Here is a 57,671-nt window from a genome sequence, read left to right as displayed (position 1 = left end):
AAGGACAGAGATTCCAGAGAATTCGTTAACAGTCGTAGGATGTGTCCCAGATTATAAGTCTGAACTTCATAAGCAAGTAAAAAGGTTTCATCTGCTTTAATTAATAGAATTTGATGAAAGATGCATTTTATAGGGGGTTCTATAGTTTGAGAATATCCGAAGATATTAAAATTGAATACATCGACAAAGATCACAATGCGTATATTAATGTTGATGGCGAGTTAAAAAGCATTGGAAAAATCCTAAACCATGAAACCGATTGGTCGGTGAGTGTTCAACTCAGTGAATTCGGTTTGAAGTTGTATAATAATTAATTTAATGAAAGGCGACATCAAAAATGGAGGCAAGAATAGAATGACTAAAACTGTAAATTTTTTAAATAGAGGTAAGAAAGAAGAAATTGAATTTTCATATAATGATAAATATGGATTCAGCGTTTCTTTAGAAAATTATTGTGGAGACAGTTGTCACGTTTCAAATTTGTCTCTTGCTGATTTATTGAATATTAAACAAGCAATAGAAGAGGTAATCTCACAATCTGAGTGAAAACTCCATTTTACGAGGAAAGGATTTCTATGGATAAAGCATTATATAAATACGCGAAAAAATCAATAAAACAAGCTTCCCCAAAGTACAAGAGAATTCAGGTTGGTGCTACATTAAAAACAGTGGGTCTTACCAGGAAAAAGAATATTATCAGAAATATTGGACTCGAAACATACAAAGATCTGTGATAATGTATATGGTCTTTACCAAGAAAACGTTCATCAATTATATGTAGCTGTTGATCAGAAAGAAAAAACTGTTTATTGGAATTTTGAAAGATTGTTTTAGAAGCAATACAGATGTCGAATACATAGATTTCCTGCGATTACCCAAGAAATAATCCTAATAAAACTTTACTTTTACCTAGAAAGGAGCAGATCATTATTAACCTAGTGTTTTTTGATATTAATCCAGAGATATGTAGGGAATTCGAAGCGCATTTTGGTGAGTTGCCTAATGTAAGAATAGAAAACAAAAGACTCGTAGAGCTTGATGGCTACGAATGTATTGTTAGTCCAGCGAACTCATACGGTATGATGGATGGTGGTCTGGATAAACATATAATTGAAATGTTTGGCGTAGAACTAATGGATACTGTCCAAAAATATATAATTGATAATTTCGCAGGAGAGCAACCAGTCGGAACATCATTTGTTATACCCACTAATAATAAATCTCACCCGTATTTGGCGCATACACCAACCATGAGATTTCCAAGGAGTATTGTGGGAACAGATAATGTATATCAATCAATGAAGGCTATGTTAATTGCAATTAATAAATTTAATCAATCACAACATAGAATAGATACTGTTGCATGTTCAGGATTGGGCACAACGACAGGCAGAATGAATCCTCTTATTGCTGTAAAACAAATGAGACTTGCTTATGATCATGTTTTGAATGTTCCTAAGTACATTGACTGGAACTTTGTAAATTCAAGAGTTGATGAGATAGCAACACTATTAAAATAAAAATATATATACAGTATATAAAAATAATGATATAATCTCACTATAAGTTGTAGCACAAAAGGGAATAAAACGCCATGTTGTAGACCCTTTTAATTTGGGAGGTTAGTCATGAGTTCAGAATTATGCGTATTTGATCTTGGGTTTAGTTGGTCAAAAGGGAAGAAGAAGAATAAGATCTATGTTCAGCCATCCATCTATGGAGAGGCGAAGCCAGTGTTTGAAGAAAACATAAAGCAAGATGACTTTGTTTTTAATGATGATTTATTCGTTGGCAAATTAGCTTTAAGACATAGTGATATCAAATACTTCTCTTTAAATGATAATAAAACTGAAGCGATGACTTCGAATGTTCTAATGAAGACTGGATTAGGATACCTAAATAGCAGCAATCCTTTTAATCTTGTCACAGGGTTACCTGTTAAATTCTATTTCACTCAGAGAGAACACATGATGTCACTGATTGAAGGACTTAATGAGGCAGACTCATATAAGATCAAAAAAGGGAAAAATAAAACAAACAATATTAAAATAAATATAGATAAATACAAAATAGTTCCACAGGGCTATGGAATAGCAATGGATTTCCTACTCACACCCGAAGGAAAGATTAGCAATAGTGGTATAGCCAAGAAAAAGATACTTGTTATTGACTTAGGCTTCTATACTTTGAACCTCCTTGGATTAGACAAAATGGAAATTATGAAGGAGTCAACCAGCATCATACTAGGTGTAGAAAAAGCTTATAAACTGCTTCAAACATATCTTCAAAAAGCTGTAGGAAAATCACCTGCCATTTATGAAATGGATACGTGTGTTATTGAAGGAAGATATGAAGGTCGTGATATTAGACTGTTAATACAAAAAGCCTTTAGACCTTTGTCGATACAAATTCAGAATGAAGTTGAAAGCCTGAACATTAACTTTGATTATCATCTAATTGGTGGAGGTGCTGCCCATAATGTATTTGAACAAATTAATTTACCAAACAAAATTCTCTTTGATCAGTTATCACAGATAAGAGGTTATGAGAATGTGGGTGTTCGATTATGGAAGTAAAGATCATACGAACTCGATTAAGAAAACATAAGGATAAAGATTTGCAAGAAGCAATGAGTAAAATACCTATCTATTATGATCAGAGCGACATTATGAGAGAGGCACTTAGACAATTTTTATTTGGTCATCTGGGAAGGAAGCCTCAATTACTTGGAAGTGAAATCATGAAATGTGCTGAAGATATAGGAGAGGAAGAATTAGTTAAATTAGAAGAAGTCGAGATAACCGATGAGGACCTAGAGGCAAAATTGGATGAGTTCATTTTAGAGTAGGCATTTGCCTACTTATACATATGGTTTGACTAATTTAAGGAGGTGATTGATTGAGTTTAAAAATGTTCACTAAATACTATGTTGGTTGCGGAGGAAGCAATGAGTTTCAAGGATGGAATCTGATTGTAATAAGAACAAAACCATATAAATTTAGGTGGTTCACTGATTGCGGATATCATTTCATGTACCTACATTTAGGTAAGAAATATTGGAGGATTTTTTGATAATATCTATATTTTATCAAGAAGGGAGAGGGCATTAAGAATTGTGTAATCAATGTAACTCAATACTACTCCACAATCACGTGGATAGCGGTTCGAATCTCAAACTTCGAGATACAACAAACACTGTAGAAGGATTGATTCAAACTACTCATGACATGGGTCATAAAGGAGTAGCAATAACTGATCATGAGTCCATATCAGCACATGTTAAAGCTATTCAAGTCACGCAGAAACTTAAGGACAACGGAAAGATCAATAAAGATTTTAAACTGATACTGGGCAATGAAATCTACTTAGTCGAAAGTATTGAAGAAGTAAGAGACAACTATAAATCTGGAGTAACTAAATATCCACATTTCTTGCTTTTAGCAAAAGACGAAACCGGACATGAGCAGATTAGATATATGAGTTCTAGGGCTTGGGAAAGTTCATTTCATACTGGCCCAATGCTTAGGACACCAACGGAACAACAGTTTTTAGCTTCAGTAATAAAACAAGATCCAGGTCATTTAATTGCAGCGAGTGCTTGTCTTGGTTCACCTCACTGTATTTACTTACTTGAGATGAAGTTTCACCTAGATAACAACGATACATATAGAGCTAATGAAAGCTATAAGAAAGTATGTGAGTTTACAAACTGGTGTATTGATGTCTTTGGCAAAGAAGACTTTTATCTTGAACTTCAACCAGCTTACAGTGAGGAACAAATATATTGTAACAAGGAGCTTTTAAGGTTAGCTGAGAAGTTCGACCTCAAATACATAATTACAACAGATAGCCATTATTTAAGACCTGAAGATCGAATTGTACATAAAGCCTTTTTGAATGCTAAAGATGCTGAACGTGAGGTTGACTCTTTTTATGAAGCAACATTTGTTCAAACAAGAGAAGAAATCAACGAACGGTTGGATTATTTAGACCACTCTATTATTCAAAATGCGTTAAACAACACATTGGAAATTGGCAACAAAATTAAGGACTATACAATTTTAAAGCCAACTGTGATTCCAAAAATTGAGTTACCTAATTTTAAGCTGCGTGGACTCTTCAAATCTATTTATAAACAGTATGAATACATAAACAAAATGGCGCACTCTGATAATAAACAGGATCAATACATAGTAAAACTAATTGAAGATGGATTCTATGAGTACCTGCCATACAAGATGTACTCCAAGGAAAAACTACATGAAGTAGCAGAGAGAATCAATGTGGAATTGGGTGAACTTTGGAAAATATCAGAGAAGCTTAATCAATCAGTAGCAAGCTACTATACCACAGTAAGAGAAATCATTAACGTTATTTGGGATGATGAATGTGGAAATAGTTTAGTTGGCCCATCTCGTGGATCATCTGCTGGTTACTTAATCTGCTTCCTCCTGGGAATTACACAAGTCAATCCACTTGAATACGGAATTGAAATGCCACATTGGAGACACTTAACAGCGGAAAGACCGGAATTCCCTGATATTGATATAGATACTGAGGCTGCTAAACGTAATCAGATTTTCAGACAATTGAAGAGATACTTTGGTGAGAATAGGGTTTTGCAAGTGTGTACCTTTGGTACAGAAGCTTCTAAATCGGCAGTTCAAACGGCTGCCAGGGGGCTTGGAATCGACAATGACACGGCAATGTTTGTTTCGGGGTTAATTCCGTTTGAACGGGGAAGCAGCTGGTCTCTTTCTGATTGTGTTTATGGAAACGACGAAGAAGAAAGAAAGCCTGTAACCGAATTTGTAAATGAGATTAATAAATATGATGATTGGTTAACTGTTGCTATGAAGATAGAAGGTTTAGTTAACAAACGCAGCATTCATGCCAGTGGTGTTATTGTTTTTAACGAAGAATATTATAAAACTAACGCTATGATGACAGCTCCTAATGGGACTCACATAACCCAGTTTAGTCTTGAAGACTGCGAAGCGGTTTCTAATATGAAATTTGATCTACTTACAATCGAAGCATTAGATAAAATAAGAGTGACGTTTGATACTCTATTGGCAGATAGTTTAATGGAGTGGCAGGGGACTCTCAGAAAAACTTATAATAAATATTTACATCCTGACGTTATTGATAAAAAAAGTCTCAAAATCTATGAATTAATAGGTAGTGATAGTGTTTCTGATCTTTTTCAATTTTCAACAGAAATAGGAATTCAAACTGTTAAAAAGGTTAAACCGACTAATTTGATTGAATTGGCAGCTGCAAATTCTCTGATGCGACTAATGAGCGACCATGGAGAATCCCCCATTGATACTTTCGTGAAACATAAAAACAATATCAAACTTTGGTATGAAGAGATGTATAGTTATGGACTTAACGATGAAGAAGTTAGTACGATGGAGAAACATTTATTAAAATTGAACGGCGTTGCAGATACACAAGAATCAGTAATGCTTATGTCAATGGATAAATTGATAGCAAACTTCAATGTCTTAAGTGCCAATAAACTTAGAAAAAGTATAGCTAAGCCTAAACAGATGAAGAAGGCTTTGGCTGAAATAAAAGAAAAGTTTTACTCACAAGGTAAATCATTAGGTGTCAGAGAACAACTATTAAATTATGTGTGGGAAGTTCAGATAACTCGACAACTTTCTTACAGCTTTTCGATTCTTCATACACTTGCATATTCAATTATTGCTCTCCAGGAAGCCAATTTAAATATCAATTATGACCCAATTTATTGGAGAACTGCATGTCTTACAGTCAATTCAGCATCAATAGATGATGAGGACGAAACAAATAATAAATCACAATCAACAAATTACGGTAAAATCGCTGCAGCAATAGGCAATATGCAGAGCAGAGGAGTTAAAATTGGTCTTCCTGATATTAATAAGGCAGGATTCGGATTTACTCCTGACATAGAAAATGATCAAATTGTTTTCGGTCTAAAGGGAATCAATGGAATAGGTGACGATGTTGTTCAAAATCTAATTCAGAATCGCCCCTATAAATCATTTGAAGATTTTACTCGACGCATGTTTGATACATCAATCATCAAGAAAGCACAAGTCATTCAATTAATAAAAGCAGGTTGTTTTGAAGCTTTTGGAGAACGCGTAGAAATTATGAAGCAGTTTGTAACAAAACTACATGCTCCAAAAACAAAGCTAAATATGCAGAATCTTAATGCTGTTATTGAACTTAAAATTATTCCTGAAGACATGCAGGTATACGCTAAACTATTTAACTTTAGAAAATATGTAATGAAAAAAATACATAAAAAAGAGAGTAAAGACAAACTGTACCTTCTTGATAAAGTTTCAACGCCTTTCTACTATGATCATTTTTCTGGTGAAGCGATTGAAGACTATCATAGAAATTTTCCCGTGATTCGCGAATCATTTTTCAAAAAAGAATATGACAAGAAGATGGAAGGTATAAAAGAATGGCTATCAAAGGAAGACACATTAAATTTATTCAACCAAAAACAGCTACAAATGGAATGGAACTCAGTTGCTGAAGGTACGGTTAGTAAATGGGAAATGGATGCTTTATCTTTCTACTACACAGAACATGAACTTGAGCGAGTGGATAAGTTAAAGTATGGGATAGTTAATTTTAATGACTTAACAGAAGATCCTATCGTTGTGGAAATGATGAATTTCCGCAATGGATCAAGACCCAAGTTTAAATTAGATTGCATTTCAGGTACAGTGCTCGATAAAGATAAAAATAAAAATACAGTAACATTATTAACGACAGATGGTGTTGTTACCGTCAAATATTATGATGGGGCATTCGCTCATTACAATAAACAAGTTTCAAAGCAACGAGCTGATGGAACAAAAGAGATCTTAGAGAAAAGCTGGTTTACCAGGGGCAATAAACTTGTTCTGTTTGGTTATCGTAGGGGTTCTCAATTTAAACCACAGAAGTACAAAGACTCTAAAGTTGGACATACTACGATGTTTATAAATGAGATTAGAAATGATGGAACAATGCGAGTATCAACAGAAAGAAGAAAATAAAAAAGGAGAGTATAAATGGAATTAAGTAAAAAACAAGTTGAAAAGTTACTAGGTAAAGAAATCACAGAAACAGCTTATATTGAATATCTAATTCATACATATCATCAACTAAAGAAAGATGAAGAGAATGAGTGATTTTGATAGATTTGAGAATCCATACTATGAGAAAAGGTTTCCCGATCAGCAAGATAAGGAGGCGATGGAGTACTCAACTTGTTCGGGTTGTAATGAGGTTATTAGTACATTAGAAGTAATAAATGGTGAGGTTTTAGATGTTTATGGCATGGCTGTTCATGATGACTTTAGTTGTTTGAAGAAGGCAGTTAGTGCCAGAATAGCATATATGGAGAGGAATGATTAATTGAGTACAAATGAAGGGAAATTGTTTGAAGAGGATTTCCAGAAATCGGCCATCCAAGGAGGAGAAAAGGTGTTCTTTACCCGAATAAAGGATACCTTCATCCCACCTGATTTAAGGAATAGGGTAAGAGTTACTAAGAACGACTACGATTGTATGATGTTTGCTAAGAGTCACTTATTCACGCTTGAGCTAAAATCAACTAAACAAAAATCAATTAGTTTCGATGAGAGCATTATTAAGCAACATCAGATTAGCAAGCTTCAGGAAGCAGATACATACGAGAATGTAATTAGCGGATTCATAATGAATTTTCGTGAGCCAGAGAATAGAGTTTTCTTTATACATATTAAGGATTTCGTGAAGTTCAAACATATCGCTGAGAATCAAATTAAGGAACATACATATAAGAACAAGGTTAATAAAAGTAGCATTTCATTAGGAATATGTGAAGAAATAGGAATTGAAGTTAAAGGATATAAGAAGAAAGTAAGATGGCATTATCATATAGGAAATTTTATTACGGAGGCAATTAATACACATGACAAAAACTAAAGATGATTACCCGATTATGTTGGAACCTGCCCATATTCAGGAAATATTAGGACTAGGTAGAAAGAATACATATCAATTTTTAAATGAAGTTGAAGCAAAGGTTTATCTTAAAAAAGAACCTGAATTTCATTTAAAACGGATAGGAAAGTTGATGAAAATACCAAAGGATTCGTTCTTTGATTGGCTAGAAGGAAATACTACAAAATAGATATTACTAAGCAGGGCGAAAATAATTGCCTTGCTTTTATTTTTTTACGGTGATAATATGCTCACATAGGCAAACGTGACGCATGAGGCATTTCACCCTAACCACCCCGTTTCGGTAGGATATTGGTAGGAATGATACGAAATACCGCGCCACTAAAGGATATTAAGTGTCATTCCTCATTGATTATACGGGATGAAAAACGCCTTTTGTATCAAGGTTTAGTCTATACAACACCACGAAAGATAACTAAGAATTATTGGAACTCAACTTCGGGGCAGGGTGAAATTCCCTACCGGCGGTGATGATGCATATCGTTTCAAGGGATGTTGTCCTGAAACGGCGTCTCAGTCCGTGACCCGGGCGCGCAGCTTTTCACGCGCGTGCGGTGGACCTGGTGTAAATCCGGGACCGACAGTATAGTCTGGATGGGAGAAGGAGAGGAAGCGCATGTATGTTACATATGGTTCATGCGACCACCCAATAAAGCTATGGCATACGTGTCTTTTTCGCACACTTATGTTTATTCTCGTTTGGCTAAAGGATATTACGCCAAGTTGTTTCCCTGTGTATGTTATGAATGGGGATCATGTGGTACCTTTGGTGAACCGTAAAGCTCAAGTATCGTTTCTTTGACTTGCGATCAAACGGGAAATAATGCATGATTGTCCAAATTGCTGCATTTGCCATCTGTATAAGCTTTATTTGCGTGTCTTCAAATTACTCTCAAGCTGCCCCCGGATGTGATCCGGAGGGCTTTTTTGTTTTTATTTTTCACGTGGAGGGGAGGCAGGACAAGATGGAGCCGGTTATAAACGATGAATTCTACATGTCGCTTGCACTGGATATGGCTCAGCGCGCACAAGGCCAGACAGGCATCAACCCGGTCGTCGGCTGCGTCCTCGTCAAGGACGGCGCAGTGGTCGGTCTGGGAACGCATCTTCAGCGGGGAAGCGGGCATGCGGAAGTACATGCCGTCCGCATGGCCGGTGACCATGCGGAGGGAAGCACGGCCTACGTCACGTTGGAACCCTGCAGTCATTACGGCAAAACCCCGCCTTGCTGTGATCTGCTGATCGAGTCGAAGGTTAAGCGGGTTGTGGTTGCCTGTGAGGATCCGAATCCTCTGGTTGCTGGCACAGGGATCGGGAAGCTTCGTCAGAAGGGCATTGAGGTGAAGGTTGGCGTGTTGCGGGATAGGGCGGTCCGGCAGAACGAAAAATTTGCAAAGTTTATAACGACGGGCATGCCTTTTGTAACCATCAAGACGGCGAGTACGCTCGATGGAAAGATTGCCACCGATTCGGGAGACAGCAAGTGGATATCGAATGAAGAGGCAAGGCTGCAGGTACACAGCCTGCGTCACCGACATCAGGCGATTATGGTCGGCGTAGGCACGATACTCACCGATGATCCTTCGCTGACGACTAGGCATGATGGAGTGGATGGCCAACAGCCGGTTCGCGTCATCGTCGATTCCCGTTTGCGCACTTCTCCGGAAGCTAAGGTGTTCAAGGATGGGACTTCACCGGTGATTATTTTAACGACCAAACAGGTTGACCCGGTTAAGGCTAAGCTGTTGAGTGAAGCGGGAGCAAACCTTGTATCTTGCGGAAGTGGAACTCAAGTGGATCTCAAGTCGGCGTTGCAGCAACTTGGCACCATGGACATCGGTTCCATACTTGTGGAAGGCGGCGGGGCATTAAACGGATCACTTCTGAAGGAACGGCTTGTGGACCGAATTATCATGTACTTGGCTCCGAAGATTGTGGGCGGAAATGCAGCCCCGGCCAGCTTCAGCTTCGAAGGTATTCATCGGATGGGAGATGCCGTGAGATTGGACCCGCTGGAGGTCGAACAAGTCGGGGACAATGTATTGATATCCGGCATACCAAACTGGCCGGAATGACCAAATAGCTGAAATATTCCGAAGGAGGGAAGAGCATGTTTACGGGACTGGTGGAAGAAATCGGGATTCTGGATAGGATTTCGCGACAAGGGGAGGCCATGGTTCTCGGGATCAAGGCTTCAGCCATCATGGAAGATATCAAGATCGGGGACAGCATTGCTGTGAATGGAGTCTGCCTGACGGCCACGCAGATCAAGGATGACGGATTTACGGTTGACGTGACTCCTCAGACCTACCGGCATTCCAACCTGGCGTTGCTCAAGCCGGGCAACCTCCTGAATCTAGAGCGGGCCATGAAGGCAAATGGACGTTTTGGCGGGCATTTGGTTCAGGGGCATGCGGACATGACCGGTACCGTACGAATGATCACCAAGGAACGCAACGCGGTTTTGATCGATATTGCTCCAGACAAACCGGATCTGTCCGTATACATCATACCGCAAGGATCGGTCACGGTAGATGGTGTCAGTCTGACGGTTGCTGGCACGGACGGGGAATGCTTCAGAGTCTCCATTATTCCTCATACATTGGGTGATACCGGATTATCCGGACTCAAGGCGGGCAGCATCGTGAATATCGAATGCGACATCATCGGCAAGTATGTCCATGCACTGCTTGGGCGAAAGGCGCCGGTATCCGCCGATAGCAGTCCTAAAGGGATCAGCATGGATATGCTGGCTGCAAACGGCTTTGCTTAAATGAACGCATCGGATTTTTGACAACAAAGGGGGAATTCGGCATGACGGAATCATTCACATTTGACCCGATTGAAGAGGCGATTGAGGATCTTAGGACAGGAAAGGTCATTATCGTGGTGGATGATGAGGACCGGGAGAATGAAGGCGACTTTGTTGCACTCGCAGAGAAAGCATCGCCGGAGGTTATCAATTTTATGATTACGGAAGGCCGGGGGCTCGTGTGCGTCCCGATCACGCGGGAGCGGGCGGAAACGCTTGAGCTTTCACCCATGACGGCTCAAAATACCGACCACCACGGCACGGCATTTACCGTATCGGTTGACTTTAGACATACGACAACAGGCATTTCTGCTCATGAACGTTCCCAAACCGCGAAGGCCCTGGCGGATCCGGCTGCGGTGGCGTTCGACTTCCGGCGTCCGGGACATATGTTTCCGCTGATCGCCAAGGATGGAGGCGTGCTGCGGCGGGCAGGACATACGGAGGCTGCGGTGGATCTGGCAAAACTCAGCGGATCGGCCCCTGCAGGCGTGATCTGTGAAATTATGAAAGAGGACGGGACAATGGCCCGGCTGCCTGATTTGCAGGTGATTGCGAAAAAACATGGACTGAAGCTGATATCGATTCAGGATTTGATCCATTACCGGAATCAAAGCGAGAAGCTGGTGCGCCGGGAAGCCGAGGTTCGTATGCCGACGGATTTCGGCGTTTTCCAAGCCGTAGCCTACACCAATGATGTGGATGACAAAGAGCATCTGGCGCTCGTGAAAGGAAAGATTTCAAGCGAAGAGCCTGTGCTGGTCAGAGTGCATTCCGAATGCTTGACCGGAGATGTGTTCCATTCCCTGCGCTGCGACTGCGGTCCGCAGTTCGCGGCGGCACTCCGGCAGATTGAGGAAGAGGGTTCGGGTGTGCTGCTCTACATGCGGCAGGAAGGCCGGGGAATCGGACTCATCAACAAGTTGAAGGCCTACGAGCTGCAGGAGCAGGGGCTTGATACCGTGGACGCCAATCTCAAGCTTGGCTTCGCGGCAGACCTTCGCGACTATGGAATTGGAGCCCAAATCCTTAAGGATCTGGGCGTGCGCAAAATTCGTCTTTTGACCAATAATCCGAGAAAAATCAAAGGACTGGAAGGCCATGGATTGGAAGTCGTTGAACGGGTTCCGATCCAGATGCAAGCGGGAGAAGATAACAGCCGTTATCTGCATACGAAGCAAGAGAAGTTAGGCCACATGCTTAGCATGGAATCTTAAAAACTATTGGAGAGGTTGATGAATAAATGGCTCATACTTTCGAAGGAAACTTGGTTTCCAGCGGACTGAAGTACGGGATTGTGGTTGGGAGATTCAATGAATTCATTACAAGCAAGCTGCTCGGCGGAGCGTTGGACGGGTTGAAGCGACATGGTGTAGGTGAAGAAGAGATCGATGTGGCATGGGTTCCGGGAGCGTTTGAAATTCCCTTGATCGCCAGCAAAATGGCCGAAAGCGGTAAGTATGACGCCGTCATTACGCTGGGAACCGTTATCCGCGGCGCAACCTCACATTATGATGTTGTATGTAATGAGGTGGCGAAAGGCGTGGCGGCAACCAGCCTCAAGACGGGCGTTCCTGTTATTTTTGGCGTATTGACGACAGACAGCATTGAACAGGCCGTGGAACGCGCAGGCACCAAAGCGGGCAACAAGGGTTATGATGCGGCCGTATCCGCCATCGAAATGGCGAACCTGACCAAGCAGTTCAAGTAATATCAACACAATTTAGAAAAGAGACCACCTGGCGTGGTCTTTTTTTTATTCAGCATAACGGATCAATGGTATCGTGGGAACCGGTTTTGCTTGTTGATAATGCGAAGGCTGCGCATGCCATGAAAATAATGTTATTTCCTGGTAAATCAATGCATGCGGTAATTTCGCGAATCTCCCCGAAGTCTCGATGAATCATTTTGCCTATATTTCCGGCTTTTTGTCGCATTCCAACTACCTTTGTCTGCCGAAAGGAACTTGGATTCGGACTATGGAATAGAACCCTATCGATGCACCGCAGGCCTTTTGATGAGAAGGGGGTTCTATGAGAAAAAAATGGCGAATGTCCTCCGTATTAAGACTATTTTTTATCCTCATTGTCATTATTCCGATGCTCCTGATCTGTTCGATTATCCTGAACATTTACAAACGCGACATTTTACAGCAAAATACCGACCGTTCCCTGCAAACCGCGCAGGCTATCGCCTATTCGGTCAACCAGGAAATCGGTCGCCTCTCGGGATTGTTTGCTTCCATCGGGCTTGATGAGGACGTCATTTCCACGGTCTACGACATTTACCGGCAGGATGGTTTCGAGAGGCAGCTGGCCACGTATAAACTGAAGGTGCTGATCGAGAAATACACTGCCTCCGTGTCTGGACGCGTGCTGTCGGTCAATTTTTATTTTGATGACGGATCTTCGTATTCATATCTAAAAAATCTGATGCAGAGAGGAGCGGACATCCAGAAGGAGGAGTGGTATCAGACGGCCCTGAAAAAGCCCAATTTCATTCATTTTATCGGCATGAAGCCAAACTCTCTCTATGGAAATTACAATCCCTATATGATGGTAGCAGCATTGTCGCCGGGCTACTCGAATCCTTCTTCGCAGCTGGAAATGATCCTGTTCACGTTTGAGAGCAGCGCGTTCGACCATATTTTGCAGTCCCGGGACAACACGGAGTCCACGCTGTATATCGTCGACAAGCAGGGCGAGATCATCGCCTCGAACACGATCTTGAAACGAGGCAGCAAGCTGCCCATGCACCGCCTGGATGACGCGTTCTCGATGGATCAAGGCTCTTATGTGGATGATACGGAAGGGGACAAGACGCTGTTCACGTATGCCAAGGTCGATGCGGGTCGTCCCGACTGGGTCGTCGTGCAAAAAATACCGTACGCCGATCTCATGGCCAATTACCGCAGCGTCAATACCTTCGTATGGTTTTTGGCGATTCTGATCATCCTTGCCTTTATCCTGATCTCCTTTTATTTCGTTTCGAATATGACCAAGCCGATTCTGGAGCTGCTCCGGCAGATGGTACGCGTCACGCATGGGGACCTGAATGCGAAGATTCATGTTACCGGCACGCTCGAAACGGCCAGCTTGGGCCATTCCTTTAATCACATGACCGAAAGAATCCGCGAGCTGATGGAGCAGCATGAGCAGCAGGAGGTGGAAAAGCGCAAAGCCGAGTTTGCCGCCCTGCAGTCGCAAATCAATCCGCATTTTCTGATCAATACGCTGAATTCGATCAAATTTATGGCGCTCATCAGCAAAGCGGACAATATTCGCAACATGACCCATGCGTTAACGAGGCTCATCGCTTCGTCGTTCAACAGGGGAGGTCTTGTCACGACGGTCGCCGAAGAGGTGGATCATCTCAAGCATTACTTGTACATCATGGAGATCCGCTTCGGCAAATCCGTTGTTACGAAGTGGGATATAGCTACGGGAACGGAGGAGTTGTACCTGCTTAAGCTGCTTCTCCAGCCGATTCTGGAAAACAGCTTCATTCACGGACTGAAGGACATCGATTACGAGGGCGTCATCCATATATCCACGAAGCTGGACGGGAACGATCTCTTGATAACCGTTGCCGACAACGGCGTGGGAATACAGGAGGAGCCGGTTAGGGCGGAAGAGGAAACCCCAAGGCATACGTTCAGCGGGATGGGGAATATGAATGTCCATAAACGAATTCAACTGCATTACGGACCGAACTATGGGTTGCGGGTTGAAGCGAATGCTCCGCACGGAACGGTGGTTCACATTCGGCTTCCGCAAATCCGCGAGCCTGACGAGCAGCTTGCTTGAACGTTGAAGAGGTGTCCTAATCGACCGCAATAAACCATTTTTTAGGGGGAGTGAAGCTGATGATTCGGAAAAAACGGATACACCTGCTGCTAGCCGCTTGTCTCCTTGCCTTCATCTGTATCGGCGGAAGCGGACTGCTGTCCGATTTGGCCCTGAAGCCGGTCATGAATCGCTCTGGAGGAGGGATTGCGGCAGCCGGTCCGGACCAGCCCGTGAAAATCAAATTCGGCATGTGGGAAACGAAAATGGACATTTTGTTCTGGACCAGCAAAGTCAAGGAATATTCCAAGATCAGGCCGAACGTCACCGTAGAGGTCGAGACGATCCCGGATAACAGCGGACAGTATCTGAAAGTTCGGCTTGCGGCGAACGATTTGCCGGACGTGTTTTATTTGAAGGCATCGCACCTGTCGGTGTACCGGGATGCTCTTCTTCCGTTGAACGGGCTCAAGGCAGCCGGGTCGAACCGGTTTCCTGCCGTTTATAACGGGGATATCCTGGGCTTACCGCTGGTTTCCTTTTCGGAATACGTGTTTTACCACCCCAGTATTTTTCGTGAGCTGAACCTGCAGGTCCCGCAGACGCTGGATGAATTCGTGCAGGTGCTCGAACGGATCAAAAATCATGACCAATATATTCCGATCGCGATTGGCGGGAAAGAGGACTGGACCTTTTACCCTTTTATCGAATTCGGTCCCCCGCTGCTTTCGAAGGATCCCAATTATCTCACCAATTTGTCTTATTCGCCTGAGCCGTTCGGCAAAAACTCACCATTTGATACGGCCGCCAAGCTGCTGAAAACGATCGCCGAGCACAGGCTGGCCGGGTCCGACGCTTTGAGCATCGGGTTCGACGAGGCCAAACAGCTGTTTGAGTCCAACAAGGCCGCGATGATCGCGCTCGGACAGTGGTATTACCAGGACTATATTTCAAATGTCAAAACCGACGAAGATCTGGATGCTTTCGCACTTCCTTGGAGATCGGATATCCGTGAGCCGCTTGAGGCGGTCACGATGCCTGACCAATACATGGCGATCAACAAAACCTCCAAAAACGTGGATGAAATCAAGTCGTTCCTGGAATGGATTTTCAGTCCCGAGGTATACCAGGATTACATCAATTACTCCGGCAACACCTCTACCATGGTGAATATTCCGTCCGATCAGCCCTTTTTTAATAAGGTCAAAACCAGGCATCCTTTCGATCCCTTTATGTATTTTGGTATGAACGAGCGATATGAAACGGTGAAAAACAAAGCGCAGTACAACGAGAAAAAGACGGGGCAGGATATCTTCGCAGGCGCTTCGGTGGAGGATATGCAGCAGTTGCTAAACCGGAACTGGAGCCAGGCGGTAGAACAGTTAAAATAACATGCTGGAGGGTTGAGAAGATGGGCAAATACAAGGCGTTTATCGTGGATGACGAACCGCTGGCCAGACTGGCCCTGCGCGAATACATTACGCTGACCTCAAGCGAGATTGAAATTATCGGAGAGGCGGGAGACGGAGAAGAGGCGTTGAAGCAGCTGGAGGAAAGGCAGGATGTCGATATTGTACTCGCAGATATCCAGATGCCGCGGATGAACGGCGTGCAGCTGCTGGAAGCACTAGGGGGCGCCACCTTTTCCAAACAGCCGCTGACCATCATGCTGAGCGCCTTCGGTGATTACGATTATGTAAGGGAGTCTTTTGTTCTGGGAGCCTTTGACTATATGCTGAAGGCCAATCTGGAAGAGTCCTACATTGCGCCCGTCCTGCAAAAAACGGTGGAAGAGCTGGACAAGCGCCAAAGCCAGTCGGCTGACGCTGCCGATCATGATGAGGATACATGGATCTGCTCCATACTCCACCGGCTGGCCGTTGAATGGATGCCGTTTCCATGCAGCGAGGACGATGAAAGCTTTAACGAATCCCTGCTCCGCTTAAAGAAGCATATGGGCGAAAAAAACCAGGTAGCGGCGGTGATCCGGCTATCGGAAGCCGTGCAGCTTGATCAGATTCACCGCATGATCTTACAGACCGTACAATCAGTAGCGGGCAAAGACCGTCAGGAGGCGGTATCCCATGTATGCCGGGCCGACGAGCGGCAGTATAACGTATTCTTCACCTTTCCGGGGCTTAGCAGCAGCATGGCGGTGAGGAGACTTAGCAATGCGATGCTGACGGATATCAAAATCAGGCTGAAGCAGTTTCTCAATTTAAATTTGTCGATCGGCATCAGCGATGCGGCGGACGGTCTGCAGGAATGGAACCGTCTGTTCCGGCAGGCGGAACGGCTGTCCGTGCTCAGTTACTATCAAGGGTACGACCGTCTTTTTTACCCCGAATCCGAGAAGAAGGCAATCGTTTCCGAGGAAGAGTGGAAGGATGGCTGGCCGCAGTCCAAAGCAGAGCTTGTTCAAGCGTTGAAAGATCCGGACGGCTCGGCGTGGAAACGGCACTATGAGAGCTGCTGCGAGCTGCTGACCGGGAGATTCCCGTCCCAGCCCGGACAGATCCGGTCCGAGCTCGGCGATTTGATCTGGACGGCCGGTTCGCTTTTGTACCGGAAGGGCAGGTCATCGGAAGAGCTTCACGAAGCCTTTCCGCATCCGCTGGAGCAGGTCCGTCTGATGGGTACCTGGGAAGAAACCGTGCAGTGGTGCGACAAATACCTGGACTTCTTGCATGAAAGCCTGCATCCGAAAACCGAGCGCGCCGGAATCTGGCTGAGCCCGATCGTAGCCAAGACGAAAGCCATTCTGGAGAAGCATTACTGCGAGGAAATTCACCTGTCCGTGATCAGCCAGATGGTCGGGGTCAGCGAGAGCTATCTCAGCAAGCAGTTTTCCAAGGAGGTGGGCATTAACTTCATCCAGTATTTGACCCAGCTGCGGATCGAGAAGGCGAAAAAGGGTCTGGAAAACGGACTCAAAATATATGAGGTGGCGGAAATGGTGGGATACGTGAACCCCGAGCATTTCAGCCGGCTTTTCAAAAAAGTCACCGGAGTCAGTCCGCTTGCGTACCGCAGGGACAGCGAATAATTCAATTCAAAAATGATCAACTTCACATCAAAATAGATCATGGTTCCAAGCCTGATACTTTATATGATAGGAGGTACAGACAGACGTGCTGCCGCGCTAAAATTGAATGCCAAAGGAGGGATAGATAACGGAAAGAAAGTAACCGGCCACCAAGCTGCGGGAGATCCATTTGAAGACGACATGACCAAAAAAGAAGGGAATGGTTCCTAGATGCTGCGCAAATCGTTAATCCTTGCACTACTGTGTACGCTGTGTTCCTCTGCTTGGCTGGCTTCGGCCGATGCGGAGACTGCTTCCGATTTCAAAATGAAAGCGTCTTCAAACGAATCGACTGACGCCACGTTTACGGTCACCTTGAAGGGCAGCAATATTAAGGATCTGTATGCTTATGAGGTGAAATTCAAAGTGGATCCAAGCGAGCTCGAGGTAGTCAAGGCCGAAACGAAAATCAAAGGGTATTCCGTTTCGCCTATCGTCAAAAACAACGAGGTGACGATCGCCCATACGAAAATCGGAAACGTCGAAGGGGAAAAGGGCGATTTGGATATCGCGACGATTACATTCAAGGCCAAAAAGGCAGGCTCTTCCCATGTGGAATGGACATCGATGAAAATGCTCGACAAAAACCTGAAGGATCAGGTCATTTCGCCGGGCCAATCGGCTACATACATGAAAATTTTCAAGGATATCGCCGGACATTGGGCCAAAGACGATATTATGCAAATGGTGGATCAAAAGATCGTGGAGGGCATGGACAGCGACCGCTTTTCGCCGAACAGCAATGTTACTCGGGCCCAGTTCGCCGCCCTGATTACAAGAGCGCTTGACCTGAAGGAGGGAGCCGGCAAAAATCCGTTCGCGGACGTCAAGACCGGGGCCTGGTACGAGGATACGGTGAAAAAGGCTTATTCGGCAGGCATCATCAGCGGTGTGAGCAGCAATAAGTTTGCTCCGGATCAGAGTATTACGCGCGAAGAGATGAGCACGATGCTGATGCGGGCAAAGGCTGCTGCGCAGGGGGTCAAGGCAGATGATCTCACGGGAACCGCATCCGTATCGTTCAAGGACGCCGGTAAAATCAGCGCTTGGGCGCAAAAATCCGTCAGCTTTGCCATTTCCTCGGGACTCATGAAGGGTAGAACGGATACGACGTTTGCTCCGAAAGAGCATGCGACAAGAGCGGAATCTGCCGTTGTCATCAAGCGCCTGCTGTCGGCAGGCAAATAGGCGAAATCAATTCATCGTTACCGAAAGAAAGAGGACATGATTCGTAAGCAGAGAGGAAGATGAAAGTGAAGAGAAAATTCTTGCCGTTTGGCATCATCCTGTCCGCGCTCGTTGGCCTGCAGCTTTGTTTTTCTGCCGGAAGCACTTTTGCGGCGGGGGATGGCGATGCGTATGTCAAGGATTATAATGACGGGAATGTGAGCGGCTGGACTGCCGTGAAGGGTACGACGACTTTTACGGCTGACAGCGGGGCCGTCAAGGCGGTTACCCAAGGTGCGGTCATCATGGCGGACATGGAAGCTCCTCAGACCGCACATGGGGATTACGAAGTGAAGCTTAAATTCAATCAGGCGCCAACGCGTTTTGGCTTGGTATACCGCTATGTGGATAAGGACAATTACAATGTCATTCAGTATGATACGAACAGTTGGGGCTGGGATTCGTACAAGGACGGAAAGGAGACGTACGGTAACATCCAGTCGACGTCGCCGACGTTTGCGGCCGGGCAGCAGTATACGTTTAAGCTCCATTATGAAGGGGACAGCGTGCAGCTAACGGTTGACGGCAGCAGTGTCCTGAATACGACGCTGCCGGGGCTTCCTTCCTCGGCAGGCAAAATCGGCCTTCGCAGCTGGTTCGACAACAAAACGATCCTGATTGATGACGTAAAGCTGACCAAGGTCAATGTGGTCAACCCGGATCCGAAGCCGATTACGGTAACCGATACGCTGACTTCAGGTAAAATGAAGGCCGAAATCGACAAAGAGTTTCCGCGGGTGAAAAAGTATACGTGGAACAGCAGCAGCGCAGAAATGAACGGGCAGCTGAACGGAATGAACGAGCTTAGAATCAACGGCAAATCTTATTACCCTACGGCTCTATCCTATATTAAGAAGGATGCAGCCGGAGATAAAGGCGAAACGGCTGTTTACACGCTGATGGTTCCAGGCATTAACGTGAAACTGGTCGTGGAAATGGAACTGAAGGATAACGTGCTCCAAATGAAAGTGACGGACCTTCAGGAAAACGGAACGGAAAAAGTGAAGACGATCGAATTCCCGAATCAGGATCTTGTTTCCGTCCTTGCAACGGAGCCGAAGGCACAAGAAACCGCGGCCTGGGTCACAGGCGGCTGGAACATCATTAACGAAGAGTATACGGATGTGAAAACGGCAACGGCCAACATATCCGGCGGACGCACGTACGCATTCCTTAACTCGGATCAGCTGGCTGCAGCCGTGATGACGAATGTGGTGAACGCGAACGACAAGGTACGCGTTAAAGTGGCCACCGATGCGACGCTGAACACGAAAAAGGCTGCCGTATCCGGCGGTGAGTTCACGTATCGCGGAAGTACGGTGCTGGATCCTGAGCCTTTGCCATGGGTGAAGGTGATCCTCACGCCGGATGCCAACGGCGACAAGGTGTTGGATTGGCAGGACGGAGCGATCGCTTATCGGGAGCATGCCCAGGCGCCTAAGGGAAGCGAACTGATCAAGGACAATCTGTCGTATATCTCGATGAACATCGGTTCTACGACAACGTCGCCTTTTCTGCGCGCTTTCGATAATGCCAAGAAAATTTCGAATCTGACCGACGGCTTCGGGCAAATCATTCTGTTCAAGGGCTATCAGGCCGAAGGGCATGATGATTCCCACCCGGATTACGGCGGCCATATCGGCATTCGTCAGGGCGGCAAGGAAGACTTTAACTTCGTTCTGAGCGAAGGCAAAAAATATAATATCCGCGGCGGCGTCCATATCAACGCAACGGAATACATGCTGGATGCGTTCGAAACGAAAATGGACAATTTGACGCAGCCGCTGGCCAAGGGCTGGGGATGGCTGGATCAGGCGTTCTACGTAAACAAAACGAAAGACGTGGAATCCGGTGAGCTAAAGCGCCGTCTGGATATGCTGAAGGCCGACACGGGAGATAATCTCTCATTTGTTTATGTCGACGTCTACGAAGGCGCAGACTATAACGCCAAGAAACTGGCCGAATATATCAACGGCAACGGCTGGATGCTAGGAACGGAATTTGCGGGGCCACTGTTCGAACAGGCATCATGGGTGCATTGGGGAACAGATCCCGGGTATCCGAACCAAGGCAATAACAGCAAAATTATCCGCTTCCTCCGAAATCAGGAGTTAGACGGCTTTTTAAGCAATCCTTTGCTGAAAGGCAATAAGCAGGTGGGTGTCGGATACTGGCAGGGCAGTTCGTATTTTTCAAGTTACAAGAGTACGACGGCAGCATTCTTTAATCAAAACTTGCCAACTAAATACATGCAGTATTTTCCGATCATGAAAATGACGGATGACCGGATTGATTTCGGCAGCAACGTTACGGTGCAGCGCGCAGCGGACGGTAAAATCCATCTGAGCAAGGACGGCAACGATATTGCCATCATGACGGATAGCAGCGAAATCACTGACAGTAAAGTCTTTATACCATGGGATCCAGTGAAGGAGGATAAAATTTATCACTGGAATCCGGCCGGCGGTTCATCGACATGGGCGCTCCCGGCTTCATGGAGCGGCGTAACGACGGCACAGCTGTATAAGCTGACAGATCTTGGACACGAACGGGTAGGCAGCGTCGCGGTTAGCGGAGGCAAGGTAACGCTGTCCGCCGAAAAAGGTGTGGGCTACGTGCTGTACAAATCCACGCCGCAGGATAGCCCGGAGATGGAATGGGGCGAAGGCGGCCTTGTAAAAGATCCAGGCTTTGACAGCCAGAAGTTCGGTTCTTGGCAGAAATCTTCCTCGGCAAGCGCGACAGACCATATTCAATACGTGAAGGACAATAATGCGGATGACCAGCTTCAGGTCAAGGGACCAGGCGATGCAACGATCCAGCAGGTGATTAAGGGTCTTACGCCGGGCAAAACCTATTCGGCATCCGTATGGGTGAAAGTGGACGGGAAACGTAAAGTCGAAATTGGCGTCAAGCAAGGTAATGATGCTGTCAGCAACAGGCTTGACAACACGGATCACAAATATTTATCCCAGCAGCACAAATACTCAGGCACCAATTTCCAGAGAATCAAGGTGAATTTTGATGCAACAAGCGAGCAAGCGACGCTGTATTTGAAAGTAGATGAAGGCAGCGCCGTGGTCACTTTCGATGATGTGAGAGTCTGGAAGAATCCGACCAAAACCGATGCAGGAGACTCCGTTTTCTACGAGGATTTCGAGAACGTGGACGAAGGATGGGGGCCATTCGTGTACTCCAAGCAAGGGCCGGTCCGCACGCATCTGGCAGAAAAGGGCGGCAATCAGATCCAAACGTACGTCCTGGACGGAAATTGGTCACTTAAAACGAATGAAGAAGGTACAGGTGAGTGGCTGCGTACGCTACCGCATACGCTGAGCCTGAAGGAAGATAACCGCTATCATCTCACGCTGGATTACAAGTCCGATGAGCTGGATATGTATACCGTGGCGGTTCGAGTGAACGAGAACGGAACGGTGCGGGATCTTGCGTCCGAAAACTTGAAGGAAGGACGCAATACACTGGATATCCGTTTCGCTACGGAAGGCGCAAAAGATGCATATCTCGCGATCATCAAGAACAAAACCAACAATCAAAAAGAGCTGACGGGTACGCTGGTTGTTGATAATATCCGCGTTGATGACGAAGGACCGATCGCACCTGAAGAAGGCGTAAAAGTGGCGAAAATTACGCTGACTCCGCAGGACATTGAGCTGAATAAGGGACAGAGCTCCCAAATCACAGCCCGGGTGGAGCCGTCTAACGCCTATGACCGCAGCGTCCTGTGGACTTCCGACAAACCGGAGATCGTATCTGTGGATTCATCAGGAAAAATAACGGCGCATATGGCAGGGACAGCCGTGATTACGGTTACCGCCAAAGACGGCAGCGGCGTAACCTCCACGGTAACCGTAAAGGTATACGACGCGAACGAGCTGATTCCTGGGTCGCAGATGTCGGCCACGGCTTCAAGCTTCCAGCCGGGCGATGAGCCGGCGAATGCGCTCGATGGCGATCCGGATACGATGTGGCATACAAAATGGACTCCGGCTCATCTGCCGGAATCGATTACGCTCAATCTTGGCGGAAGCTATCAGGTCAACCAACTCAAATACACGCCGAGATCCGGTGCCGGGAACGGCACGATTACTGGCTATAACCTGTATGCAAGCACGGACGGAGTGGAATTCACGAAGATCGCAAGCGGATCCTGGGTTCGCGATGATAAGGTAAAAAGCGTCCGGTTTACGGCTGTTAACGCGACGCATCTAAAACTTGAAGCTGTGGAGGGCGTGGGCAATTTCGCTTCCGCCGCGGAAATTGAAGTGTTCAAGGTGGCGGATGCTGCCGAAGAAGTCAAGGTTACGGGCGTGACCCTCGACAAGAAGGAGGTTACCCTCAAAGAGGGTGAGACGACAGAACTTACGGCAGTTATTCTTCCAGACAATGCGACGAACAAGAACGTGAGCTGGAGCAGCAGCAATGACGAGGTGGCTACCGTCGAGGCGAAGGATGGCCGTGCTACCGTTACCGCCAAGAAAGAAGGAACCGCCGAGATCACCGTCACAACGACAGACGGGAGCTTTACGGATGTCAGCCGGATTACCGTACGTAAAAACGGCGGCAATCAGGAAGAATCGACGGTACTGACGGCACCAGTTCAAGTTCAAAGCGGGGCGGAATTCCAGGTGCAGTTCGGACTTCGCAATCTGAAACACAGCGTTTATGCACAGGATATCGAGTTTACGTATGATCCGGCCTTGATGGATTTTGTATCCGCGAAGTCCATCCTCGCAGGCGTAAGCATTCTGGAAACGCAGCAAACGCCGGGTAAAGTAAGGCTGATTGCAGCCAGCGAAGGGGCGGATCATGCCGTAACCGGAAATGCGGACTTGTTTGAACTGACATTCAAGGCGAAGGAGACATCGGAGCCAGTCAGCGGCAGTATCACGGCAGCCAAGACGACGATCTCCGACGAACAGGGAACGGAATATTCCGCAGCTTCGTCCCAGGCAAAGGTTGAAATTGGCGGCAAAGTGACGAATGTCGGCGATATCAACGGCGACGGCAAAGTGAGTATCGGGGACCTCGCGATCATTGCGGCACATTATGGAAAATCGACAACCAGTCCGGATTGGGAGCAGGCGAAAAAAGCCGATGTGAACGGCGATGGACAGATCGGTCTGGAAGATCTGGTGATTGTGGCCAAAAAGATTGTAGGGTAAACCAAAAGCAATGACGAGGTACATGGTGTCCTTGTAGGCAGCACCATGTACCTTGTTTAAATCACCAAAAAGAGATCGTTCGATCGGGGTGAGTAAATTGAGAAAAAGTTTGGGCGTGTTCATGGTTTTATGCCTGGTTTTCTGCACGTTTCCGCTATACTCCGCCAGCGCTGCAGCAGATGTGAATGCTAAGCCGAAGGTCATTCCGAGTCTGAGGGAATGGAGCGGCGGCTCAGGAAACTTTACAATGACTTCAGGCTCCAGAATCGTCATTGATGCAGCCTCATGTGCATGCAAGCTCCCGGAGACGGCCAAGGTATTGCAAGAGGATTTAAAAGAAATGACCGGTTATGATCTTCCAGTCGTCGCTTCCGGTTCGGCGTCGGCCGCAAAAGGGGACTTCCTGCTGCTGATGAATAAGACCCGGGACGATTCCATCGGTGATGAAGGATACGCTTTTGAGGCGGGGGATTTCGTTTCGATCCGGGCCAATACGGAAACCGGCGTGTTTTACGGCACGAGAACGGCGCTGCAAATCTTAGAACAAGATCCTTCGAAGGCCAGCATTGTGAAGGGGACAGCGAAAGACTATCCCAAGTACAAGGAAAGAGGCTTTATGCTGGACGTCGGGCGCAAATTCTTCCCGATGAGCTTTCTGAAGGACTATGCCAAGTTCATGTCCTACTATAAAATGAACGACTTTCAGCTTCATTTAAACGACAACGAAATTTTTAGCGATACGAGCCGGGCGAACTGGAACAAGTACTCCGCATTCCGGCTGGAAAGCACGAAGTATCCCGAGCTTACGGCAAAGGACGGCTCATACAGCAAGCAGGATTTCCGGGAACTGCAGGATATCGCGGGCATCCGCGGCGTCACGATTACGCCGGAGTTCGATACGCCGAGCCATGCCCTGGCTTTTACCAAGGTAAGGCCGGATCTCGTCAAGGATAATTTGCCTGTGGATCATTTGGATATCACCCGCCCGGAAGCGGTCGATTTCGTCAAGGATGTCTGGAGCGAATATCTGGATGGCAAGTGGTTCGATTCGGGTACCGTTCATTTCGGAGCGGATGAATTTGACCGTAACGACAAGTCGACCTATGAAAAGTACCGGCAGTTCTTAAACGAGATGAATGCTTTTTTCAAAAGCAAAGGAAAACAGGCGAGAATGTGGGGGAGTTTAAAGCAATTTCCGGGGACGACCCCAGTGGATACGGACATTATCACACATGGCTGGTCCAATGGATGGCAAGATCCGGTTGAAACCGTTAATCAGGGCTATAACATTATCAATACGCTCGACTCTTATCTTTACATCGTCCCCAAGGCTTCCTACTACCACGACTATCTGGACTCACAGTGGCTGTATAACAATTGGGATCCGACCGTATTCGGCGGTAGCCTGAATCTGAAGGACGGAGAACCGAAGCTGCTTGGCGGCATGTTTGCGGTTTGGAACGATCTGCTCGGCAAAAAGGTTACCGCGGACGAGGTGCATGATCGCGTGAAACAGGCGATGCCGGTACTAGCCGAAAAAATGTGGAGAGGTTTAAGCACAGATACCGCGTACTCCGATTTCAAACAGCTTGCAGGCACGCTTGGCGAAGGTCCAGGGACACAACTGATGCATACGGTCGACTCCGCCACGGATCTGATCGTTCATTATCCATTGGAAGAGAGCGTCGGCACGAGCACCCAGGATCAATCCGGCAATGGTTATGACGGCAAGCTGAATGAAGTGGATTTGGCAAGCGCAGGAAAAACGGGCAAAGCTGGTTCTTTTCATGGAGGCAGCAGTCATATCTCGACGGGCCTTGGCGACGTAGGTTTTCCGTGGACCGCCTCCGCATGGGTAAAGCTGGAGGAACAGCAGCAGGAGGGCGAAGCGATTTTCATGGAGTCGGACTACGGTGCGCTGAAGCTTAAGCAGAAAACGACAGGCAAAGCGGGATTTACCCGTGAGGGCTATGATTTCAGCTTCAACGCATCCATTCCTACCGGTCGCTGGGTACATGTTGCCTTCAGAGGCGACCTGAAAGGAACCTCGCTGTATGTCGACGGGGAACTTAAGGCGTCTGTCGCGGATGTGACCCGAATGCCGGCAGCATTCGCCGGAAGCCGCAGCCAAGCATTTACGGGAATGCTGGATGACCTGAAGTTGTACAAAAAAGCTCTGACCGGGAAGGAAATCGCGCTGGAAGCGGGGTCTCCGCCTTGGACAGTGAACATCGCCGCGCATAAGCCGGCTTCGGCTTCATCTATAGAAGTCCCGCAGTTCAAACCGGAGCTTGCGTTTGATGAGAACGAAGATAGCGGCTCCCGCTGGTCGTCCGGTTATACGGACAATGAGTGGCTGCAGGTGGATCTCGGACAAATGACGGACATCGGCAAGGTCATTATCAAATGGGAAAATGCATACGCGAAAGGGTATAAAATACAGGTCTCGGACAAAGGAGAGCAGTGGCGGGATGTCTATGCCACCAGCGCCGGTGTCGGCGGGACGGAAGTGATCAAATTCCCGACGGAGCAAGCACGCTATGTGCGGATGCAGGGTACGAAAAGATCGGGCACGTACGGATTTTCGCTGTATGAGCTAGAAGTCTATCCGCCCAACCCGGGAGATGAGGTTCCTGCGCCAGTGCCCATCCGGTACACGCAGGACTTCGAAAATAATTCGATCGGCGGCTGGCAGCATGCCATCGGAACGGGCGTCGGCAGCATGGCTGTCGTAGATGCGCCTGGAGGATCAAGCCAGCATGCTCTCAAACTGACGGCAAACAACGTGAACAATATGTTTGTGGATCAGAATTCCCCGCTGATCAAGGATGGGGAAATCGAATTCAAGGTGACACCTGAAAGCGATGTCATCCGTACCGGCATTGTTTTCCGTTACGTGGATGAGAATACATGGGCTTCCGTCGGATTCGATAAGAATGCCTGGTATTGGGTCAATGCGCAGGATAATTACGGGGCGATGACGACGGATCAGGGGGCTTTATTGAAGAAAGGCGAAACTGCCACGGTAAAAGTGAAATTTGAGGGCACCTACATTACGCTGATCGTCAACGGTAAAACCTATTTTGAAGGCGCTCTTCCGAAGCTGCCTGCAGACGAAGGCAAAATGGGAGCGAGAGTGTTCGGTCCGGCCGTCGCCATCTTCGACGACTTCAAGTACGCGAACAACGTCGCGGAGGTGCCGGTGACCGGAATTAAGGCGGACCCGGCGGAAATCAGCTTGAAAGTCGGTGATAAGGCGGAACTGAAAGCGGCCGTTCAGCCTTCGAATGCGAGCAATAAACAGGTCAGCTGGAGCAGCAGCGATGAGTCCGTAGCCAAGGTCGAGATCGTGAACGGCAAGGCAGAGGTCAGCGCAGTGAAGGAAGGCAGCGCCGATATTACGGCGGTTACCGCCGCCGGAGGCTATAAGGCGGTTGTGAAGGTAACGGTGACCGCAGAAGCCCAGCACGGTGTAAGCACGGTCTTACGACTGCCATCGTCGATCGAAGCCGGTCAAAGCTTCACGGCCGTGTTAGGTCTTCAGGATGTCGGCAGCGCGGTCTATGCCCAGGATCTTACGGTTCAATATGACGCCGAAAAAATGGAGTTTGTTGAGGCAAAGCCGCGGCACGCAGGCGTGGACTTGGTAGAAACCAAGCATACGGACGGAACCGTCCGATTGATTTTGGCTAGCCAGGGAGCTGGGCATGAGGTGAAACAGGCTGGAGACATGGTGGAGCTTACCTTCACGACCAAGCCGCTGTCCGAGCCGACGAAAGGCTTCATTCGGGTGGCTGCGGCTACTCTGGGCGATGCCGAGGGGAGCGAGCTCGAAGCGGGATTGTCGTCAGCGGAGATTGAGATCACTCGCGAATCCACGGGAATCAGCGGAGATATCAACGGCGACGGCAAAGTCAGCATCGGCGATCTGGCGATCGTTGCGGCCAGCTATGGCAAGACATCGGCTGATGCCGATTGGAATCAGGCCAAACGGGCCGATGTGAATCATGACGGTAAGATCGATCTAACGGATCTTGTGCTTGTAGCGCGGAATATCACTTCGTAGCGCTGCGGAGATTTGCACAGAAAATGTTGAGAATTGATATGTATTCTGAAAAGCCCGCCAGGTCAAGGAATCGCGTGAACGAAATGCGCTCATATGACCCTTGTCCTGGGGCTTTCCCCGTTCCAGCGGACCTGTCATTTCTGTGCTTCTAACGGTGTTGCGGCATTCAATGGATCAAGGATGTCCAGAACAATAAGTGGCACATGGATCATCCGGTAGCCAGCATCAACCTTCATGGCGGTCTGGGACTGTTTCAGGAAGACTGGGCCGGTACGGCGCAAAATGCCAGGGAAGGACGCACGAAAAATGGCTATAACCGTAAGCTCGACGGTACCTGGAATTCATGGAGCACCCAGAAAATTTCCTCCAATAACGTCCTTGCGAATTGGGACGGAGGCGTGACGAACGACTATTTCTGGTTCAAAGCAGGCGGAACGACCACTCCAAGCATCAGCAATCCTACCACTCCATCACTCAACCCTCATCGTCTGCATTTGACAGCATTCAGCTAGCAAGCAACCAGGCGGTTTGCCTGAACGGGAAGTTCAATGTCAACTGGCAGATGCAGCCGTCCAGCTCTCCTCTATTCAAATACGATATCTCGGTATGCGATAACGCGGCATTAACCGGCAATCCGATGGCCCACGCTGCCGAGGTGAAGCCCGAGGCGTCATCCGCTTCCGTTGCGGCGGGCCTGTCAGCCGGCATGACTTATTATGTGAAGCTGACCATCACGGATATTTTTGACCGCAGCAGCGCGGTTACAATGCCCGTAACGGTGGGGAGCAGCGTCGTATTTGATCCTGCTGCTTCCTACAAGCTGGTCAATAAAAAAAGCGGTAAAGTCATCGACGTTCCCGGGCATCCGCAAGCAACGGCACGCAGTTGATTCAGTACCAGGACAAAGCGAGCAGCAATCAACTGTGGAATATCGTGGATACGGGTAACGGGTACTTCAAATTGATGAATAAGAGCAGCGGCATGGCGATGGATGTGAATGGTGGATCAAGTACCGACGGTACCGCGATCATCCAATATACCTACGCCGGTTCAAGCAATCAGCTCTGGACCTTGATCGAGAGCCTACCGGGCTATTTCAGTGTTCTCAGCCAAAATAGCGGTAAAGCGGTTGAAGCTCAAAACGGCTCGCTGGCGGACAACGCGCTTCTGGTTCAGCAGCCGCGCACGAATGCAGATCAGCAGCTGTGGAGCATCGTACAGGTTCAATAATGTAAAAAGAATGCGGGGCGAATCATATTGAAATGTTTCCATGTCAAGTTGTCTATTCTATCGGTTTGTTTACTGCTTATGTGTGCATGGATGCTGCTGAGCTCGGAGTCGGCCAGCGCCGCAGCCGTGGGATCGGTCTCGGACTTCAAGCAAACGGATGATAAGACATTTACGATTACCGCGGGTCAAGATAAGGTCAAAGTCATATTCGAGAGGGATGACATGGTCCGGATTTGGCTGGGTGTGAACGGACAGTTTACGGAGCTTAAAGGCAAAAGCTCCGGACAGCCTGCCGAACCGATCGTAATCAAGGAGGATTTCGGACCGGTCAAGATTGGTTGGTCGGACGAAGGATCTTATTACAAAATGGAAACCGGAAAGTTCGTTCTCCGGGCCTACAAAGCGCCGCTGAAATTTGCGATGTACCGCAAGGACAATCAAACCGTGGTCTGGGAGGAAGCCGCAAGTCTCAGCTATAGCGGCCAATCAGCATCCCAGCAGCTGGTCCGGGGCGAAGACGAATATTTTTACGGCGGCGGCATGCAAAACGGCTACTTCAACCACCGCGACCGCAAAATATCCATTTCGGAGAACTACGGCGATTGGGGAAGCGGCACGGTATCCAACCCGTCACCGTTTTACTTGAGTACCGCGGGTTATGGCGTGCTGCGCAATACATTCCAAAACGGTGTGTATGATTTCGATTCTACGGTGAAGCTCACACATGACGAGAATCGCTTTGATGCGTATTACTTTTACGGAGAGAGTATCAAGGACATTCTGAACGGTTTGACGGATTTAACGGGCAAACCGGCTCTAATCCCGCGCTGGGGTATGGGCCTTGGCGATGCGGATTGCTATAACCGTGCTCCGGAGAAAACGACGGATGTCATTGAGAAAGTCGCCAAGGCTTACCGCGACCACGATATGCCAGGCGGCTGGATTTTGCCCAATGACGGTTACGGGTGCGGATATTCCGATCTTGGTCCGACCGTGGATGAACTGAAAAAGCTGGGATTCTACACCGGCCTCTGGACACAAAACGGCGTGGACCAAATCGCGCATGAAGTCGGCGTAGACGGCACCAGGCTAGCGAAGCTGGATGTGGCATGGGTTGGACCGGGATACGATTTTGCATTGAATGCCACGAAGCAAGCTTACCAGGGCATCGAGAATAACTCTAATGATCGTGGTTATGTATGGTCGGTCGGAGGATGGGCGGGAACGCAAAGGTACTCGGCCGTCTGGAGCGGCGACCAGTCAGGCAACTGGGATTACATCCGTTTCCACATTCCCACGTTGATAGGAGCGGGACTCTCCGGTATCCCGTATGCCACGGGAGATGTGGACGGCATTTTTGGCGGGAGCGCCAAGACGTATGTCCGGGATTTGCAGTGGAAAGCGTTTACCCCGATTCTGATGAACATGTCCGGTTGGGCCGCGAAGGATAAGCAGCCGTGGGTCTGGGGAGAACCTTACACGAGTTATAACCGCGACATCCTAAAATTGAGACAGCGGTTGACGCCCTATTTCTATACCTATCTGAATGAAGCTTATGAATCGGGAGCGCCTCTGGTGAGGGGCATGATTTACAGCGATCCGGACGATCCGAACGCCAAGGGTACGCTGACCCAATATCAGTTCATGTCCGGCGACTCCCTGCTTGTGGCTCCTGTCTACTCGGATACAACGACCCGAAACGGCATCTATTTGCCGAAGGGCAAATGGATCGACTATTGGACCGGGGACGCGCATTACGGCTCCAAAATGCTTGATGAGTACGCAGCACCGTTGAACCGTCTGCCGCTGCTCGTCAAAGCGGGAGCCATCATACCAATGTATCCCGAATCGCTGTATGACGGGCAGGTTCCGGCCGAACCGGTCACTTACGATATATATCCGTACCAAACATCCAGCTTTACGTTGTACGAAGACGATGGCGTATCGAAAGAGCATCGTACGGGCAAGTTTGCCAAAACGCGCATCGATTCGATCGCACCCGAACGCGGAACGGGCGACTTGACCGTTAAAGTGGGGGCGAGCATCGGGGAATATCAGGGCAAACCGGATTCCCGTATCAGCCAATTCATGATCCATATGCCGAATCAACCTGTCTCGGTCTCATTGGATGGATCGGCATATACCCGTCAGGTTTCGAAAGCAGCATACGATGCAGCCGGAAGCGGTTGGTTTTATGATGCATCGGAAAAAGGCGGGGTGCTGTATGTCAAAACGCCTAAGCTTCCGACTGATCGGGCTTTTGAGCTTACGGTTTCCGGTTTTAAAGCCGATACGACGCCGCTCACGGATGCGGTAAAGATCGAGCTTCCGCAGGAGGATACCGATCCAAGCCGTATTCCGCAGGATGATATCGTAGCCACGGCTACAAGCGCGGACGTCTCAGCGCCTGCTGCGAATGTGCTGGACGGCAATTTCGAATCCATTTGGACGACGCCTGTGGACGGCAGCGCCAAGCTGCCGCAATCGGTCACGCTGGATCTTGGAACGAAGCAGTTCGTGAACAAAATCAAAGTCCTGCCAAGGCAATATGGAGGCAAAAATGGCATCATTACACGTTATGCCATTTCAACCAGCACCGACGGCGTCAACTATACAGAAGTGGTCAGCGGCGAATGGAACGATGATAAGCAGGAGAAAACCGCGGCTTTTGATACGGTCGAAGCTGCCTTAGTCCGGCTGGAGGTCAGAGACGGTGTCGGAGGCTTCGCTTCGGCGGCAGAAATCAATGTCTATCGGGATGTAACGAAGCCCGCTCCGACAGCCATTCCGAAGACAGAAATGAAAGCATCGGCTCTCAGCTACCAGCCCGGCAGTGAAGCTTCCAAGGCGATCGACGGAGACCGAAACACGGTCTGGCATACGAAATGGGACGGCTCCGACAAGCTCCCGCAGTCCATCGTCCTAGATCTAGGGGAGGTCCGCGAGATCAGCCAGTTCCGCTATGCCCCCCGCACAGATGCGGGGAACGGGACGATCACGGCTTATAATCTGTATGCAAGCACGGACGGCCAATCCTATACGAAAATAGCAAGCGGTAACTGGGTACGAAACAATCTGAAGAAATACATCGCTTTTTATCCGGTCATGGCCAGGTATGTGAAGCTCGAAGCGACTGCTGCAGTCGGCGGTTTTGCTTCTGCTTCGGAGCTCGACGTGTATGAAGCGCCAAAGCAGGCACCGGAACTTTCCGTCATTTCGGAGGGGAAACGAGCGACTGCGGACAGCGAGGATCCGAACCATACCGCAGGGCACGCAAATGACGGCGATCCGGATACCTATTGGTCGGCGGCAGACGCCAAGGCTAATCATGCCTGGATGGTGGATCTTGGGGCCATGTATTCGATCCAAGCGACGGAAGTTTCGTTCGAGCGCAGCGAGCTGGCGTATGGATACAAAATCGAGGTCCGCGAGAACGATCAATCCAGTTGGATCACGGTTGCGGACCGAAGCAGCAACTCGACTGCCGGAACCGTGCTGAAAGACACCTTCGGCAGTCGAGGGAAATACGTACGCATTACGGTCACGGGTCTTCCGGGCGAAAATAAGGCGGCCATCCGCGAATTCAAGGTGTACGGCTTGCCTTCCGCGGGAACTGCCAAAGTCACGGGGGTTGCATTGGACCGTGCCACGTTGTCGCTGAAGGCACTCGATCAACCAGTCATGCTGACCGCCACCGTAGAGCCGGAGGATGCGGCGAACAAAGCCGTCACCTGGTCCAGCAGCGATCCGGGCATCGCGGCGGTGGATGCAAGCGGTAAGGTCACGCCGAAGGGGGAAGGAAAAGCCGTCATTACCGTATCTACAAAGGATGGCGGGTTTACTGCCACGAGCGAGGTGACGGTAAGCGGCCAACCGGATCTGGAGCAAATTCCGCAGAGCCAAATGAGCGCCAGCGCGACCAGCGGCGAAGCAGGTGTCAATGACCCGGCGTTTGCTTTGGACGGCAACCCGGATACGCATTGGCATACCAAATGGTATAACGTGGATCCGCTGCCACAGTCTCTAATCGTAAATCTTGGCGGAACGTACAAAGTCGGCAAAATCGGCTACCTGCCGCGTCCCGATGCCGGGAATGGAACAATTACGGCTTATAACGTGTATGTGAGCAGCGATGGAGCTAAGTTTACCAAGGTGTCGGAAGGCACATGGCTTCGCAATAAACAGCAGAAGGAAGTGAATTTTGCTCCTGTAGAAGCGGCTTACGTAAAGCTTGAGGCCGTACAGGGCGTAGGGGATTTCGCTTCGGCTGCAGAGCTTTTCGTATTCAAGACTAAAGAGACTTCCAGCGGGCCATCCGCGCAGCTTACACCGGATAGCCCGGTGGCTTCCGGGCAGCCGTTCAAGGTGGACTTAGGTGTGAATGGCATGTCGGAACCTATTTTCGCGATGGATGCTTCCCTTCAATATGATATGGAGCATATGAGCTTCGTCTCGGCCGAGTCCTTGATTCCGGGCGTGAACATCGTGGAAACCAAGTCCGGGGAGCCGGGAAAACTCCGGGTAATCATCGCGAGCGAAGGGGCCGATCACGGGTTGTCCGGAAACCAAGCGATCATTGCCGTCACGTTCCTGGCGAAGGAGACATCCGAGACAGTGACCATCAATATGACGGTATCGGATATTGTGCTCGGCGATGCGAACGGGCATGAAACGCAGGCTGCATCCGCATCTGCCCAAGTTCAGATCACTGCCGGTCACCCGGGCGGCATTTCAGGCGACGTCAACGGCGACGGCAAAGTCAGCATCGGCGATTTGGCCATCCTGGCTGCCCAATACGGGAAAGACGCTTCAAGTCCAAACTGGAATGCGATCAAGCATCTGGATCTGGACGGCAGCGGATCGATCGATATCGCGGATTTGGCCATCGTGGCCAAGAAGATCACTCAGGTTAATTGATTGGAACCAGGCGGTAAGGGGCAACTCAGCCTTGCCGTCTGGACTTCCACTGATGAATAGGAGGATTAATAGCGCAACTAAGGCTATAAAGTGGAGGATACTTCGACAGTGATATTTTTTGCATTCGTCGCGGCATGTGGTTTACCGATAAACTCCGGCGGTAAGAAGCAACCATTCGTTTCTGTGATGTCGCGATATGTCTGGATTGTCAACCAAGCGGATGCGGACCTGGGCGATAGATTGAACTTAAGGAGTTGGTGGAAAAAATGCGAAAGAGTTCATCATTATGAAAGGGAGGAGGCCATGCGGTGAATAAAGGGAAAATCAGAATGGTGAGTATGGCACTGATCATGTCGTTATTTATGGGCTATTTCGAGGCAGGCTCGCGAGCGTATGCCGATGTATTCGAAGAAGATGAACTATCCCTTGTGGATCATCGACAAGCGAAATCAGCCATTATCTGGTGGGACAGTGATTCTGACGCCAAGGTAACAGCTTACGCGGCCGGAGAGCTTAGGTCGTATATCGAACGAATCAGCGGAACGGCGGTTCCCGTTGTTCAAGGAAAGTTGTCCGGCGAGGAAGAAAACACGCACGATCATCTATCCAGCGCATTGATCATCATCACCGGTGATCAGGCGAAACCTTATATCAATGGCAAGCAAACGGCAGACATACCGGCTGGATGGCTGAGAAGCGCGAATGAAAAGCTGAACGGCAAGAAGGAGGATTCATTCGCCTTAGAAACGGCAAACAACGGTCTTATTCTGGCAGGGGTAAATGAACGTGGTACGCTGTATGCCGCCTACGATTTGCTGGGGAGGATGGGCGTGACGTTTTTTGCGCCGACGTTCGAAACTTACGGCGGCCATGCTGAATATGTGCCTGCTCATAGTTCCATCACGTTACCGGCAATCAGCGAGGTGCAGGAACCTGGCTTTACGGTTAGGCGCAAATACGTAGAGGAGGGGTGGAGCCATTCGGCGGAGAATCTGCCCGCACTGATCGACTGGATGGCCAAAAACAAGTTGAACACGTTGGTCGTACCCTACGATTATGTCGCTCAGGGTAATACCCGCTGGGATGACTGGAGGGAAAAGCTCATCCCCGAGCTGAACAAAAGAGGGATGATGGCAGAGGTAGGTGGGCACGGCTTTGAGAGCTTCCTCCGCAAAGACAAATATGGCGCGGCCCATCCGGATTGGTTCGTCAGTGGCTATAACGTGTTCAATATTACCAGTGACAAGGCTGTTGATGCTTACGTGGACGAAGTCGTGGCTTACCTGAAGGCAAGACCGGAAATCCGTATTTTTGATGCCTGGCCTCCTGATGTTGCCACTTGGCCCCCGAGCGTCATCACCAAATTCGGCAGCAGCGCCAATGCTTACGCCTACGTCGTCAACAAGCTGCACGATGCCGTGGAGAAAGAGCTGCCGGGCGTTCGCCTTGAGGCTATCGCGTACGCTACCCATGATCAGCCGCCTAGCAATGCCTACATGTACGACGAATCCATCCTCATTGATTTTGCTCCATATTTCAGAAGCTACCGGGATACGATTTTCGACCCGAACTCTGCCGTGAATAAACCTTCCATTAATTTAATTAACAAGTGGAAACAAGTCTTCAAAGGGGATCTGGCCATGTACGAATATTACCGGCGATATGCCTTTCATTCCCTGCCGGTTGTTTTTCCGCAGTTGATCGGTCAGGAGCTTCCCTATTATAAAACCTTGGGCGTGAACGGCATCGGCACCTATTCCGAGCCTGGTGACTGGATCACGTTTGAACCGACGCATTACATTTTGGCTCAAATGTCTTGGAACCCGGAGGCGGATGCGCAAGCTCTGGTAGCGGAGTATATCGAGTCCAGGTATGGCGCTGCCGCAGGGGAAATGAGCGAATATCTCCGACTTGCAGAAGAGGCGGGACGCACGTTATTCAATCAGCCTGCGGGTGATTTCAGCAACATGAATGCCGTGACGAAGGCCAGGGACAATTACATGCAGGCCAAGTCGCAGCTGGCAAGTGCTCAGGCCAAGTCACCCCATGGCAGTGCCGCCTCGTTCATGATCGAGCGTCTGTACTGGAACATTCAATATGCGATCGCGGACATAGAGGTGGATTATGACAGGCTCAAAGGTGACAATGCTGCCTCAAAGGAAGCGAAGCTTCGGGCTTTGGGCGAGTTTTATGCCCACCGCTTTGACGGTATCATGCTGCAAAATTCGTATTTGCTGCGCAGATATGTCAGCGGTTTTGGTGAAGCTGGTTGGATTTACGGAGTGAACCGCGGCATGCAGAAGCCGGCTCCGATGACGACGATGGGAACGCAGGAAAATAACAATGCCGCTCGTATGGTGGATAACGACGAGACGACGATGTATTGGTCCAACGCAAGTCCATCGGACGGCGACTACGTTGGAATTGATTTGGGCTCCGTACAATCGCTTCGGGAAATTATCCTGAAGATGTCGACGGCCGCCAAGCCTAACGATTACATTCACCATGGCGTCATCGAAGTCTCAAGAGATTTCAGTACCTGGGAGGCGGTTGCCGAGGTAAGTGATCAGCCGGAAGCGCAGATTACGGTAGGAGGTGGGACTGAAGCCAGATTCATTCGGATTCGTGCAACAGCTTCACAATCGCAGTGGGTGCAGGTTCGTGAGTTCAGCGTGCAGGCGGAACCGACGGGAGAACCCGGTGAAGGAGATGAGCTGCAGACGTTGCTAACAGCCGATCGTCAGGAAGTGAAAGCAGGCGATACGCTCCAGATTGGAGCGGAACTGAAGAACATCGACGATCCGCTATATGCGTTCGACCTGACCATTTCATACGATCCGGACCGGGTGCAGTTTGTTTCAGCCGCATCTGTCAAGGAAGGATTGGCATTGGTGGAGAGCAAGGATTCTGGCGGAAAGGTACGTCTCATCGGAGCCAGCGAGGGTCCGGGCAAAGCCTTGTCCGCGGATACCGGATTGGTGAGGCTGCAATTCGTCACGAAGGAGGTGCAGGCACAGACCGAAGCGGTTTTCCGGATCACCAGCGCCATACTGGCCGGTGAGGAAGGAGATGAAATTCAGGCGGAAGCAGGTACCGTATCCGTCAAGGCCGTTCCGGGCTCATCCGGTCAACCGGCAGACTTGAACGGCGACGGCAAAGTGAGCATCGGCGATCTCGGCATCGTGGCGTCTCAATACGGCAAAGATTCTTCAAGCCCGGATTGGGAACAAGCGAAGCGGGCGGATATCAATGGCGACGGCAAAGTCGACATTGCGGATCTGGCGGCTGTTGCAAGCCAAATGACGGTAGCTGAAGGCAACAAAAGCTTAACCCAAATTTAATGACGAGGTGATTGGGAATGGTGACAGTTCGTTTGGAGAAAAAGTGGATGGTTATGTTAGCGGCTTTGATGATGGCAGCATGGCTCTTGTTCAGCGCTTCTCAGGCTCATGCGGCGGCAGGGGACAAAACAGGTGCGCCGTCTGCTGTAGAGCAACCGGCAGCAGGCGATATGCCGGGACCGCAGCCGCCTGGGGAAAACGGAACTCCGCAGGAAACAAGTGCCCCGGCGCAATCCGGTGATGCAGCGAAACCAGGCAAAACCGCCGCAGAGGCTGCCGCCGGTGAACAGTCCGTCACCCTGAAGGCAAGCGCTGAGCAGGTCGCTCCGGGTCAGGCGTTTACGGTCAACTATGGTTTCGCGAACGTATCTCAAAACGTGTATGCCCAGGAGATTACGATCGAATACGATCCGGCCGTAATGGAGTACGTCGCTGATTCCGCAAAAGCTCTACAAGAGGGAGTGACCATTGTCAACGATTTAAGTACGCAGGCTCCAGGCAAGCTGCATATCATCCTGGCGAGCCTTGGCGCAGAGCATCCGGTTACAGGCACGGGAGATATTTTGGAGCTGGGATTCAAGGCCGCAGCGGTAGATAAGGAAACCGACGGCGTGGTTCGGGTGGCGCGGGCGGTTCTCAGTAATGACAAGGGCGAAGAATTCAGCATGGAAGATGCGTCGGTTACCGTGAAAATCAAATCCGGCTCTGCTCTATCCGGTGACGTGAACGGGGATGGAAAAGTGAGCGTCGGTGACCTGGCCATGATCGCTGCCAAGTACGGCATGGATTCGAGCAGCCCGAACTGGAATGACGTGAAGCATCTGGATCTGGACGGAAGCGGCACCATCGATATCGCCGACTTGTCGATCGTCGCGAAGAAAATGATCGAGCAGCCGTAAGGATTCTTAATGAACGGGGGGCTACGGTATTCAACGACGATACCGATAGCAGCGCAGGCAAAGGCGTAGGAGCCGATGCGGAATATACCGAAACGGATGCGGGCAAAACGATCGCCTTCGAATCGGTGAATGCGAGGTATGCCCGTTTCTATTTGAATCGTCAAGCTTACGGGTATCACTTTTGGGAATGCGCAGTGAGAGGAGTCAACGGCTTCTTTATCGCAAAGGGCAGTAACCGTCGCTCCGGGAACACCAGGCCCATCTGCGGACGTGAACCAGGACGGCAAAATCAGTATCGGCGACTTGGCAATTGCGGCAGTCCACTATGGCAAAGGTTCTTCGAGTCCGGATTGGGCGCAAGCGAAGAAGGCGGATATCAACGGAGACGGTAAGGTTGATATCGCCGATCTCGCTGCGATTGCCAGCAAAATATTGGATTGACACTTTGCATAGCATTGCGATTTTGGGAGGGTAACGGACATGAACAAAAAAACATTGCCCCTTCTGCTCGCGCTAGTGATGACGCTTGTCAGTTTTCCCGTGCACTCCCCGGTTTCTCAAGCAGCGGCTGCCAGCCGGGCGCTGCTTGATATCGGGTTTGGAGGATCCTTTTCCACGGATAAGGGATACACCGCATCGACGGGAGAAACGATGTTTGGCAGCGTCAGCAGGCGTACGGGGAATGAGCAGCTTGTCTTCGGCGAAGGCGTGGTATTGAACGGCGGAAGCAGCGGCGTAGAATTCGCGGCGACGGAACCGCTCGGAACGAGCACGATCGATAAACCGTTGATCATGGAAGCAACATTCAAGCCGCAGGCGGGCCAGAGCGCACTTTCGACCTTGATTGCCATCGGCGGAAACATGTATGTAAGGTATCAATCCGCCTCCAAACTGGAGTATGGCTTCAATGTACAGCAGAACGGCAAATGGACGGAATTCAAAGGAAGCGCGGACGCGCCTGCAGAGAGCAAGGAACATGCCTTTGCCATGGTATATGAGCCAAATGAATCCGGCGCTTCTCTTCGGGCTTTTATGGATGGAACAGAGCTGCCGGCACTGCATTCGGAGATCGGACGCGCGCCTGCTGGAAGCGGAGGTACCAAGTTCGGCTTCGGAAACGAGGTACATCCGGCAGGATTGAACCGGGGATTCAAGGGTTCCGTAGGCCAGGCGGTCTTATCTACCTTTGACGGCTCATTTCAAGCATCACTTCTGAAAACGATGGAGATTACGGGAGTGCAGCGTAGTTTATCGGTAAAGGGCCTAGGATCTTTGAAAGATAATCTGTACACCGCTTCCTCCGAGGAAACGCTCCTGGGAGCACTGAAGATCGAGGGCGGTCAATTGCCTGGTTTGGGGCGTTTTCAAATGAACGGGGGCAGCTCGCGGCTCGAATTTACACCTGCCGTTTCCATCGTGAATCAAGGCGAACTAAACGGAAGCTATGTGGCGGAGATTTCCGCCGATCCATCTGCCATTCAGCCGGGTTCGACGCTGATCGATTTGGCAGGTGCTGTCTCGCTGCGGCGGGGAAAAGGGGAGGCGCTTGAGCTTCTTGTGAGCGGACCCGCGAAGAAGGCGGCGAAAGAGACGGAGCAGCTTAGCGTTTCGCTTGGCAGCGAATCTGCCCATCTGGCTCTTGTATACGAGGATCGGGCGGACGGAACGGCTGCGGTGAGCGTGTGGAAGGACGGCGAGCAGCATGGAGCCGCAACAATTCTGTCATCAAAGCCGGCGGCAAGCCGGAACACCGTCGTTTATGCGGGAGCAGCCGATTCCGCCTTGGGATCGGGGATGAAGGGGCAACTGTACGGAGTTGCGTTAGGCAAGATCGAAGGAGCATTCCGTAATAGTCTCTTGGCCTTGTCAGGCGGTCCATGCACACTGCCGACGAATGTTGGACCAGATCACCAAATCGCGATTACGCCAAACGAATGCTCCGCTGCGCTGGCCGCCAAAGCTTCTCTGGTCCGTCCGGAGCCGCGCCAGGTGACCTGGCAGCAATACGAGCAGACCGCTTTCCTGCATTACGGAATCAATACGTACTACGACACGGAATGGGGGAATTTCAACGAAGATCCGAACCGGTTCCAGCCGACCGAACTCGATACGGATCAATGGGCCCGTTCATTGAAGGATGGCGGCTTCAAGATGGCGATCCTGACGGTCAAACACCATGACGGGTTTGCGCTGTATCCGACGAGATACACGGATTTCAGCGTGGCGAGCAGCACGTGGCAAGCCGGAAAAGGAGATGTTCTGCGGAAATTCGTAAACTCGATGCGCAAGTATGGAATCAAGGTCGGGGTCTACTTGTCACCAGCGGATCATGGTGCCTATACCGACGGCATTTTCGCGAATGGCAGTCAGCGCTCGGAACGGACGATTCCTACATTAGTACAAGGGGATGACCGAGCCGGTAAGGATTTGCAGACCTTCAAGCTGCCGGCGACCGACTACGGAGCGATGATGCTGAACCAGTTATACGAAGTATTGACGGAATACGGGGAGATCGACGAGGTCTGGTTTGACGGCTCCCAAGGCAACATTCCGGCAGGCAAAGAGGAGAAATACGACTGGGACAGTTATTACTCGCTGATCCGTTCTCTTGCGCCGAATGCCGTCATTGCCGTGACGGGAGACGACGTCCGCTGGGTAGGCAATGAATCGGGGCGGGCTCGTGAAAATGAATGGAGCGTACTTGGCGCCGCGATGAATCCGAACGGCACGCAAGGCTATTATCCCGCCTATACTTCTTCCGATCTGGGGAGCAGAAAGGCACTCGGCGATGCGGCAGCCCACGGCATGCAGTATTTGACGTGGTGGCCGGCTGAAGTTGACGTCAGCATCCGTCCGGGGTGGTTCTATCACGATAATCAGCAGCCGAAAACCGTTGCGCAGCTTCGGGACATCTACTACCAGTCGGTTGCCCGCAATTCGGTGCTCCTGCTCAACGTTCCGCCCGATAAGCGAGGGAAGCTGCCGGATGCGGACGTTGTCAGGCTAAAAGAATGGAATCAGCGGATGAAGCAGGATTTTGCCCGCAACTATGCTTTGCAGGCGACCATTACCGCAGAGAACGGAGCAGCAGGTTCAGCCCCCGGGGCGGTGGGCGACGGTTCCTATGATACGTCATGGCAGTCCGCAACCGGCGACGTCAGCACGCTGATCTTTGATATGGATCATGCGGTGGAGATAGATAAGGTACTCCTGCAAGAGGATATTCGCCAAGGACAGCAGATCGAATCGTTCGCGGTCGACGTGCGCACCACCGGAGGGGAATGGAAACAGATCGCGGCCGGCGGATCCGTCGGATACAAACGTATCCTGCTGCTTCCAAGTCCGGTGACGGGAGAGCAGTTTCGGGTACGAATCCTGCAGGCGCGAGGACCTGTTCATCTTGCCGAGGTCGGTTTCTATCCGACGGTAACGGAGCTGGTGGATACGGAGGCGCTGGAAACGCTCATTCAGGAATCTCAGAACGTTCATGATCAAGCGGTAGAAGGGACGAAAGCCGGAGAATACCCGGCAGGATCCAAGCTTTTGCTCAATGACGCGATTCGGAAGGCCAGAATGATTGCTCAAAGCCCGCTTTCCACCCAAGAACAGGTAAATGCGGCCACCGATACGCTCAAGCAGGCCTTGGAAACATTTAAAGCATCCGTTATCAAAGCCGAAGGCGCCGCCGCAACACTAACTCTCGTGGGGTCCCATGAAGTCGGGTCAGGCAAGTCCTTCTCGATTCAATACGGGCTAAGCGGCTTGAAAGATGAGATTTATGCCCAAGATCTTATGTTGACATACGATGCAGATGTCATGGAATTTGACTCTGTCTCATCGATTCTGGACGGGGTACAGGTCGTGGAAACGAAGGACGACACGCCGGGCAAACTTCGCCTCGTTCTTGCGAGCGAAGGCATCGAACACGCCGTCTCTCTGGATACGAAGGTGCTGGAGCTGCACTTTAAAGCCAAGGAGGTGACGCAGCAGAAATCAGGAAAAGTCGAATTAACGAGCGCTGTGCTTGGCCAGGCGAACGGGGATGAAACGAAGGCCGCTGCCGCTTCTGTTTCCGTCAACGTAATGCCGGGAGCGACCGGCGGGAACCCGGCCGATGTAAACGGCGACGGCAAAATCAGCATCGGGGATCTCGCGATCGTCGCTGCGCATTATGGCAAAGACAAAACGAGTCCCGACTGGGAAGCCAGCAAACAGGCGGACGTGAACGGCGACGGCAAAATCGACATTGCGGATCTGGCCGAAATCGCCAAAAAAATACTGGAATGAGTCACTGCGTCCGGGAGGAGGGGCTTCCTTTCTCCCTCCTTCCGGATGTTTGATTGAAATCGATGAGGAGGAGTTCCGATTGAATCGAAAAGGTAGGTTTGGCAGGAGATTAACTCTATGTCTCGCCGCGGTATTGATGGTGACTGGCTTTGCATTTCCGGTATCTGCACAGGAAAAGGCCGAACCAGAAGCCCCGCAAATTCTGGTGATCCCGCCGGAAAGCGCCTCCGCGGAATACAGCGGGGAAAGAAAGGTGAATTTCAATGATGACTGGCGCTTTCAGCGCGAAACCGGCGGCAGTATTACCGGAGCGCAGGCGCCGGATTTTGACGACCATGCCTGGAGATCATTGACCCTCCCGCATGATTGGAGCATCGAGCTGGATTTTAACGCGAGCTCGCCGGCCACGCATGAGGGAGGATTTCTGGACGGCGGCACCGGCTGGTACCGGAAAACGTTCACGCTCCCGGCGTCGATGGCCGGAAAACGCCTTTCCATTGATTTTGACGGCGTTTACATGAACAGCACCACGTATTTGAATGGTCAGGTTCTGGGCACGTATCCGTACGGTTATAACTCTTTTTCTTATGATATTTCCGATAAGGTCTACACCGACGGCAGGGAGAACGTCATTGCGGTGAAGGTCAACAACACGCAGCCGAGCAGCCGCTGGTATTCGGGCAGCGGGATCTACCGGAACGTGTACCTGACGGTCACAAATCCCGTTCATGTGGCCAGATACGGCACCTTCGTGACGACGCCAGAACTGGAAAAGGCTTACGCGAACGGCAAAGCCGACGTCCAAATCGTTACCAAGGTTGCCAACGATTCCGCGGCAGCGGCTGAGGTCAGCGTCAAATCGACCATCGTGGATGCGAACGGCAGCACGGTGGCTGCAATAGAGTCGAAAAAAGTGATGGCCGGAGCAGGCAAAGTCACGAGCTTCGAAGACAAAAAATCCATTAACCATCCGACGCTCTGGAGCACCACGAATCCTTACTTATACAAGGTGGTTACGGAAGTCATCAAGGATGGCCAGACGGTGGATACCTACGAAACGACCTTCGGTGCCCGCTACTTCAAGCTTGATAAAAATGAAGGCTTTTCGCTGAACGGTCAATACATGAAGCTGCACGGTGTATCCATGCATCATGATCTCGGCGCACTCGGAGCTGCCACCAATGCACGCGCACTCGAACGCCAAATGCAGATCATGAAGGACATGGGCGTCAATGCGATCCGAACCACGCATAATCCGGCGTCTCCGGAGCTTCTCGAAGCATGCAACAAGCTGGGGCTGTTGGTCATTGAAGAAGCGTTCGACGCATGGAATCAAAGCAAGAAATCGTATGATTACGCACGCTTTTTCTCGGCTTGGTCGGACCGGTTCGCCTCAACGTGGGCGGAGCATGACATCAAAGAGATGGTGGACAGGGACAAAAACGAGCCCTCCATTATCATGTGGTCGCTCGGGAATGAGATATATGACACTTCCAGTGCAAACGGCGCCGCAACGGCCGGTAAGCTGGTGGATTGGGTAAAGCAGGTGGATACCACACGGCCGACAACGATCGGTCAGAACAGCGCCAATTCCAGACCGCTGAACAGCAACATTAAGAACGTGCTGGATGTCGTGGATGTGGTTGGACTGAATTATGCGGAGAACAATTACAGCTACTTCCATGAGCAGTATCCGAACTGGATCATGTACGGTTCCGAGACATCCTCTGCGACGCGGTCCAGAGGTGTCTATACCCATCCGAACAGCAACAACAAAATGGGTACCTACTCGGATCTTCAGCAATCCTCTTATGATAATGATTCGGTAAGTTGGGGAAGAACCGCGGAAGACGCTTGGAAGCAGGAGCGGGATTTGAAGTATATCGCGGGACAGTTCATCTGGACCGGATTTGACTATATCGGCGAACCTACGCCTTATTACGACACGTTCCCGTCAAAAAGCTCTTATTTCGGCGCGGTCGATACCGCAGGGTTTCCAAAGGATATTTTCTACTATTACCAAAGTCAGTGGACCAAAGAACCGATGGTGCATCTGCTGCCGCATTGGAACTGGAAAGAAGGGGAGACAGTACGGGTTCTTGCCTATACGAATGCCAAAAAAGTGGAGCTCATCCTGAATGGTACTTCGCTGGGCGAACAAAGCTTCGAGAGCAAAACCACTTCTTGGGGAGCACCTTACCTGGAAACTTCAACAGGAAAGACCTATCTGGAATGGTCCGTGCCTTTCAAGACGGGAACGTTGGAAGCGGTTGCCAAGGATGAGCAGGGAAAGGAAGTGGCAAGAGATCGCGTTGTCACAGCAGGCGCACCCGCAGCCGTCCGGTTGATGGCGGATCGTCAGGTCATTTCGGCCGATGGAACGGATCTGTCTTTCGTGACGGCCGACATCGTTGATAGCGAGGGCCGCATTGTCCCTACTGCGGATAACCAGCTTCAGTTCAGCGTGTCCGGCAGCGGCACGATCGCCGGTGTGGATAATGGCAATGCAGCGAGCGTCGAACGCTATAAGGACAATAAACGGAAAGCATTCAGCGGCAAAGCGCTGGCGATTCTCCAATCGACGCAGCGGGCCGGGGAGATCAAGCTGACCGTGTCTTCGGCGGGACTGCGTGGCGATTCCGTAAATGTATTCAGCGTACCCGCAGTGGACGGTGGCGAAAAAACGGTTGCAGGTGTGGAGTCGGTGCAGGTGTTAACCGGCATCGGAGAAGCTCCAGTGCTACCTCAGAGTGTAAAAGTGCATTATAGCGACGGTTCATCCGCGATGAAAACAGTGGTTTGGAACTCTGTGGAACCGGGGTTATATGCCAAAATCAATCAATTCGAGGTGCAAGGCACCGTGGAGGGCATCAGCCTGAAAGCATCCGCCATCATTACGGTCAAAGGTATTATGGCTGTCAAAACGGTAGCGGTAACGACGAAAGTCGGCTCCATGCCGACACTGCCTTCGCAGGTAAGCCTTATTTTCAGCGATGATTCCATGGTTAGCGTCAATGTGGCATGGGATCCGATTTCGCCAAGCCAGATCGCGCAGGAAGGCAGCTTTACGGTGGAAGGCCGCGTCGCCGAAACATCGCTGAAAGCGAAGGCAGAAATCCGGGTGACGAATGAAAACCGCAGGGTGAACATCATGCTTCGCCAAAACGGTTCCCTATTTCCTCAGCTTGAAGCCACTTATACCGGCACTGGCGACAATCTGAATCATATCAACGATGGGATCAAGAGCTATAACGACAACCCGAAAAACCGCTGGACGAACTGGACCGGTTCTCCGCGCGATCAGGGAGACTCGATTACGGTGAATTTCGGCAGAACGTATACGATTGACAATCTGGATTTGTTCGTCTTTACCGATTTCGGTACGGCCGTGCCAAGCAAGGTCACGGTGCAGTACTGGAATGGAACGGCTTGGGCCGATGTGCAGAATGTGAAGGAGCCTTCTCCTTATATCGTGCAGAAGAACGAAATCCGGTTCGACCCGGTCACGACCGATAAGTTGAAGTTCCACATGAAAGCTTCGGAGGCAGGCAAATTCTCCGCTTTGACCGAGGTGGAGGTATATGCCGATCAGATCGCGATGAGCTCCACGGCCGAACTTGCAGGCATTACGGTCGGCGGCAGCGCATTGGCGGGCTTTGATGCTGTCAAACGAGATTATGAGCTGACACTGCCATACGGCAGCCAGCTGCCTGTGATCGAAGCGGCGGGCAAGGATCATGCTGCAGTGACGGTCGTGCCTGCTATAGCCTTGCCGGGAACGGCCAAAATTTACGTCACTTCGGAGGATGGATTGGCAAGCACAGAGTATGTCATCCATCTGAAGACGGAAGAAGCCAAGTTGGTATCGGCAGATATCGAAGCGTCCAAAACGGAGCTGACAGAGGATGAAATCATCGATTTGAAGGTGACGGGACAGCTTGAGAACGGCCAAAAGACAGACCTGACCGGAACCAAGCCGGTATATGCGTATGACGCGAATTTGATCCGCATCGAAAGCAATAAGCTCTATGCTCTCCAAGCCGGGCAGGCCAAGGTGGCAGCGGAGGTTACCTATAACGGAACTAAAGTAACGACACGAGAAATCACATTCACGATTTCCCCCAATGTGTCGGAGAAGGTGATCGAGAGCCTTGAACCTGCTAGTGTTATCACGGACCCGGGGGTAGCGCCCGTTCTTCCGAAGACGGTGGTCGCCCACTACAAGACAGGTCTTCCTAAACCGGTAGCGGTAACCTGGGAACCGGTGGCTCCGGAGAAGTATGGATCCCTCGGGACCTTTGAAGTAAGCGGCAGCGTCGCAGGCACGAATCTGAAAGCCAAAGCCGTCGTCACCGTCAAAGGTGCGATTGCTGTGGAAAACGTTGCGCTCGCGGTGCTTCGTAAGCAGATACCGAATCTTCCAACCAGCGTCACGGTATATTACAGCGACGGCACGGATGAGCGGAAAAACGTCGCCTGGGAGGCGGTTCCTTCCGGCAGTCTGGACCAGGAGGGCACATTTGAACTGGCCGGAACCGTGGAAGGTACGATGCTGAAGTCCAAAGCCCTAGTCCGCGTCACGGAGTCGGTAGGGGACGAACAGAACATCGCTATGGCCAAGAACGGTTATGACCATCCGAAGGCGGAGGCCTCCTTCACGAATCTCGGTCCAGCTTCCTTAGACCGTCTCGAGGCTATTAATGACGGTATCATCTCCTATGAAGAAACCCCACACAACCGCTGGACGAACTGGCAGCGCACGCCGCGATCAAGCGATTGGGTCTCCATTACGTTCGGCGATTTCAAGCCTGTGGAATACGACGTCGATAACATGGAAATCCATTGGTTTGGCGATCAAGGCACTTCATACCCCGCAAGCTTCAAAATCCAGTACAAATCGGGCGACAGCTGGGTGGACGTGAAAAACTTGAAATCCGATCCTGCTTCGCCGGCGCTTCGGCAGGCGAATAAGCTGAGCTTCGACATGGTGAAAACATCGGCTCTGCGGGTGGATATGACGGCACAGACCGGTATGGGCATCGGCATTACCGAAATCAAGGTGTTCTCCAGACGTCCAGCCGCTTATACGGAACCGAAAGTGACCGATATTTTGCTTGGAGGCAAGAGCGTGATCGACGGTTTTACGCCGAAATCGGGAGGTGGTTTTGAGTACACGGCAGAGATTGCGGATTTGTCCGAACTCCGGTCCATCACCGCGAAGGGCACGAATAACACAGCGATTACGGTCATTCCGGCTGTGTCAGCTCCAGCCGATGCCACGATCCTGGCCAAATCGGAAGATGGAAATAAATCCGTCTCCTACACGATTCACTTTAAGCTCAAAGACGACGGAACGCCGAAGCGGATTTCTGCGCTCCTCACAGGGCCGGCAAGCGTGAAACCGGAAGAGGATTTTCTGATCGACATGGGCTTGAACCATGTTGATGGTCCCGTGCAGGCTCAGGATATCACGCTGCATTACGACAAAGACAAATTTGAATTCATTCGTGCCGAGTTGAAGGAAGAGCATATTCAAATCGTCGAAACGGCAGCCGGTACGCCGGGTCAGGTGAGGGTGATCGCCGTCAGTACGGGGGCCGATCATGCGATCCGGGAGGACGGCTCGTTCCTCAAGCTGACTTTCAAATCCAAGGGCCTGGAACAAACGGTTTCGGGTCGAATCGAAACGGCCCGCGTTGCTCTCGGCGATCCGGAAGGTCATGAAACCGAGGCTGCTCCGGCATCGATTCAAGTCGAAGTGTCCAAAGAAGTGAATCCACCCGGAAGTATCGACCTGAACGGAGACGGCCGAATCAGCATCGGCGACCTGGCGATTGCCGCCGCCCATTACGGCAAAACGTCAGAAAGTCCCGATTGGAACCAGGCGAAGCGGGCGGACGTGAACGGCGACGGCAAAATCGATATCTCCGACCTTGCCGCCATTGCCAAGAAAATCGTGGGGTAACTTCTTCAAGATCACAGTGTTCGGGGAAGGCGTCTGCACAGTTAGGCAGCGCCAGGCATTTGGAACGACGCCTACCCTTAATGAATACATCCTTAGGCGGCAAGTCATGGTATGAGTGCTTCGCAATTTGAAATGGAAAGGGGAAGGCGTATGAATGCAGTTGTTCGTCCATTGTTGTCCAGAACTGCCGTGCTGCTGTCCGTCGTCATGGCTTTATCGCTGTTGACGAGTGCCCTGGTGCCGGAGGGCGGCCGGGTTGGAACGATTGTATATGCGGAAACGGCGCCAGGCGCGCGGGATACAGGCCCGTTGTCCCTGTGGTATACCCAGCCGGCCACCGACTGGGAAACCCAGGCGCTGCCGATCGGCAACGGATACATGGGAGGCATGGTGTTTGGGGGCGTAGCGCAGGAGAGAATCCAATTTAATGAAAAGACACTGTGGAGCGGAGGTCCGGGGGCGGATTCCAATTACAAATACGGGATCAAAGACGGCGCCCAAACCAGCGTGGATCAAATCCGGCAGCTGCTGCAGCAGGGAAAGGTCAACGAAGCCAAGTCGCTGCTCGGACAAATAACAGGCGTGATGGGCGCGAATGATTCCTCCTTTGGTGCATACCAAGCGTTTGGGGACATTTATCTGGATTTTGACAAAAGCGCATCTTGCACCGTCACGGCAAGTTCGGATAATCCGGCATATGGCGAAGGCATCGGCAAGCTGACGGACGGCTCCGTCGATTCAAAATGGTATTCGGGAGACGGTAAACCGCCGTTCTGGGTGCAGTGGGAGTATGGTACGGCGAAAGTGGTCAACGGATATTCTATGACCTCAGCCAATGACGTGCCGAACCGTGATCCCAGAAACTGGACGCTAAAAGGCTCCAATGACGGTACGCAGTGGACGGTGCTGGATACGCGTACGAATGAGGAATTCGATTCGCGCAAAATGAAGAAATCGTACTCGTTTTCCAATACAGCAGCCTATAAGTTCTACAAGTTCGATCTGGAGAGTAAAGGAGGGACCCAGATCCAGCTGTCCGAGATGCAGCTCTTCGGAGCTGAAGGGGAGCAGCAGCCTGTCAGCGATTATAAGCGGGAACTGAGTCTGAACGATGCGACGGCCCGCGTTTCGTACACGCAAAACAACGTCCGGTATAAACGGGAGTATTTCCTCAGTTACCCGGATAAAGCGATGGTCATGCGCCTGACTACGGCAGGAGGGCAGCCGCTTAGCTTCGACGTGCGTCTCACCGGAGCTCAGCCATCGAATACCGTAGCAGCCCAGGGGAACGACACGCTCGTCCTCAGCGGTCTGGTTCCGAGCAACAAAATGGCGTACGAGGCACAGCTCAAAGTGAAAGCCGAGGGAGGTACGGTCACTTCCGGGGACAAGAAGCTGAGCATTAACGGTGCGTCTTCCGTAACGATCCTCATGACGGCGGCTACCGATTACGCCAATGCTTATCCGACTTACAAGAGCACCAAAACGCCGAAGGAAGTGGTCACGGCCAATATAAATGCGGCTGGAGCCAAAACCTATGAACAGCTGCGCACAGCACATTTGGCGGACTACCAAAACCTGTTCGAACGCGTATCGCTCGATCTTGGCGGCCAGGCCGGTTCGATTCCGACGAACGAGCTGCTGAACCAATACAAATCAGGAGCGAGCGAAGCGGAGAAGAGAAGTCTGGAGAGCCTGTTCTTTCAATACGGCCGTTACCTGCTGATCGCGTCATCCCGCGAAGGCTCGCTTCCAGCCAATCTGCAGGGCGTGTGGAACCAGGTCAATAATCCGCCTTGGAACAGCGACTACCATACGAATATCAACATTCAGATGAATTACTGGCCGTCCGAAGTGGTCAATCTCGCCGAGACGGACATTCCCTATATCGATTACATTGACTCGCTCCGCGCTCCGGGCCGTGAAACCGCGCAGCGCCATCACGGCATGCAAGGCGACGGATGGGTCGTGCACACCGTCAACAATCCGTTTGGCTATACCGCTCCGGGTTCCGATTTCTACTGGGGCTGGTCTCCGGCAGCTAATGCGTTCATGTCCGAGCAGGTTTGGGATCACTATGCCTTCAGCGGCAATAAGGAACTTCTTCAGAACAAGCTGTATCCGATCATAAAAGAAGCGGCGCAATTTTGGCTCAAATATCTTGTGACCGACTCGGACGACACTCTCGTATCCTCGCCCTCCTACTCGCCGGAGCAGGGTGACGTTGGAATTGGGGTATCGTACGACCAGGAACTCGTATGGCAGCTCTTCACCCAGTTCATTCAAGCCAGCGAGACGTTGGGTATCGATGCAAGCATGCGGGCGGAAGTGGCAGAGAAGAAAAGCAAGCTGTCGCTGCCGAAGGTTGGCCGCTGGGGTCAGGTGCAGGAATGGAAAAATGACATCGATGATCCGAACAATCAGCATCGTCATATCTCAAATTTGATCGGCCTGTATCCGGGAACTCTCATCAATCCCGTAGATACACCTGATTTGTTCGCTGCCGCAAAAGTCACGATGAATGCCCGCGGAGACGGGGCTACGGGCTGGAGCAAAGCGAACAAAATCAATTTATGGGCACGATTGCTTGATGGGGACAGGGCTCTCAAGCTGATCGGCGAGCAGTTGAAGGGAAGCACATTGCAAAACCTGTTCGATACGCATCCTCCTTTCCAGATCGACGGTAATTTCGGCGCGACATCAGGCATCGCGGAAATGCTGCTGCAAAGCCATACGGGAAGCATCGACCTTTTGCCTGCTATGCCTGCCGCATGGTCTGACGGAAACGTGAAGGGACTTGTCGCGCGCGGAGCATTCGAAGTGGATATGAACTGGGCAGGCTCGAAGCTGACGGGAGCGGTGCTGACCTCCAAAAAAGGAAACACCGCGAAGGTACGAAACAAGAATATGGTGCTGTTCAACAATTTGAAGGTGACCCGCCTGAGCACGGGAGAAACCGTTCCGTACACGAAAAATGGGGAAACGATCGAATTTGCTACCGCAGCCGGAGAAAAATACCGGATCGCGCCTAGCGACCAGCCGCCTGTAACTCCGGTCAAGGTGGATGACCGTGATGCTGCGATCGTTTATTCGGGGACTTGGAACCGTTACAACAGCCCGGAGGATTATCAAGGAACGGAAACCTACAGCAATCAAACCGGCGCCACCGCCGAGTTCGCCTTTACGGGAACGGAAATCAGGTACGTTAGTGCCAAACAGCGCAACCACGGCAAAATTGATGTTTATATCGATGGAGCCTTGGCGGCTGAAAATATCGATGCGTATGATCCAACGACGAAAAAGCAGCAGCTTCTTTTCGAGAAAAAGAACCTTGCGCCGGGTAGCCATACGATCAAAATCGTGGTGAAGGGAACAAAAAACAGCAGCTCGCTGGACACGATCGCCATGGTGGACTATTTCGAGTATGTTCCTTCGCAAGGGGGGCCCGTTCTAGGGCAGGCGACCGCAACGCTGAACGCGCCGGAATCCGTGAACAGCGGAGAATCTTTTGCCGCCAAGATCGGCTTCAGCAGCCTTTCTGTGGCGATGTTTGCGCAGGACATTCGGGTTGAGTTCAATCCTAGTACGTTTGAATTCATTTCGGCCCAGTCACTACACGAAGGTGTCCAAATATTAAAGACGAACCAGGAAGGGGACGGTAAGCTCCGCCTGATCGCAGCCAGTCAGGGGGCTGGGCACGAAGTCTCGGGAAACGCGCAGGTTATGGATCTGACATTCAAGGCGAAAGAGGTGGGTACCGCCACCGCGGGTTCGATCGCTATTACTGAAGCGCTGCTCGGAAATGCCGAAGGCATAGAGACGCAAGCGGCTGCCGCGGATATCCGGGTAAACGTGGAGCCTGGAAGCGGACCTGGTCCCGGAACTTCCGGCGACCTGAACGGTGACGGCAAGATCAGCATCGGTGACCTGGGCATCGTGGCGGCTCACTACGGTAAGGATTCCGCAAGCCCGGATTGGCTGCAGATCAAACGAGCCGATGTGAACGGGGATGGAAGGATTGATCTGTTGGATTTGGCCGCTGTTGCCAGACAAATGTCCATATAACCTGAACAAACCTAGGAGTGTTGCGGATACCGCAATGCTCCTTTTTGCCTCCCTCCACCAAAAATCAGTACAAAAAGTATCATCTTCACATCAAAATAGATCATTTGGAGGCGCTTCCAAGATCTGTATAATGAAAAAAGCTTAAGGGAAACTCAGGTTCCACAAGGGTTTCCAGGCAAGGAAAATGATGATGAACCAGTTAGGGGGAACGCAAGCGAATGAACAACAATCTTAGGAAAAAGACAATGGGTGGCATCGCGCTGATGCTGGTACTGGCATCGCTGGCAGGATGCGGCGGCGGTACGAAGGAGACGACAACGCAGCCTGCGGCAGAACCGCAGCCGGCAACGCAAACGGATGCAGACAAGCCGAAGGAGGAAACGAAAGAAACGCAAGCGGATGAACCGAAGATTACGGGGGATTTTGAAATTCAGTATTTCGTAGGCGGTTACGGTGATGCTTGGTGGAAAGAAATGATCGGAGAATTCCAGAAAAAATATCCGGATCTGAAGATCAAGGAATCCGCAGGCTCCCAAATTAACGATCAGATGAAACCACGATGGATTCAAGGCAACCCGCCGGATGTGGTCTATATCGATGGAGCGGGTTCGAACGAAACCCAAATGGTCAAGGACGATCAGCTGATGGATATTACCGATTGGGTGAAGCAGGCGAAAAACGTGGACGGCGAGGCTCTCACTGATCCGCTGATTGCACCGCCGCAGGACTATGGCGGCAAGAACTATACCATTCCGCTCGTATTTGGCTCCTGGGGCACGTTCTATGATGAAAGTCTCTTTACCGAAAAGGGTTGGGACGTTCCAAAAGATTGGGATAGCTTCCTCGCTGCCAGCGACAAAATCAAAGCCGCCGGCATCAATCCTTACATTCATACAGGCAAGTATCCTTATTATATCGTGGGCGGTCTGCTGAATTCCGGATTTGTATCCGAGAATGGCGACGATCCGCAAATTCTGAAGGATCAGGAAGCGAACAAGGAAGGCTCGTTCAAGAACGACGCCGTCGCCAAAACGCTGAAGAAGCTGGTTGATATGCGCGACAAGGGCTATTTTGACAATGCTTCCTTCGGTATTAACCATACGGATTCCCAAATGCTATTCCTGCAGCATAAGGATGCGATGATTCCAAACGGCCTGTGGCTGGAAAATGAAATGAAAAAGGATGTTCCGCAAGGCTTCAAATTCGGCTTCATTCCTTCTGTAATGCAAAATGCCGGCGGCAAATACGTAGCTATCCCATACACGAGCAATATCGCAATCGCCAAAAAGGCGAAAAATCCGGAGGCGGCCAAAGCTTTCATCGAATTTATTTTCACGAAAAAATCGGCTGTACGCTGGGCGGAATTGACCGGGGCGCTGATGAACGTCAAGGCGGATCTGGAATCATCCGGTGCCAGCGATGTCGTCAAGACTGCCATGAAATACTTCAACGGCTCAGACACCATCGTAGCTCCTGTATTCAAGCTTAACGCGGACTTAGAGCAGGCCGAAAATGACGCGACCATTGCGCTGCTGCAAAAAACGATCGCACCCGAAGAGTGGATGGAACGTATGGAGAAAGCGGCCGCGAAATCCCGTTAACCGTCTTCAATCGGCAACGGAACTGAAGATGGAACGGATCTTGGTTCCTTTTATATCCCTGAACAATCAGAGGGCCTTTCGCGCACCTCTGATTGTTCTTTAAAATCACTGGGGAGGACGTCAGGCTATGATGAACCTGGATAAAAAGCTGAAAGCCGGATACGCTGCGCGACGCAGGTGGTTTATAGCCGGTTTTTTGCTGCCGACATTCATTCTGTTTTGCATTTTTACGATCTACCCGCTGATACGGGGATTGTACCTGAGCTTCTTTGACTGGTCCGGAGGCTCGGAGACGATGAATTTCATCGGATTCGGCAATTACAAAGATCTGCTGAATGATGAGGTCATTCCAACGGCTATCAAAAACGACTATTTTCTTGTGTTTTGGAAAGTTATTTTGATCATGCTGTTTGCCACATTCTTTGCCGTATCATTAACGCGCCTGAAACTGAAAGAGTATGGCTTATACCGGGTGATCTTCTTTTTCCCGAACATTATTTCGGTTGCGGTCATTGGCGTGCTGTGGAGCTTCATATACAACCCGCATCTTGGATTTTTGAATTCCTTTCTGTCATTGTTTACGCGTCATCCGGTAGAGACCAATTGGCTGGGAGACTCCCGGTTGGCCATGTGGTCGCTGCTTCCCCCAAGCGTATGGGCGGGAATCGGATTTTATATGCTGCTCATTATTGCTTCGATCCTCGGTATACCCTCATCCCTGTACGAAGCCGCAAGCATCGATGGTGCCGGACAGTGGAAGCAGTTTACGAAAATAACGCTGCCGCTGATCTGGGAGCAGTTCAAGACCTCGATTATCCATATTGTGATTACGACATTGAACGGCTCATTTATTATCGTCAAGCTCATGACCGACGGGGGGCCTGACAATCATACCCAAGTGCTAGGTTATTATCTGTATCAGATGGGATTTAAGCAGTTCCATTTGAGCTATGGCGCGACGATTGGCGTATTGATTCTGATTCTTTCCATCATCACGACGCTTATTCTGCAGCGGCTTTTGCGCCGGGATACCATTGAAATGTAGAGGTGGAACATATGAATAAAGCTGCTAGCTCCAAGCCGGCAGGGCTGTGGATATCCAAAACGGTAGTGCGGATTTTGCTGCTGCTGTGGACCATCATTGTCCTGTACCCGGTGTTTTGGACGTTTGTCACTTCCTTGAAAAATAACCAACAGGTCATGCTGGGCAAGCCATGGGATTTTCCTTCTGTGCTGCACTTTGAAAACTACGCCAACGTATGGAGTCGAGCGCATTTCGGAAGCTATTTCATGAACTCGATCCTAGTCACGGCAGGCAGTACGATCCTCTCTTTGGCATTAGCTTCGATGACGGCATATATCCTGGCAAGATATCCTTTCAAGGGCAGGGGGATATTATATTTCATTTATGTCGCCTCGATGATGATCCCGACGACTCTTGGCCTCATTCCGCTCTTTTTCCTGCTTAACGACATGCATCTGTCGAATTCGCTTCTGGGTTTGACTCTGGTCTATTCGGTCGGAACCATTGGTATTTTGCCTCTGGGAATCTTCTTTCTTGTGGGATTTTACAAGACGTTGCCGAGGGAACTGGAGGAAGCGGCCACCATCGATGGGAGTTCGTTTTCTGGAATCTTTTTGCGGATCATGCTGCCCTTGTCGTCCCCTGGCCTTGTAACGGTAGGCATCATGAACGCCCTTACGGTCTGGAACGAATACATTATGGCCACGGTGCTGATCAATGACCCGGTGAAGTATACGATCCCCGTAGGCATCGCCGTCATGCAGGGGGAAATGCAGTACCGGACCGAATGGGGGCCTTTGTTCGCGGGGCTGTCAATTTCGATGATACCCGTTATCGTGATGTACATCATCTATCAACGGCAAATCACGGGTGGGTTAACGGCTGGCGCTTTAAAAGGATAGGGGGTCGAATGATGTCTGTGAAAAAGGATTACGCAAGTTACTTGCCGTAACCTGCGGTTTGCTTTTACCCGGCAGCAGCATCTAGCAGGGCCAAGCTCGGGCCGGTTCGCAGATGACACTGATTTGAACCATGACGGCAGCATAGGGCTTGAAGATTTGGCAGCGCTTGCACACCTGCTTGTGCTGTAATCGCTGAACTCAATTTTAACGAGGAGGTCTTATTATGCCGAAGAGGCTCATGATGATGCTGGTGGCCGTTGTGCTGGTATCCGGCTTGTTCACGAATCTGGCTGGAGCAGCGAAAGCCGTGCAAGAAGAACAGCCCCAGGCCGCTGCCACCGGCGGAACGTATGACATCTATCCGATTCCCCAGCATCAGAGCAGTCAAGGTGCCGACTTTACCCTGACCGCGCAGGTCAACGTGGTATTCGAGTCAGGCATTGATACGGCAACGCGGAATATGCTTCGGAAGTTGCTAGAAAAAAAATCCCTTCAGGTCACTGAAACGTCGGCGGTCACGGTGGACAAAAGCAACGTCGTCATCGGCATCAAAGGATCGCAGGGCTATGCGGATGCCTATTTTAACAATCGAATCCCGTACTCATCGACCCTTTTTAATGAAAAAGATGCGTATGTCCTCGATTTAAACGCAGCGCGTGAAGCGAAAGGCACGATTGCCGTTCTTGGCAAGGATACGGATGCTGCCTTCTATGCGCTGGAAACGCTGGGCTTGATTTTGGATCAAACGACGAATCAAACGCTGCACAGTGTGAAGTACGAAGATTATTCGGATGCGAAGTGGAGGGGCTTCATCGAAGGCTTTTACGGCTTCCCCTGGTCGAATGAGGACCGGAAAAGCCTGATGCGGTTTGGCGGCAGATTTAAAATGAACACTTACATCTTTGCTCCGAAAAACGACCAATACCATAATTCGGCTTGGAGGACGCTGTATCCGGCGGATGAGCTTGCCAAGATCAAAGAGCTTGTCGATGTCGGCAACGAAACGAAAAATCATTTCGTATGGGCAATCCATCCCGGCTTCAATATGATTAATTGGAACAACTACGACGCGGAGCTGCAAACCCTGCTTGCGAAGTTGAACCAGCTGTATGGTGTCGGGGTTAGGCAGTTCGGTCTCTTCATGGACGATATCAGCACTTCGCAGTCCCTGACCGATAAGGATAAGCACGTGAAGCTGATCACGGACGTAGCCAATTGGGCCGGGGCCAAAGGGGACGTGAAGCCGCTGATTTACTGCCCTCCGTTCTACAATCAGGGCTG

Annotated in this window: 34 protein-coding genes and 1 riboswitch (3 of these 35 running past the window's edge); all 34 genes read left to right on the top strand. The window is 50.2% G+C overall.

Annotated elements, in window-relative coordinates; all coding sequences use genetic code 11:
- Positions 1–29, top strand: partial view of an aminoacyl-tRNA hydrolase gene (locus GRF59_RS14380; RefSeq protein WP_160498415.1) — the 3' portion only. Its footprint begins 235 nt before the window's first position; 29 of the gene's 264 nt are visible here — the last part of the coding sequence; its start codon lies beyond the left edge, outside the window; the stop codon is at positions 27–29.
- Positions 1–100 carry the 3' portion of a peptidyl-tRNA hydrolase gene (locus GRF59_RS30290; protein ID WP_160499088.1) on the top strand. Its footprint begins 35 nt before the window's first position, so only the last 100 of its 135 coding nucleotides appear in the window; its start codon lies off the left edge, out of view; the stop codon is at positions 98–100. The genes GRF59_RS14380 and GRF59_RS30290 overlap by 64 nt, the downstream gene beginning before the upstream one ends.
- Positions 101–354: 254 nt before the next feature.
- Positions 355–546 (top strand): hypothetical protein, encoded by a 192-nt coding sequence (locus GRF59_RS14370; protein ID WP_160498414.1) that lies wholly within the window; start codon positions 355–357, stop codon positions 544–546.
- A 392-nt stretch (positions 547–938) separates the two neighbouring features.
- A complete protein-coding gene (locus GRF59_RS14360) occupies positions 939–1,520 on the top strand; it encodes a macro domain-containing protein (RefSeq protein ID WP_202128692.1) in 582 nt (193 codons plus the stop codon).
- 108 nt (positions 1,521–1,628) lie between these two features.
- A complete protein-coding gene (locus GRF59_RS14355; RefSeq protein ID WP_160498412.1) occupies positions 1,629–2,576 on the top strand; it encodes a ParM/StbA family protein in 948 nt (315 codons plus the stop codon).
- On the top strand, positions 2,567–2,848 hold the full coding sequence (locus GRF59_RS14350; RefSeq protein WP_160498411.1) for a hypothetical protein: 282 nt from the start codon (positions 2,567–2,569) through the stop codon (positions 2,846–2,848). The genes GRF59_RS14355 and GRF59_RS14350 overlap by 10 nt, the downstream gene beginning before the upstream one ends.
- Before the next feature lie 304 nt (positions 2,849–3,152).
- Entirely contained in the window at positions 3,153–7,049 is a 3,897-nt protein-coding gene (locus GRF59_RS14345; RefSeq protein ID WP_341480074.1) for a helix-hairpin-helix domain-containing protein, read from the top strand.
- Positions 7,050–7,176: 127 nt separating this feature from the next.
- A complete protein-coding gene (locus GRF59_RS14340; protein ID WP_160498409.1) occupies positions 7,177–7,410 on the top strand; it encodes a hypothetical protein in 234 nt (77 codons plus the stop codon).
- Complete coding sequence (locus tag GRF59_RS14335; protein ID WP_160498408.1) at positions 7,411–7,962, top strand: hypothetical protein; 552 nt, start codon at positions 7,411–7,413, stop codon at positions 7,960–7,962.
- Complete coding sequence (locus GRF59_RS14330) at positions 7,949–8,170, top strand: DNA-binding protein (protein WP_160498407.1); 222 nt, start codon at positions 7,949–7,951, stop codon at positions 8,168–8,170. The genes GRF59_RS14335 and GRF59_RS14330 overlap by 14 nt, the downstream gene beginning before the upstream one ends.
- A gap of 261 nt (positions 8,171–8,431) precedes the next feature.
- A riboswitch (FMN riboswitch) is annotated at positions 8,432–8,611 on the top strand.
- Between the two features lie 355 nt (positions 8,612–8,966).
- Positions 8,967–10,076, top strand: coding sequence for a bifunctional diaminohydroxyphosphoribosylaminopyrimidine deaminase/5-amino-6-(5-phosphoribosylamino)uracil reductase RibD (ribD, locus tag GRF59_RS14325; protein ID WP_160498406.1), 1,110 nt, complete (start codon positions 8,967–8,969; stop codon positions 10,074–10,076).
- A 35-nt stretch (positions 10,077–10,111) separates the two neighbouring features.
- Positions 10,112–10,774 carry a riboflavin synthase gene (gene ribE, locus GRF59_RS14320; protein WP_160498405.1) on the top strand — a complete coding sequence of 221 codons (663 nt, stop codon included), beginning with the start codon at positions 10,112–10,114 and terminating at the stop codon, positions 10,772–10,774.
- Positions 10,775–10,815: 41 nt separating this feature from the next.
- Positions 10,816–12,030 carry a bifunctional 3,4-dihydroxy-2-butanone-4-phosphate synthase/GTP cyclohydrolase II gene (locus GRF59_RS14315; RefSeq protein ID WP_160498404.1) on the top strand — a complete coding sequence of 405 codons (1,215 nt, stop codon included), beginning with the start codon at positions 10,816–10,818 and terminating at the stop codon, positions 12,028–12,030.
- A gap of 26 nt (positions 12,031–12,056) precedes the next feature.
- A complete protein-coding gene (ribH, locus tag GRF59_RS14310) occupies positions 12,057–12,524 on the top strand; it encodes a 6,7-dimethyl-8-ribityllumazine synthase (RefSeq protein WP_160498403.1) in 468 nt (155 codons plus the stop codon).
- Between the two features lie 322 nt (positions 12,525–12,846).
- Positions 12,847–14,619 (top strand): sensor histidine kinase, encoded by a 1,773-nt coding sequence (locus GRF59_RS14305; protein ID WP_160498402.1) that lies wholly within the window; start codon positions 12,847–12,849, stop codon positions 14,617–14,619.
- 59 nt (positions 14,620–14,678) lie between these two features.
- Positions 14,679–15,989 carry an ABC transporter substrate-binding protein gene (locus tag GRF59_RS14300; protein WP_160498401.1) on the top strand — a complete coding sequence of 437 codons (1,311 nt, stop codon included), beginning with the start codon at positions 14,679–14,681 and terminating at the stop codon, positions 15,987–15,989.
- A gap of 20 nt (positions 15,990–16,009) precedes the next feature.
- Positions 16,010–17,644, top strand: a complete 1,635-nt coding sequence (locus tag GRF59_RS14295) for a response regulator transcription factor (RefSeq protein WP_160498400.1) — start codon at positions 16,010–16,012, stop codon at positions 17,642–17,644.
- 210 nt (positions 17,645–17,854) lie between these two features.
- Positions 17,855–18,871, top strand: a complete 1,017-nt coding sequence (locus GRF59_RS14285; RefSeq protein WP_160498398.1) for an S-layer homology domain-containing protein — start codon at positions 17,855–17,857, stop codon at positions 18,869–18,871.
- 65 nt (positions 18,872–18,936) lie between these two features.
- The gene (locus tag GRF59_RS14280) at positions 18,937–24,093 is read left to right on the top strand and encodes an endo-alpha-N-acetylgalactosaminidase family protein (protein ID WP_160498397.1); all 5,157 of its coding nucleotides are present in this window, start codon (positions 18,937–18,939) and stop codon (positions 24,091–24,093) included.
- 97 nt (positions 24,094–24,190) lie between these two features.
- Entirely contained in the window at positions 24,191–28,159 is a 3,969-nt protein-coding gene (locus GRF59_RS14275) for a family 20 glycosylhydrolase (protein ID WP_160498396.1), read from the top strand.
- A 164-nt stretch (positions 28,160–28,323) separates the two neighbouring features.
- The gene (locus tag GRF59_RS14270; protein WP_341480101.1) at positions 28,324–28,671 is read left to right on the top strand and encodes a DUF3472 domain-containing protein; all 348 of its coding nucleotides are present in this window, start codon (positions 28,324–28,326) and stop codon (positions 28,669–28,671) included.
- 50 nt (positions 28,672–28,721) lie between these two features.
- Complete coding sequence (locus tag GRF59_RS14265) at positions 28,722–29,048, top strand: hypothetical protein (RefSeq protein ID WP_160498394.1); 327 nt, start codon at positions 28,722–28,724, stop codon at positions 29,046–29,048.
- Positions 29,045–29,389 (top strand): RICIN domain-containing protein, encoded by a 345-nt coding sequence (locus tag GRF59_RS14260; protein WP_160498393.1) that lies wholly within the window; start codon positions 29,045–29,047, stop codon positions 29,387–29,389. Before GRF59_RS14265 ends, GRF59_RS14260 begins: the two co-directional genes overlap by 4 nt.
- Before the next feature lie 48 nt (positions 29,390–29,437).
- Entirely contained in the window at positions 29,438–34,306 is a 4,869-nt protein-coding gene (locus GRF59_RS14255) for a discoidin domain-containing protein (protein ID WP_160498392.1), read from the top strand.
- Between the two features lie 308 nt (positions 34,307–34,614).
- Positions 34,615–37,647, top strand: a complete 3,033-nt coding sequence (locus GRF59_RS14250) for a DUF4838 domain-containing protein (RefSeq protein WP_160498391.1) — start codon at positions 34,615–34,617, stop codon at positions 37,645–37,647.
- 47 nt (positions 37,648–37,694) lie between these two features.
- Positions 37,695–38,546 (top strand): cohesin domain-containing protein, encoded by an 852-nt coding sequence (locus GRF59_RS14245; protein WP_160498390.1) that lies wholly within the window; start codon positions 37,695–37,697, stop codon positions 38,544–38,546.
- A gap of 270 nt (positions 38,547–38,816) precedes the next feature.
- Positions 38,817–38,987 carry a dockerin type I domain-containing protein gene (locus tag GRF59_RS14240; protein WP_160498389.1) on the top strand — a complete coding sequence of 57 codons (171 nt, stop codon included), beginning with the start codon at positions 38,817–38,819 and terminating at the stop codon, positions 38,985–38,987.
- Between the two features lie 39 nt (positions 38,988–39,026).
- Entirely contained in the window at positions 39,027–42,833 is a 3,807-nt protein-coding gene (locus GRF59_RS14235) for an alpha-L-fucosidase (protein WP_160498388.1), read from the top strand.
- Between the two features lie 79 nt (positions 42,834–42,912).
- Positions 42,913–48,798, top strand: coding sequence for an Ig-like domain-containing protein (locus GRF59_RS14230; protein ID WP_160498387.1), 5,886 nt, complete (start codon positions 42,913–42,915; stop codon positions 48,796–48,798).
- Positions 48,799–48,948: 150 nt separating this feature from the next.
- On the top strand, positions 48,949–52,863 hold the full coding sequence (locus GRF59_RS14225) for a glycosyl hydrolase family 95 catalytic domain-containing protein (protein ID WP_160498386.1): 3,915 nt from the start codon (positions 48,949–48,951) through the stop codon (positions 52,861–52,863).
- Positions 52,864–53,081: 218 nt separating this feature from the next.
- The gene (locus GRF59_RS14220) at positions 53,082–54,464 is read left to right on the top strand and encodes an extracellular solute-binding protein (protein WP_202128691.1); all 1,383 of its coding nucleotides are present in this window, start codon (positions 53,082–53,084) and stop codon (positions 54,462–54,464) included.
- Positions 54,465–54,591: 127 nt separating this feature from the next.
- The gene (locus GRF59_RS14215) at positions 54,592–55,509 is read left to right on the top strand and encodes a carbohydrate ABC transporter permease (RefSeq protein WP_237391829.1); all 918 of its coding nucleotides are present in this window, start codon (positions 54,592–54,594) and stop codon (positions 55,507–55,509) included.
- An 11-nt stretch (positions 55,510–55,520) separates the two neighbouring features.
- Positions 55,521–56,390, top strand: coding sequence for a carbohydrate ABC transporter permease (locus GRF59_RS14210; protein WP_160498385.1), 870 nt, complete (start codon positions 55,521–55,523; stop codon positions 56,388–56,390).
- Between the two features lie 223 nt (positions 56,391–56,613).
- A protein-coding gene (locus GRF59_RS14205; protein WP_160498384.1) for a beta-N-acetylglucosaminidase domain-containing protein crosses the window boundary here: on the top strand, positions 56,614–57,671 show its beginning. Its footprint extends 3,061 nt past the window's final position; the window shows 1,058 of its 4,119 coding nt (coding positions 1–1,058); its start codon is at positions 56,614–56,616; the stop codon falls past the right edge of the window.

The sequence above is a fragment of the Paenibacillus dendrobii genome (genome assembly GCF_009807035.1).
Classification (GTDB): domain Bacteria; phylum Bacillota; class Bacilli; order Paenibacillales; family Paenibacillaceae; genus Paenibacillus_AQ; species Paenibacillus_AQ dendrobii.
Note: the sequence above shows the minus strand (reverse complement) of the source record. Positions and strands in the feature narration are given on the sequence as shown.

What these genes read in the sequence shown, in the direction of transcription:
- GRF59_RS14300 (WP_160498401.1), top strand. Translation starts at nt 14,679, where the DNA reads ATGATTCGGAAAAAACGGATACACCTGCTGCTAGCCGCTTGTCTCCTT.
- GRF59_RS14245 (WP_160498390.1), top strand. Translation starts at nt 37,695, where the DNA reads ATGGTTATGTTAGCGGCTTTGATGATGGCAGCATGGCTCTTGTTCAGC.
- GRF59_RS14265 (WP_160498394.1), top strand. Translation starts at nt 28,722, where the DNA reads ATGCAGCCGTCCAGCTCTCCTCTATTCAAATACGATATCTCGGTATGC.
- GRF59_RS14350 (WP_160498411.1), top strand. Translation starts at nt 2,567, where the DNA reads ATGGAAGTAAAGATCATACGAACTCGATTAAGAAAACATAAGGATAAA.
- GRF59_RS14370 (WP_160498414.1), top strand. Translation starts at nt 355, where the DNA reads ATGACTAAAACTGTAAATTTTTTAAATAGAGGTAAGAAAGAAGAAATT.
- GRF59_RS14330 (WP_160498407.1), top strand. Translation starts at nt 7,949, where the DNA reads ATGACAAAAACTAAAGATGATTACCCGATTATGTTGGAACCTGCCCAT.
- GRF59_RS14215 (WP_237391829.1), top strand. Translation starts at nt 54,592, where the DNA reads ATGATGAACCTGGATAAAAAGCTGAAAGCCGGATACGCTGCGCGACGC.
- GRF59_RS14235 (WP_160498388.1), top strand. Translation starts at nt 39,027, where the DNA reads ATGAACAAAAAAACATTGCCCCTTCTGCTCGCGCTAGTGATGACGCTT.
- GRF59_RS14355 (WP_160498412.1), top strand. Translation starts at nt 1,629, where the DNA reads ATGAGTTCAGAATTATGCGTATTTGATCTTGGGTTTAGTTGGTCAAAA.
- GRF59_RS14285 (WP_160498398.1), top strand. Translation starts at nt 17,855, where the DNA reads ATGCTGCGCAAATCGTTAATCCTTGCACTACTGTGTACGCTGTGTTCC.
- GRF59_RS14220 (WP_202128691.1), top strand. Translation starts at nt 53,082, where the DNA reads ATGAACAACAATCTTAGGAAAAAGACAATGGGTGGCATCGCGCTGATG.
- ribE (WP_160498405.1), top strand. Translation starts at nt 10,112, where the DNA reads ATGTTTACGGGACTGGTGGAAGAAATCGGGATTCTGGATAGGATTTCG.
- GRF59_RS14295 (WP_160498400.1), top strand. Translation starts at nt 16,010, where the DNA reads ATGGGCAAATACAAGGCGTTTATCGTGGATGACGAACCGCTGGCCAGA.
- GRF59_RS14315 (WP_160498404.1), top strand. Translation starts at nt 10,816, where the DNA reads ATGACGGAATCATTCACATTTGACCCGATTGAAGAGGCGATTGAGGAT.
- GRF59_RS14225 (WP_160498386.1), top strand. Translation starts at nt 48,949, where the DNA reads ATGAATGCAGTTGTTCGTCCATTGTTGTCCAGAACTGCCGTGCTGCTG.
- GRF59_RS14210 (WP_160498385.1), top strand. Translation starts at nt 55,521, where the DNA reads ATGAATAAAGCTGCTAGCTCCAAGCCGGCAGGGCTGTGGATATCCAAA.
- GRF59_RS14305 (WP_160498402.1), top strand. Translation starts at nt 12,847, where the DNA reads ATGAGAAAAAAATGGCGAATGTCCTCCGTATTAAGACTATTTTTTATC.
- ribH (WP_160498403.1), top strand. Translation starts at nt 12,057, where the DNA reads ATGGCTCATACTTTCGAAGGAAACTTGGTTTCCAGCGGACTGAAGTAC.
- GRF59_RS14340 (WP_160498409.1), top strand. Translation starts at nt 7,177, where the DNA reads ATGAGTGATTTTGATAGATTTGAGAATCCATACTATGAGAAAAGGTTT.
- ribD (WP_160498406.1), top strand. Translation starts at nt 8,967, where the DNA reads ATGGAGCCGGTTATAAACGATGAATTCTACATGTCGCTTGCACTGGAT.